We start from the raw sequence: 57,671 nt of genomic DNA, 5'->3' as shown, positions 1-57,671 counted from the left end.
TTTTTGGTGTCGGCCCTAAAACCAAAACGATTGAGAAAAGCCAGTTTCTGTGTCCAGTCTGCCGGACCCGTTCGGGCTATGAGCTGAAACAGCAGCGTAATTATTTTTCTTTGTTTTTTATTCCCTTGATTCCACTTTCCAAGCCTAAAACTGCTTTTGTGACCTGTTCCAATTGTGGAACCGCAATGCCGAGCACGGTACTGGACCATGCTCAGCCAGAGCCAGGACGAAACTCGAATCTAGAAGCTTGATTCTTCGCGGCTTGGATTGACCTGACGCGTGGTCGAATCAATTTTCAGAATCAGACTGATCATGACTGCACAGATAATCAGGGATGAACCACCATAACTGATAAATGGCAGCGTCAAACCCTTGGTCGGCAACATGCCCATATTCATGCCGGCATTTACCAGAATCTGTAACAGGAAAATGATACTGATGCCATAGGCCAGATATCCGGCACGCAGATATTGATGCTGCAAGGCGCGATGCCCGATACGGATACAACAGACCAGCATGGTAAAGGACAAGATCAGGATGGTCGAAATGCCTAAAAAGCCAAATTCCTCACCCAAAATTGCCAGCATGAAATCGGTATGCGCCTCAGGCAAATAAGACATTTTCTGGATACTATGCCCCAAGCCTACCCCTGCCCATTCGCCACGGCCAAAGGCCATCAGGGCATTGGAGAGCTGATAACCAGTGCCTAGTGGATCTTCCCAAGGATTCGAGAAAGACAGCAGACGTTGCAGACGATACGGTTCCAACAGAATCGCGGCAGCAAAAGCTCCGACCAGGGTCATGAAGGCCACACCGAACTGAATCCAAGGTGCGCCTGCCAGAAAGAACACGCCAAGCATGGTTAAGGTAATTACCACAGTTGCACCCAGGTCAGGTTCGAGAATAATCAAACCGACGGTAGCACCCATGATGGCACTTAAACGGACCAGACCCTTGATATTATTGCGTACTTCTTCCGCACGGCGTACCACGTAGTCTGCGGTAAAAATTGCCATCATCACTTTAGCGACTTCCGAAGCCTGCAAGGTAAAACCAGCGACCCGGATCCAGCGCTTGGAACCATTGACTTCCGTCCCGACAAATAGCACGGCCACCAAAAGTACGATGGTAATAATCCACAAAAAGAAAGTGTTATTAAACCAGACTTTTAAGGGGATTTTATAAGCCAGAAAAGCTGCTACGGCAGCGACAAAAATCGAAATACCGTGCCGGCTAATATAGTGAAACGGATTTTCATGCATACGTTCTGCATAGGGCATCGAGGCAGACGCCACCATGATCGAACCGATACAGAGCAAAGCCAATACACAGAAAATCAGCACATTTCGTGGATTCAGCTCAGCAGGTAATCGAGGCACCCACTGCGTATAAAATTGATTTAATTTATTGATCGTAGTCTGAGCAAACCCAGCCATATCACGAATCCTTGTTATTCTTAATTGAGTTCATTCACATACGCAACAAACTTGCGACCACGCTCAGGATAACCCGAGAACATATCAAAACTTGCGCATGCAGGAGACAATAGCACGACATCATGTGCCTGGGTGTGCTTTTGGCAGATTTCTACCGCCTGCTGCAGGCTGTCCGCATGGATCAGTTCAGTCGTGCCCGCAATTGCCGCTTCAATGACAGGACGATCTTCACCGATCAATACCGCTACTTTGGCATATTTGCTTAATGATTCACGCAAGGCCTTAAAGTCCTGCCCTTTGCCCTGCCCACCGAGAATAATCGCGACCTTACCGCCTTGAGCTTCAATCGCCATGCCCAGACCATCTAGCGCAGCTAAAGTTGCACCGATATTGGTACCTTTGGAGTCGTTATAATAGCGTACGCCCTGTACTTCCTTGACGAATTCACAGCGATGTTGCAGACCTTTAAAAGTCTTTAAAGTGTTCAGCATACTTTCTAGTGGTAGACCAATCGCTTCACCCAGCGCCAGACAAGCCAAGGCATTGGCAACATTATGTGTGCCCTGCATATACATCTCGCTACTTTTCAGCAGACGCTCACGACCACGTGCCAACCAGATGCTACCATCGGTATCCTTGAGAATACCGTACTGGTTCATATCTGGCGCATTCAAACCAAAGCTTTGCATCGGTGTTACGTCTGGTACCAACGGACGGGTCAAAGAGTCATCACGGTTATAGACGACTTTTTTCACACCCTGGAAAATCCGGTGTTTCGCCGTGTGATAACCCATCATATCGCCATGACGATCCAGATGATCTTCACTCATGTTCAAGACCACCGCGACTTCAGCCGCCAGATTTGAGGTGGTTTCCAGCTGAAAACTGGACAGCTCGAGTATATACAGCTCAGGGTCATCTTTGGTCAGATCTAGCGCAGGACGGCCCAGATTGCCACCGACAGCGACTTTTTTGCCTGCATCCGCTGCCATCAGGCCAATCAAGGTAGTCACGGTACTTTTGGCATTAGAACCGGTAATCGCCACAATAGGCTTATCCGTAGCACGGCGTAAAATCTGGATTTCACTGACTACCGGAATGTCCTTGTTAATCGCTGCCTGAATTTCAGGAAGTTTAGGATCAAGCCCGGGGCTGATCACGATTTCTTCTGCAGACAGCAATAACTCTGCATCAAACTGACCGAAACTGGTTTGAACCTCAGCCGGAATCTGGTCATGTCCTGGCGGGTTAGCTCTAGAATCTGTTACTGCAACGCGGTAGCCCTGACTATGCAAGAAATTGACTGCTGCAACACCTGATATTCCGAGTCCTGCAACGACTTTTAACCCACCACGTTGTATTAACATTTTCGCCTCATATTTTGGTCTATTTTGAAACTGACGAAATGGTAGCACTTTGCTGTTTTGAATGCCTTTTCTGATTGGCTTTTCTGCACATTTTTTTGTGTCCATGCGTAAAAAAAACCGTCATGATCATGACGGTTTTTAAAATTCAGCCAGAACAGGAAATTATTTCCATTTTACCGCTTGTTGAGCCGGCCTTACGTCTGAACCTTTTTCTGAAACCGGACAGGCACAGTTGCCACCGCAGCCTGCCGCCACACCCGGTTGCAGCCATTTGGCCAGACGCTGCCAGCCCTTGGCTGCACAGGCATCAGACAGCTTCTGGAAGACTGAGCTAGAAGTGTTCGGAAACACCTTTTTGAATACGACCAGCATGCTCCAAAGCACCAGTGCTGTCACAATTAGAATTTCAATCATCTCAATCTCCCATACATATACAATGCAGCAAATTCAATTGGCCAAGGCCAAACTGAGATTTAGCCCAAATAATATGAAGCAATTTGATAAGTCAGGAATGACATGAAATATGCCAGACCAAACAGGTAAACAGTCATGATACTGACAGTTTTCCAGGAACCGGTTTCACGTTTAACCGTTGCCAGGGTCGCCAGACAGTGTGGTGCATAAATAAACCACACCAGCAAAGATAAACCTGTCGCAACTGACCAGCCCAGATCACCTCCACCGCTGATCAATGCAGCCAGACCTTCAGACATTGCATCTTCATCAACTGCCGACATCGCATAGACTGTGCCCAGTGCTGCAACCACCACTTCACGCGCTGCCATCGCCGGAATCAGGGCAATACAGATCTGCCAGTTAAAACCGAGCGGTGCAAAGATCGGCTGCATCAGATGACCGAGCATCCCTGCCAATGAATAATCAATGGCCGGCAAGGTTGCCCCTTCTGGGGGCTGTGGGAAAGTACACAAGAACCACAGTACAATCGATAAGGCGAAGATGATGCCACCGACACGTTTCAAGAAGATTTTGCCGCGATCCAGCAAGCCGATCCAGACGTTTTTCAGATCCGGGAAACGGTAGCTTGGCAGCTCCATCAACAGCATGTGCTGGGATTTATCTTTATGGAAAAATTTCAGTACAAAAGACACCGCCAGAGCACTGACAATACCCGCCATATAAAGACCAAACAGCACCAGACCTTGCAGATTGAGGAAACCCCAAACAGTTTGTGCCGGTATGAATGCTGCAATCAGCAAGGCATAGACTGGCAAGCGCGCCGAACAGGTCATTAAGGGGGCAACGAAAATCGTGGTTAAACGATCTCGTGGATCACTAATGGTACGCGAAGCCATAATCCCGGGAATGGCACAGGCAAAGCTGGACAATAATGGAATAAAGGCACGTCCTGATAAACCGGCTTTAAACATCAGCTTATCTAATAGAAAAGCAGCACGCGGTAAATAACCTGATTCTTCCAGTACCAGAATAAAGAAGAACAGAATCAGAATCTGCGGCAGGAACACCACCACGCCACCGGCACCGGCAATAATCCCGTCCACCACCAGACTATTCAGTAAGGGATGGGAAATATATTCGCCGAGGAACTCACCAAGCCAGCCGAAGAAGGTTTCAATGCCATCCATAAACGGAGCAGCCCAGGCAAATACAGCCTGGAAAATCACAAACATCATGACGGCCAGACTAATTAAGCCCATTACCGGATGCAGAAAAATCCTGTCAAGGAAATCGGTACGTTTATCTTCCTGATCGACGAAATTGACCACGTCATTCAGAATGTTTTCCACGCGCTGGTGACTGTTACCTTTCAAGCCACTGAGTTCGGTCTGCGGTACAGAATACTTGCCCTGATCTAGCGCATTTTTCAGATTTTCTATGCCTGAATTACGTACAGCCACCGTTTCTACCACAGGCACGCCCAGTCGTTCGGACAGCTTCTGGGTGTTGATCTGCATGCCACGTCGGCGTGCTTCATCCATCATGTTCAGCACAACCAGCACCGGACGGCCCAGCTCAATCATTTCCAGTACCAGACCCAGATGCAATTTTAGATTAGTGGCATCCACCACACATAAAAATGCATTCTGTTCCTGCTCTTCAGCAATTTTACCTTGTACGACATTACGGGTAATCTCTTCATCCGGACTGGTCGCATCCAGACTATAAGTCCCGGGCAAATCCAGTACCCGTACCGCTTTGCCTGAAGCAAGCTGAAATGTACCGACTTTACGTTCAACCGTGACACCCGCATAGTTGCCGACTTTCTGGCGAGTTCCGGTTAAATGGTTGAATAATGAAGTTTTACCGCAGTTAGGGTTACCGACAAGGGCAATACGTAATGTATCACTCATGCCGACACCGCCTGTTCGATTTCAATTTTGGCTGCTTCTGATTTACGCAAAGCAAAACGTGTAAATCCAACTTGAATCAAAATGGGATCTCCACCAAAAATACCTTTAGTAATCACCTGTACCTTCGTACCGGGCACAAAGCCTAGAGTTTCCAGGCGACTCGCTACAACATCGTTGAGAGCACCTTCACCATCAGCCGTTCGACTTACTTTTCGGATGATGGCTGTTTGTTTTGCTTTTAAATCAGACAAACGCACCGTGAAAATTCCTGAACTATTTTGTACAGTATACAAACAAATGAGAATAATTAACAAATAAGATTGATTACATGCTGAATTAGTTTCATATCACATCGACAGTTTGGTGAAATTAAACTACAGTGGAGAATATCTATTAAATTCATCGCTTTTTCAGATCAGATCTTTTCACTCTATGCTGAATAAAAAACCTCGTATTCCCGCCCCTGTCCAAATTCCTGAAGTATTCAGCTATTTACAGGGTTTTCGTGACTATCTGATTGCGCAAACGGTCAGCCCGCATACCCGCAACGCCTATCTGTCCGATCTGATGCAATGTGCAGAATGCCTGAGCAAACCCTTGCCACAATGGAGTCATGATGATATTTCCGATGTGCTGATTGCACTGACCAAACAGCAAAAAAGTCCGCGTTCGATTGCCCGCTGCCTGTCTGCTTTGCGTTCATTTTATAAATTTCTGCGTGAGCAAAAACTGCGTAGTGACAATCCGGTTGCTGCACATAAAACCCCGAAACTGGGCCGGGCCTTACCCAAAGATCTCTCCGAAACAGATGTAGAAGCCCTGATTCATGCCCCGAATATCAACACGGCATTAGGACTGCGTGATCGCGCCATGTTTGAAGTACTGTATGCCTGCGGACTCCGAGTGACCGAACTGATTAACTTGCGTCTGGAACTGATCAACTTAAAACAGGGATATTTACGCATTGTCGGTAAGGGCAATAAAGAACGTCTGGTACCGATGGGCCAAATGGCCTGTGAATGGGTAGAAAAATATTTAACCGAAGCCCGTCCACAATTATATAAAACTTCGACCGATTATCTGTTTCTGACCCAGCATGGCGGCATCATGAGCCGACAGAATTTCTGGTATGCCATTAAGCGTTATGCACTGCAGGCCGGAATCCAGGCCGAACTATCCCCACATACCTTGCGCCATGCCTTTGCCACTCATTTACTCAATCATGGCGCAGACTTACGCGTGGTACAGATGTTGCTTGGACACAGTGACCTGTCTACCACCCAGATTTATACCCATGTGGCACAGGTCCGAATGCAGCAGCTGCATGCAACCCATCATCCACGTGCTTAAATCAGATCCAGACCGAATAAACTGAGAAGTTTGACGTGTTTGCATTTTTTTTTGTTATGCTAATGCTCTGTTTTCAGTCCAAGAAGAAAAGGGTTATTTATGACATTTGCCCGCTCAAAAATTTTTATGGCTTGCACACTTGCTGCTGGTTTGGGTCTTGCTGCATGTTCCAACTCCAATAACGAAGCTAAAAAGCAAGATACACTGACTGCAAGCGCACCCGCAACGGGCGAAGCGTCTACCCTCACCGAACGTAATGCACAACAGCGTTTGGTTTCTACTCTGGAAAAGCATTTCAAAACTGCCGGTATCAATGCCAAGATCACCGATATTAAAGCAACCGAAGTGCCGAACCTGTACTGGGTCAGCCTAGAAGGCATGTCTGCGGTCTATGTAACCAGTGATGGCAAATATCTGATTCAGGGTGATGTGATCCGCCTGGGAGACAAACAGCTACATAACGTCAGTGAAAGTCTGCAAGCCGGGATCAACAAAAAACTGTTTGATGGACTGAAAGCTGAAGATCTATTGATTTATCCAGCCAAAGGCAAAGCCAAGCATGTGGTCTATGTATTTACCGATGTCAGCTGTCCGTATTGCCATAAATTTCATGAGCAAATGGACGAGATGAATGCCAAAGGCATTGAAGTGCGTTATATCGCCTGGCCACGTGGTGAACAGCATATGCCGGCCATGGAAGCGATCTGGTGCAGTGCCGACCGCCGAAGTGCATTTGACCAGGCGATTGCGGGTGCACAGATCAGTGCAGCCAAATGTAAAAATCCTGTTCAGGATCAATATCAAATGGGTCTGAATATAGGTGTAAATGGTACCCCTGCAATTTATAGTTCAGAAGGAATTTATCTGGGGGGTTACCTGTCTGCCGCTGAGTTATTGAACCGGCTTAAATAACTCATTTTAATACGTTATTTAACTTTAATTTATAAATAAAGATATTCTGAAATGACCCTAGAGTCAGGCAGTTTTTTTAGCTATGATCTAGGTTCTTGTAAAAAACTGTGTAATTTGGAGTGTGACGTGAAACCAGTTCGTCTGGCAATCCTCGGTCTTGGTACTGTAGGTGGTGGTGCCTTGAAACTATTAAAAGAAAATGCTGCTGAGATTAAACGTCGCACCGGTCGTGAAATTGAAATTACCTATGTAGGCACCCGTCGTCCACGTCCTGATCTGAATCTACCGGCATCAGTCAAACAGAGTGCAGACTTGATGGACATCGTACGTCAACCTGATGTAGATGTGGTGGTGGAAGTCATGGGTGGAATTCATCCTGCTTTCGAAATTATTATGGAAGCCATGAAACATGGCAAACATATCGTGACAGCCAATAAAGCACTCTTGGCTGAACATGGTAATGAACTGTTTAAGGCGGCTGAAGACAATGCCGTGCAAATTGCCTATGAGGCGGCAGTTGCAGGTGGTATTCCCATTATTAAAGTGATTCGTGAAGGTCTGGCAGCCAACAAGATTGAATGGCTGGCAGGGATTATTAACGGTACTGGTAACTTCATTCTCAGTGAAATGCGTGAAAAAGGTCGTGCTTTTGACGATGTGCTGAAAGAAGCACAGGAACTCGGTTATGCTGAAGCCGATCCAACCTTTGATGTTGAAGGCATTGATGCTGCGCATAAACTGACGATTCTAGCTTCATGTGCATTTGGTATACCGCTCCAGTTCGATAAAGTATTTACTGAAGGCATCAGCAAAGTGACTGCGCAAGACGTGAAATATGCAGAAGACTTGGGCTTCCGTATCAAACACTTGGGTATTGCACGCCGCACAGATGCCGGAATCGAATTACGAGTTCATCCTACTTTAATTCCAGATGACCAGCTAATTGCCAATGTGAATGGCGTGAAAAATGCCGTGCTTGTTCAAGCCAACGCGGTCGGTCCAACACTGTATTACGGGGCTGGTGCAGGTGCTGGTCCAACAGCTTCTGCAGTAGTCGCAGACGTTGTGGATATTGTCCGTGATATTATTTACACCGAAGACGGTGCAGGAACCATTCCACAACTGGCCTTTGAAGCCCTGACCGATTTACCGATCTTAACTCGTGAACAAATGACGACCGGCTATTACATCCGTATTAATGCCGAAGATCAAATGGGCGTGCTTGCCGATGTCACCACGATTTTAAGCCGTGCCGGGATCAGTATCGATGCTATCATGCAGCAACCACGCTTAAAAGACCTTATTCCTATCGTGATTCTGACTGATCCAGTCAAGGAATCAAAAATGGATGAAGCCCTTCAACAAATTCAAGCATTACCCGTCATTCATGGCGAAATTGTACGAATTCGTTTAGAATCGCTTGATAATTAATCGGGTCGAGGGGACACTCTTCCCTCGCCAAGCTCTACACACAATTGGAACATCATCATGTCGAATGCCAATCGTTATACTGGTTTAGTTGACCGCTATCGCGACCGTTTACCAGTGTCTGCAACTACTCGTGCGATCTCTTTGGGTGAAGGTAATACTCCGCTGATCAAGCTTGAGAATATTCCACGCATCATTGGTAAAGACGTTGAAATCTATGTGAAGTACGAAGGCTTAAACCCGACTGGTTCATTTAAAGACCGTGGTATGACCATGGCAGTAACCAAGGCGGTTGAAGATGGTTCTAAAGCCATCATCTGTGCTTCTACCGGGAATACCTCAGCTGCTGCTGCTGCCTATGCGGCACGTGCAGGCATCAAAGCCTTCGTTTTAATCCCGGAAGGCAAAATTGCTATGGGTAAAATGGCACAGGCGATGATGTATGGTGCGATCACCATGCAAATTCGCGGTAACTTCGATGACGGTATGCGTCTGGTTAAAGAAGTTGCAGATCAGGCACCGGTAACGATTGTAAACTCAATTAACCCTTACCGTTTGCAAGGTCAAAAAACCATTGCTTACGAGATCGTTGAAGCTTTAGGTCGTGCTCCGGATTACCACTGCTTGCCAGTCGGTAACGCGGGTAACATCACTGCACACTGGATGGGCTATACCGAAGCGGTTGCCAACCAGTCGAAAGAAGAATTTGAGCAAGTCGTTTACGATGCTGAAAATGATGCTTTCACGGGTCCTAAACCGGCAGGTTTGCCAATCATGGCAGGTTACCAAGCCTCTGGTGCTGCCCCGTTCCTTCGTGGCGGTCCAGTAGAAAACCCGGAAACTGTTGCAACTGCGATTCGTATCGGTAATCCACAAAGCTTCAATCATGCTAAAGCGGTTGTTCGTGATTCGAACGGCTGGTTTGATGAACTGACTGATGCGGAGATTCTTGAAGCTCAACGTCTGCTTTCTATGTATGAAGGTGTATTCGTAGAGCCAGCATCTGCTGCATCTGTAGGCGGTGCCATCCGTGATATTAAAGCGGGTAAAATTGCAGAAGGCTCAGTGATCGTATGTACCGTAACGGGTAATGGTCTGAAAGATCCTGACACCGCAATTAAACAATGTGCTGATGCCGTAATGTTGTCGATTGATGCAACTATGGCTCAGGTAAAAGACTCAATTCTGTCAAATATGTAATTTCTGTCAGCATAAAAAAAACCCTGCGATTGCAGGGTTTTTTTATGAACCAATAAATTAGATTCGTTTTGGTTGCTGAGTTACCCAAGTCATTAAACGGGTGGCATCATTCGTGCGTGCCTGCGAACTGTTAGCCCCCAATAATACCACTGCCACCGGACGGTTATTCAGGGTCGTGTGCATTACAACACAGCGCCCTGCTTCATTAATAAAACCGGTTTTAGAAATATTGATATTCCAGCCGCCATTGCGTACCAGTGCATTGGTATTATTGGATTTCAGCACGCGGTAGCCCAAGTTAAAGTCATAGCTTGGTGTTGTTGAGAACTGGCGAATCAGGCCATATTGAGAAGCAGTATTCACCAAAATCCCCAAGTCACGGGCGGAGGCCACATTACCTGGATGCAAACCTGTTGATTCCATAAAGTGAGTAGAATTCATCCCGAGTTCTTTGGCTTTTGCATTCATTTTGGCAATAAACGCTGAGCGACCACCAGGATAAGTACGTGCTAAAGCTGCCGCAGCCGGATTTTCAGACTTCATCAGGGCAAATAACAATGCTTCAGCACGGTTCATACTATCCCCTGCTCTTAAGGTCGAGCTTGAGCTCTTGCACCCTGAGCAGGAAAAATCAGCCTGTTGCAAGGTGATTTTTTCTGACATATTCAACCGTGCATCTGAAATGACCACGGCTGTCATTAATTTGGTAATGGATGCAATCGGATAGGCAGTATTGGTATTTTTACTAAACAGCACTTCACCGGTTTGTGCATCCATGACCAGTGCAGCCCGTGCATTTACAGAAGGTTGATTACTAAAATGATTGGTATCAATAATCTGTGGTGCGGTATAGGCTGGCTTGACTGCTGCTGGCGCTACTGTTCCGGCCGGACGCAAAGTGGTCATCACTGTAGCTGAACCAGGTGGTGAAGGTTCGTTGGCAGATGCATTAAAATCATCGCTCATTAACTGGTTAACTTCTTCAGAAGACCAGCTGATACTGGATCCGCCCTCTGCTGTGCCAGAATTCATAATGATCTCGGCAAAACTTGTCGTGCTCATGCTGATTAACACGGACAGGCCGAGTAGATGCCTTAGAGACTTGTTTATTTTCTTCATTATTCCTTCACTCAACTAACAGAGGTAAGATTGATTTGCGTATTACCTCTAATATGCCTTACATTTAAACACAATCCTGAACATTTTTTGTTCTTGACACTGTGTGCTAGGTTTCAGATTTAATCTTGCGAATAGGATTGCTAATTTTGTACTTTCATTGCAAGCTTATTTTGCTTTATGTAACAAAAAAATGATTTTTTTAATAGAGGGAGAGTATAGGTGATCACAGTTTTAGTTGTGGACGACCATGAATTAGTACGTACTGGAATTTGCAGAATGCTGGAAGACCATGCGGAGGTTCAGGTAATTGGCCAGGCTGAATCTGGTGAAGAAGCAATCTCTCTGGTTCGTCAACATCATCCGAATGTAGTGCTATTAGATGTCAACATGCCGGGTATTGGCGGCGTAGAAACTACGCGCCGCCTGCTACAGACGGCGCCTGAAACCAAAGTACTAGCGGTCAGTGGCCTGGCAGAAGAACCTTATCCCTCTTTACTTCTTAAAGCAGGTGCCAAAGGCTATATCACCAAGGGTGCCCCCATTACGGAAATGGTACGGGCGATTAATAAAGTCATGCAAGGCGGCAAATATTTTAGTGCCGACATTGCCGAGCAGCTCGCCAGTTCTTACCTTTCCGATACACAACAGTCGCCTTTTGATGCACTTTCAGAACGGGAAATGCAAGTGGCCATGATGGTGGTGAATTGTATCAGCGCCCAGGAAATTGCCGACAAACTCTTTGTCAGTGTTAAAACCGTGAATACCTATCGTTACCGTATTTTTGAAAAACTGAATATTGACAGTGATGTAAAACTGACTCATCTGGCCATGCGCTATGGGCTGATTAAACCTTAGCCTTTGGTGAATCATGGTGCATATAGCACAACAAAAAAACTATGCAGAACTGAATCAATACCATCTAGGTATCTGGTATAGCGCTTATCGCCTGCTGATCAGCACTGGTCTGCTGCTGATTTTTCTGCTGACCTATCCCGAACTGAATACAGATTACCAATATCCGCAGCTGTATTATTATGCACTGGGAGTCGGGATAGCGATCAATACTGTACAGCTGTTTGCATTAAAATGGATCAGACATCTGATCCAGCCGCAGCTGATCATGATTTTCTTTAGCGATGTCTGCATTTTAAGTTTGCTGACCTTGGCCAGTGATGGCCCTAATCTGCAGATCGGACTGCTGTTTGTAATCACCATCTTTTCTGCATCCTTATTATTGGATGCAAAAAAGGCCTTGGTGGTCACGCTGGTTGCTGTTATCAGCGTAATTTACCAGCATTTTATCGGCAGCATTTTTGCATTTTCTTCGCTGAGTAATATCAGTAATAGTGCCTTACTGGCTTTTTTATTCTTTATGGTTTATGGCACCGGACAAATTGCCGTACGCCGTTTTCAGATTCTGGAAAATCTAAACTTTTCTCAATCTCTAGAACTGTATCGCTTACAGAATATCAACCGCTATATTCTGGAACAGATCGAAACCGGCTATCTGGTACTGGATGAAAACTATCATGTGGTACTCAGCAATCCTGCCGCCTGCAATCTTCTGGGAATTGAATCCAAATATGGTCATGAGAAGTTTACCCTATACCACTCACAACCTGATTTATTTGAACTGATCCAGTTTGAAACGCTGGAAAATGGTGAGCGTTTTCAGTTTGAATCCCAGCAAAGTCGCTATAACATTCATGTGCAGGTACAAAAGCTGATTGTACCGCACCAGACCCTCATGCTGCTTGTGTTGCAGGATGCCAAAAAGCTGAATCAGCAGGTGCAACAGCTCAAACTTGCTGCTTTAGGTCAGCTCTCTGCCAGTATTGCGCATGAAATTCGCAATCCCCTGGCAGCCATTGTGCAGGCCAATGATTTATATCTGGACTCGGAAACTGAACAGCAACAGCTACTCCAGCAGATGATTGGCCGACAGGCCACCCGGATTGACCGGATTATTCAGGACACACTGAATATGGTCAAAAATAAAGAAACCCATCCGGTGCCGATTCATCTTAATGAATTTATCCCGTTATTTATCCAGGAAGATCTGGCTGATATTCGCGATCAGATTCAATTTAATATTGATATCCCCCTCATGATTCAATTTGATGAAGCACAGTTCCGGCAAATCCTGATTAACCTGATTCGTAATGCCATTCGCCACAATGCAGCAGATGCAGCCTATATTCAGCTGAATGTGCATCCCTATGAACATCGGGTCTGGATTGACATACGAGATTTTGGCTCGGGCGTGGCTGTACATGACCAGGCCTTACTGTTTAAACCCTTTTTTAGCACTTCAATTAGCGGTACCGGATTAGGACTGTATTTATCACATAGTTTTTGTGAAGCAAATCAGGCACAATTAAACTATATACAACAAGAACAGGGCGCATGCTTTCGCATCAGCTGTCAACGTATCACGCTATAAAGGGGTCAAGGAAGATGAATGGGGAACAACAACCACTAGTACTCTTGGTGGATGATGAGGAAGATTTATGTACCCTCATGCAAATGTCACTACTGCGTATGGGAATTCGTACCCACATTACTCATCGACTAGAAGATGCTAAAAAATATCTTGCCAATCATCAATATGATGCCTGCCTGACTGACCTGAACCTGCCCGACGGCAATGGTCTGGAATTAGTGGACTGGATTGGTAAGCTCTATCCCGCAGTTCCGGTCGCGGTCCTGACTGCCTATGGCAACATGGAAATTGCCATTGCTGCACTCAAAGCAGGGGCTTTTGATTTTGTCAGTAAACCGGTTAACCAGAAACACCTGGAACAGCTACTCCAAAAGGCCCTGAATAAACCGGTAGATTATTCGCATAATAATCCGAATGAAGCGCTCGAACATAAAATGCTGATTGGACAATCCCTGCCGATTCAGCAATTACGTATTACCTTACAAAAAATTGCCCGATCCCAGGCACCGGTTTTTATTACGGGTGAATCCGGCACTGGCAAGGAAGTCGTGGCCAATCTGGTCCACCGCCTGAGCAACCGCAATGAAGGGCCTTTTATTGCAATCAACTGTGGTGCCATTCCGACTGAACTGATGGAAAGCGAACTGTTTGGACATAAAAAAGGCAGCTTTACCGGCGCTGCGCAGGACAAACAGGGCCTGATTCAATCTGCACATGGCGGCAGCCTGTTTCTGGATGAAATTGCAGAACTGCCACTTTCCATGCAGGTCAAACTGTTACGTGCCGTACAGGAAAAACGTATTCGTCCACTCGGTTCAGATACCGAAATTGATGTGGATTTCCGCGTGATCAGTGCTACCCATCAGGATCTGGAAGCCCTGGTGCAACAGGGAAAATTCCGTCAGGATTTATATTTCCGTATTCATGTCATGGATCTGACTTTACCGCCGCTGCGCGAACGCGGCCAGGACATTCTGTTACTGGCTGAACACTTTATTCAGAAAATTTGCCAAGAATGGGGAATTCCCAATAAAAAACTGACTGAACGCAGTAAAGAGTTTTTATTGGGGCAATATTACCCCGGTAATGTACGTGAATTGCGTAATATTATGGAACGTGCAATTACCTTGAGTGATGAAGAACGGATTGATCTTCAGCATCTGCAGAGTGCACCCCTACGTCAGGCACTAAACAGCTCTCAGGAGATAAATACACTTACGAGCGAGATCATTGCGACCGAAACCCTGATTGCCCCTAGAAAGCTGCCTGAAGAAGGATTGGAGCTATATCTGGAAAAGGTAGAAAAAGAAATTTTACTGAATGCGCTGAATATGACCCACTGGAACCGGACACTGGCCGCCAAGAAACTCGGCATGTCGTTCCGTTCCCTGCGCTATCGTTTAAAAAAGTTCGGACTCGATACTGAAGAAGACGAATAATTATTTTTGCTGGAGCAGCAAGTCTGTGACATGGTCCAGATAGCTCTCCTCACGCATCTCCTGCTTGAATGGATAATTGAAATGCGGCTGTATTCCCCGTCCTTCAATCATCTGCCCGCTCGGGCTAAAGTATTGCGATACGGTCATCTGTAGAGCCGAACCGTTGCTTAAAGGAAAGAGTTTTTGTACCACCCCTTTGCCATAGCTTTTTTCACCCACTACCCAGGCACGGTTATGCTCTTTTAAGGCGGCAGTAAAGACTTCTGCTGCAGAAGCCGAGCGGTTATTAATCAGCACCCCAACTTTTAGATTCTGAAACTCAAAACTCGGCAAGGCCTGAAATTGCTGGTTACCTTCAGCCCGGCTTTTGGTCGATACAATCACGCCCTGATTCAAAAATAAATCGGCAGATTCCACTGCTGCAGAGAGTAAGCCCCCCGGGTTATTGCGCAGATCAAATAATACGGCTTTTAAGCGTTTATCCGAATAACTTTCAATCAGTCGTTTGATTTCATTGGCAGTATCTTGCTGAAAAACTTTAACCTGTAAAACCAGGACCTGATTATTGTGCAAGCTCGATTTAATTTCGGTATCCAGCTTGGTATTGCGTACCAGACGAAAGGCCGGACTTTGGGGAGAAAGCTGAACCGTGAGCGTAGAGCCAACTGCTCCACTGAGTAATTGCCGGACCTGCACCTGATTCAGGCTGCTTAATACCTGATCGTCAATTTTATAAACGGTGACACCATTTCGCAGACCCTGTTTGGCTGAATCGGCGTCGTCACTCAGACCTCGAATCACCCATTGCTTCAGTCGTGGATCAAACTGCAGGTCGAAATCAATGCTGGCCAGCTCTCCTTCGGTATATTCACGCAGCTGTTTATAATCTTCAGGAGACAAATAACGGGAATAGCGGTCCAGGCCACTGACCAAGCCCTGAATGGCCTGCTGAAACAAGGCATCGTCATTTTTATCTTGAATATAATTGTCTTTTACAATGCCATAAATTTGTACGAATTCCTGAATGGAAGCCACAGGAATTTCAGAATACACCTGTCCATTCATTTCCATATCATCGAATGCCGGCTCGTCGGAGCCGGCACTCCAGGCTGAATGACTCAAACACATCAGTAAGCATAGTATTACGACAGACTTCCAGCGTGTTCTTGTCATTCTTTTACCTTTTCAGAATTTTATTAAAGATTATGCATCAAGCTGAATCAGGTTACGGCCCTGCATTTCAGCCGGTACCGGAACTTGCATCAGGCTTAATAAAGTCGGTGCGACATCTGCCAGCACCCCACCTTCCACGATTGTGGCCTGAGTTGGGCCGACATAAATAAATGGAACCAATTCAGTCGTATGCTGGGTATGTACCTGACCACTGTGGTAGTCCTGCATCTGCTCAACGTTACCATGATCGGCAGTCACAATCATATGACCTTTTTGCGCCATCACGGCTTCGTAAACCCTACCCAAACAGGTATCAACCGCTTCAACTGCTTTTACCGCAGCATCGAATACGCCAGTATGGCCGACCATATCCCCATTGGCATAGTTCACCACCAGCAGGTCAAATTCACCTGAATTGATCGCAGCAACCAGTTCATCAGTCACTTCATAAGCACTCATTTCCGGTTTAAGGTCATAAGTGGCTACGTTTGGCGATGGAATCAGGATACGTTTCTCACCCGGATATTCGTCTTCACGACCGCCACTGAAGAAGAAAGTCACATGGGCATACTTTTCTGTTTCCGCAATACGCAGCTGGGTTTTGCCCAGGTTTGACAGGTATTCGCCAATCGAGTTGACCAATGCTTCAGGCATATACGCCACAGGTGCATCAATCGTGGCTTGATAACGCGTCAGCATGACAAACTTCGCCAGATTTGGCACCACTTTACGTTCAAAACCGGCAAAGTCTTTTTCCACAAATGCGCGGGTCAATTCACGGGCACGGTCAGCACGGAAGTTCATGAACACCACGCTATCGCCATCCTGAATTTTTGCCAGCTCGCCAATACGGGTCGCTTTGACAAACTCATCCGACTCACCAGCTGCATAGGCCTGTTCCAGACCTTCGACTGCAGTTGCTGTGTTACGAACCGCTTCACCTTCAGTCAGCAAACGATAGGCCTGTTCAACACGATCCCAGCGATTGTCACGGTCCATGGCAAAATAACGGCCGATCATGGTCGCAATACGACCTTGACCTGGATATTGCGCAAATAGTGCATCGAGTTTTTCTAATGAAGGCTGTGCGCTTTTAGGCGGTGTATCACGACCATCTAAAAATGCATGTAAATAGACTTTGGCACCACGTTTCAGTGCGAGCTCTGCCATCGCCACGATATGATCTTCATGTGAGTGCACACCGCCTTCAGACAAAAGGCCAAGCAAATGTACTGCCCCACCTGCAGCTTTGGCTTTCTCTACTGCATCGACCAGCACTTCATGTTCAAAGAAGTCACCTGTACGAATGTCTTTGGTAATTCGGGTAAAGTCCTGATACAGCACACGGCCTGCACCGAGGTTCATATGTCCGACTTCCGAGTTACCCATCTGGCCATCCGGCAGGCCAACATCTTCACCTGAACCCGAGATCAAACCATGTGGATGCTTGTTCTGCATTGCAGTTAAATTTGGTCGTTTAGCTGCTAAAAACGCATTGTCTTCGACCGCTTCGCGATGACCCACACCATCCATAATCACCAAAACGTGAGGGATTTTGCCAGCAGTTGCATCCGTCATAATGAAATACTCTGTTCGTCTACGAATTAATCGCTCTATTTTAGCGAAGTTTATAAAAAGAGGCCATGACCCGGGTATGGTTTAGGCCTCTCATGATGATTGATTTGTTCTATTTCCCTGTGATTTAGCGTGCCCGATGCAGCAGATATCCCCCGATACCAAACATGATCAGAATGGGAATAAATACGAACCAGGCTGGTGAGGGTGCATAAATCAGACTGGCATAGCCGAGAAAATCCTGCAGATAGAAGAAGCCTAACCCTGCGAATAACGCAATCACCAAACGGAAGCCCATCGATTGCTGACGCAATGGCCCAAAGATAAATGAACAGGCAATCACTACCAGCGCAATCAGGGCAAATGGCGAACCGACTTTCTGCCAGAAGGCCAGCTGATAGGTTTTAGGTACCTGACTATATTCATGCATATAGCTCATAAAGCTCACTAACTGACTTGGTGATAAATCTTCCGGATCAATCGTGACCATATGCACATATTTCGGCTGCAAAGCCAAAGCCAGTGGTTGCTCATCATGCTGTACCAGTGTCGCATTGCCGTTTTGTAAAATATCAAACTGTTCTGTGCTATCTAGTTTCCAAGCCCCATCTTTGACGAATTCACCCTGCTTGGCATCCAGAGTACCCCGCAGTCGGTAATTGTCATCAAAGTCCAGCATCTGTACATTTTTCAGCTGGCCCTTGGCGTTGGCATAATCAATATAGATAAAGCGATTACCCTCACGCGTCCAGTAACCTTTCACTTCACCAATTTTGACTGGCTTGTTATAGCTTTTGACTGCTTTGGCCTGTTCATTGGTATATGGAATCACCCACTCGCTCAGGGCAAACGATAATACGACCAATAGCAATGCTGAACGGATGACCCAGCCGACTATACGCCATAAGCTTACACCCACCGAACGCATCACGATCAGCTCACTATTCGAAGCTAATGTGCCCAGTCCCAATACTGCACCAATCAGTGCAGAAATCGGCAGGATTTCATACAAATATTTCGGCGCTTCCCAGAGTACATATTTCAAGGCATCCCAGGCGCCATAGCCTTCTTTCAGGGAACCCAATTCACCTAAATACGTAAATAAGACCTGCAGACCTGAAAGAACAGCGGTTGCCCCAAGCATCGCCAGCGCGGTGGTTCCGGTCACATGTTTGGCAACTATACGACGTGCTAACATTGTTAAGACCTCACTCGCTGAATCCGTTTTTTAATTTTTGGCGCCAAATTCTGTTTACGTGAGAACAATGCACCGGCTATGGCATATATGATCAGGACCAATGGATAAGCCCAAATGCCCATTTCCGCCTTGCTGACCCGGGTTTTGATCGCCATCAGGGCGACGATCAGGCTGGCAAAGATCATGAGGGCAGGAAATAACTTAAGATAACGACCCTGTCGTGGACTTACCTCAGATAAGGCCACAGCCAAGATCAGGGCAATCAAAATGGCAAAAGGCACAAACACCCGCCAGCCCAGTTCACTGGCCACCACAGGATCCTGACGGTTCTTCCATAATTGCGAAGTCGGCAAGGCTTCAACGTCAGTACTGGCAAACTCTACTTCTTCATTACTTTCCAGGCGCAGACGATAACTTTCAAATTCAGCTTGAGTATACTGCGGTGTACCCGGATAAATCTCATAACGGCGCCCCTGGACCAGATCTACCACATTGGCAGCATCATTTGGTATTTCGATTCGGGTCGCTTCCTGTGCCAGAATCATCACATCCGGCTTGCCTTCTTTTTGCGCACGCTGATAGAAGAATATATCTTTTAAGTTTTTACGGTCTTCAGACAGGTCACCCGCATAAATGGTATAGGGTCCGGAAGAGATAAATTCTTTGGGTCGTACCAGATCAAAACCGGTACGTACCGCCTGACTGGTGGTCAGGGCTTCAAACTGGCGTATTCCCCAAGGTGCAGCCCAAAGCATGAGTCCCGCCTGAGCAATCAAAAATACCAGGGTCATCGGCACTAGCAAGCGCGCCAGTTGATGCCGGCTGACACCACTACCATTCAGGACGGCCATTTCATGATCGACATATAAACGGCCAAAAACCAGCATCAGTCCAATAAAGAAACCGAGTGGAAGAATCAGGGTCAAGAATTCAGGCAGCCGGTAGCCAATAATGCTAAATAGAATGCCTGCATCCAGACGGCCTTGTGCAGCGACCCCAAAATACTTGATCAGTCGACCACCCATCATGATCAAAGTCAATAAGGCAATCACCACCAAGGATGTCGAGATAACTTGCTTGACCAGATAACGCCGAATAATCAAATTAATTCTTCCAAAATAAGGTCTATAAAACGAGTGCTAGTTTACCCGAATAGCAAAAATATAAAACCTAAGCCGCTCAGCCCATTGAAAATCTATTCAGATAAATGTTTCAATGACTGAATGATTTACCAATCTAGACAGGCGTGAAAACAGAATATGAAACTTACAATTAATACGTCATTCCCAGAGAATGGATCAAGTCAATCTTTGTTGATTTTAGTTGACTCAGAACAGCTTCAGAATACAACAGCAACCTATCAAATCAATAATTTAGACACATTAATTGAAGCCTCTCAATTCAAGGCAGCATTGGCCGAAAGCCTGAGCCTAATTGGTCAGGTAAGTCAGTCTAGCCATGCCGCACTGATCGGCTTGGGCAAAGTTGCTGAACTGCAACCGGCCAAACTTGCAAAAATCGCACAGACTATTATTCAGGCCACTCAAAAAAAATTCAAACAGATTTCTGTAGACCTGAACCAGCTTCCACAAGAATTCCATTATCTGTTTGCCCTGTTTCTAACTCAGGCCAGCTATGGTTATGATGAATACAAATCCAAGAAAAATGAATTTGTACTTGAGCAGATCGACCTGATTGCCACCCATAGCGTATTAACTACCGAACAGTTGCAACTGGTACAAGCAGTGCAGAACGGACAAAACTTGGCACGTGACCTAGGTAACCGTCCAGGCAATATCTGTTTCCCTGAATATCTTGCAGAACAGGCGGTGGCTTTGGCCGCTGAATATCCAGACCTGCTTAAAGTCACGGTGCTGGACGAACAGCAGATGGCAGATTTAGGCATGGGTGCCTTCCTTGCAGTAAGTAAGGGTTCAGAGCGTCCGGGCCGTATTATCAGCATAGAGTATCAGTCAGAGCGTAGCGAAGCACCGGTCGTGCTGGTAGGTAAAGGCATTACGTTTGATACCGGCGGTATTTCTCTCAAACCAGGCGCAGGCATGGACGAAATGAAATACGACATGTGCGGTGCAGCCTCTGTGCTCGGCACGATGCGTGCATTGTGTGAGTCCCGCTTACCATTGCATGTCATAGGTACCATTGCTGCAGCAGAGAATATGCCTTCAGGCAAAGCCACCCGTCCTGGCGATATCGTGACCACAATGAGTGGTCAGACCGTCGAAATCCTGAATACCGATGCCGAAGGCCGTCTGGTGCTATGCGACACCCTGACTTATGTAAAACGTTTCAATCCTGCTTTAGTGATTGATATTGCAACTTTAACTGGTGCTTGTGTGGTCGCTTTAGGTTCAGTGCTAACCGGTATGTTCACACCAGATGATAAACTGGCAGCAGAGCTGGAAACTGCCGGTCAAGATTCGTTTGACCGGGTATGGCGTATGCCGGTACTGGAAGACTATCAGGAACAGCTTGACTCACTATTTGCAGATATTGGCAATATCGGTGGTCCAAAAGCCGGTTCTGTGACTGCTGCCTGCTTCTTACAACGTTTTACCCGTGAATATCGCTGGGCACATCTGGATGTTGCAGGTACGGCATGGAACTCAGGTACCAATAAAGGTGCAACCGGCCGTCCTGTCCCACTATTGATGCAATTCCTAGCCAACCGCGTTCAGTCGAATGGCTAAAGTCAGCTTTTATTTATTTGAAAAAAGCCCTGAACGGCAAGTGGACAGCGCTTGCCGTTTATGCCGCAAGATTCTGCGCCAGCCGGCGCGGATCTGGTTACTGTGTGCTAATGCCGAATTGCAGCAACAGCTGGATGAACGCCTGTGGAGCTTTGATCCAGGCAGTTTTATTCCCCATGGCATTGACCAGCCTCAGGCCACGGTCTGTATTTCGGCAAGGCTACCTGAAGAGTCTGACTGGATTATTTTCAATTTTAATCCGGAAGCACTTGAACCTTACGCGAAATTTAGTCACATTATTGAGATTATTGAAAACCAAGAAACGGCTAAACAGCAGGGCCGTGAAAAATTCAAACAGTATCGTCGTTTAGGCATTGAGCCAAACACCCATAAGCTTTAACCGATATTATTCATAAGGAGAGGCACGTGGCATTAAATGTAGGTCCCGATTTTAAACAGCGCTGGTTAAATGTGCCGGAAGCTGTACGTCAGACCTTTATCGATGACCTCTCTCGTATCTGCGATATTTTAAAACCTGAAACGTCTTTGGAGGAATGGCAGAGTCGTGAGCAGCGCTTGCAGCAGGAATCTGAACGCAAGATTGAAGCAGCCTATGCGCAGCGCAAGGCCGAATTGATTGAAGAAGCCCGTATTCGCAAACAGCTCGCGCTCGAAAAAGCTCTGGCCGAAAAGCGTGCCGAAGAACAAGCCTATCTAGAACAGCTACGTCTTGAAGAACAGCGAAAATTGAGCGAACAGAACCAAATGCTTGCTGAAATGAATATGCATCTAAAGACTGAAGTGCAGCACTATGTTGACCGCTTTCGGAAAAACCCTGAGCATACTTTTGACTTTGCCAAAGGCCGCATCCAGATTGAGGACCAGAACATTTTATCCGAATTAGAAAGTGTGCGTTTACGTCTGGAACTTGAGGCAGAAGCGGTGATTGAGCAAACTGTCAATGCACTCAGAGAGAAAATGCGTGCTGCAGCCAAAGAAGAAATTGAGTATATCATTCAAAACTCTGAATTTTCTGAGCAGCCACGCAATAGTTAGATCATCCTTTCACATAAAAAGCCCGAACATTCGGGCTTTTTTAGTTTTATCCTAGAAAAAGTCGGCCAGCATAAAGGCGGCATTTCCGAGCAGATAACCAATACTTAATAAAGTGCCAATCCAGAGTATACCCCCCACAATATTATAGAAGCTGAATGTGGCAAAACTCATATGGGCCGATCCTGCAGCAAAAGGGCCAAATGAGCGAACAAAGGGAATAAAGCGCGCAATCACGATAGTTTTACCACCATGTTTCATAAAATAGTGATTGGTTTTCACCATATATTCTGGCTTAAAAAAACGTGAATGCTGATTGAAATATTTTAAACCGAGAACTTTCCCAGTGTAATAATTCACGCTATAACCCAGCACTGTAGCAGTAAATAGCAACAACCCCATGGAATGCAAGGTCACGATATCACTGCTGGCGCATAACGCTCCCACAGCCAGTAACAAGCTGTCACCCGGCAGAAAAAAGAAAAATACAGAACCGGTTTCTGCAAAAATCACCAGAAACAGAATTGCATAAATCCATACCCCGTATTGATCGAGCAATAGCGGCAATGACTGTTCCAAGTTAAGTAAAAAATCGAGCATTCGACCCGTCCACCCAGGCAATATTTGCAAGTTGAACTGCTGATTATCCCGAAAAATAAAAAAACAGTCTAATTTTTCAATCAGACTGTTTAGTAAATCAGCATTTTTCTTATTTTAAGAAACCGTTTTCAGCCAGAAAATCCATGCTGATTTTCGATTGTTCAGTGGTTTCAGCTGCTTTATCACCCAGCAATAAACGTTCGATATAACGTGCCAGTACATCAACTTCCAGGTTGACCTTGGTTCCCACCTTCCAGGTACCGATATTGGTCCGCTCCGCTGTATGCGGAATCAGGTTGAGACTAATGACACTGCCACGCAAATGATTAATCGTCAGACTGATGCCATCGACTGTAACCGAGCCTTTTTCTGCCAGGTATTTGGCAATTTCGGCCGGTGCCGTCACTTCATAATAAATCGAGCGGGCGTCTTCACGAACCAGCGTGATTTCGCCGACTGCATCCACATGACCTGACACAATATGACCGCCAAAACGCGTAGTCGGCAACATGGCTTTTTCGACATTGACAGGCTGGCCTGCTTTCCAGTTACCCAGTGTAGTCCGGTTCAGGCTTTCACGGGAAACATCAGCCGCATACCAGTTCTCGCCCCAGTCAATGACTGTAAGGCAAATACCGTTGGTCGCAATAGAATCACCCAAATGTACATCGGACATGTCCAGATCGGTCTGGATCCGCAAACGTACATCACCGCCAACGCTTTGCAGACTTTCGACTTTGCCGAGGCTTTCGATAATACCTGTAAACATTTTTATTTCCTTTAAATTTCTTTTACCAGAGAGCCAGCTGGGTACTAACGCCGGTCGTATCCACACCGCCCAATTCTGCATAATGATGCAACTGGCTGAGTAACTGGCGGATTGGCGGACCGGACTTGGCATGCGTATCCGTAATCACAATAAATTCCAGTACCCGGGCACGTTCGGACTGACGCTGTTTACTAACACGATAACGCGGTACATCCTGGGTCAGTAAGCTGACCCGGCCACGTTTCAGGTTGGCCTGTAATAAATCGGTGGCGCTGATATTCCCGTCGGTTGAATAACTGGTCAGAATAAAGCGCGCGTTGATGGTGGCCAGCAGGCTCTCGTAGGCTTCTTTGGCATATTTAGAAGAGTTGTACTGGCTCGGTCGCTCTTTACGCCATGCCCGGTCAATTCCGCTCTTAAAGCCTTTGGTGTCCGGGGTTGGCAAATCGGCTTGATCCCATAAGGTCAGCGCATTCAGCACATGATAATTACTGCTATACGCATGCTGATTATACGGTGGATCCAGATAAGCCACGTCTACTTCAAAACCGCTCATCTGATTGGCCAGATGCTGGGCATCAACACACCACATTTCTGCGGCCATTCCCTTTTTCTGATCCGACTCGCAAAAACGGCTTGGCGTTAGCCACAGCAATGATTCAATCCGTTCCAGCGCAGTTTGGGTTTTCCCGCCCCAGCCATGGTGGAAGCTTTTGAAAACACCAGACGTATTGCTGACAAAACTGGCGGAATACAGCAAAGGGGCCAGCAAGGCAGACATTTCCACATCATCAATTGCACCTTGGGCCTGCCAGGCGGCAATCTGCTGACGAATCGCATCAATACGCATGCCGTTACGACGCTTGAAGAACAAACGGTCACGCGCTGGATCATAGATTTCATCATTACGCGGACACAGGTTATGCGTCACCCAGCCTTTAACTTCCGGCAGACGGTTCAGGTAGTCAATGGCTTTCTGATAGCCCCCAAGTTCTTTAAAAGCCGGTGCTTCCGTACAGGCCAGTACCGCATGATTTAACGCATGGCTATACGGTTCCCAGTCATTGGCAATGACGCGATAACCATTCTGGCGGGCCAAACGTGAAACCACACCTGAACCGGCAAAAAAATCAGCAAAGATCGGCGCACGGCCATCGCTACGTTTCAGGGTTCCTGTACTCTCTAGAGCTTCCAGAATCAAATGCAGTAAACGGCGCTTATTGCCCAGATAAGGAACCAGTTGATGGAAAAGATATTCATCGGTGGTACGCGCCGCATGGCGACGTTTATGATAAACCGTAGGCTCTGAACTCATAGTGTCTCTTGAAAAGGAATTAGCCTGAAGCGCACGTCATCACCCAAGCGAGTCACATCGCGCAGCTTAAATCGGAGTTGTTCGGCCATAAGGCTGAATTCTGCATTAAACATGGTACGCGCAGACTGGCCTAATAAGGTTGGTGCAACGTAACTGATCAGTTCATCAACCAATTTTTGTTGTAAAAATGCCGTAGATAAAGTGGCTCCTGCTTCCACCAACACATCATAAATCTGATGTTGCTGAACCAGTTGCTTTAATAATTCTGCTAAAGGCTGTACCGGCAAGTGTAGCACACCCAGTTCTGCAAGCTCCTGACGAAATGGCCCCATCACCATCACGGTGTCGGCTTGCGCTAAAATTTTTGCGTTGAGTGGTAAACGCCCCTGACGGTCCAGAATAATCCGTTTTGGTTGCACCACGGTCTTGATATCTTCAATCCCGTCCAGTTGACGCACATTCAGTTCACAGTCATCCGCAAGAACCGTATCAATCCCGGTGATCACCGCGCCTGAAATCGCACGCCAGTGCTGTACATCCTGACGTGCTTCCACACCGGTAATCCATTTTGATTCACCCGATGCCATCGCGGTACGGCCATCCAGGCTTGAGGCAATTTTTAAACGCACATAAGGTTGGCCGGTTGCCATAGCCTTCAGGAAACCTTGATTCAGCTGATGCGCTTCATCCTCACAAATGCCAACGTCTATCTCAATGCCCGCATCTTTCAGGATCTGTACGCCCTTGCCGGCCACCAGCGGATTGGGATCAGGACAGGCCACAACAACTTTAGCCACACCTGCTTCAACCAGACCCTTGGCACAAGGCGGGGTCCGGCCATAATGCGCACAAGGTTCTAAAGTCACATAAGCGGTTGCACCACGTGCCTGTTCACCGGCCTGACGCAGCGCAAAGACTTCAGCATGTGACTGGCCGGCTTGGGGATGAAAGCCTTCACCAATCACGATGCCATCTTTAACAATGACACAGCCGACATTCGGATTCGGTTTGGTGGAATATTGCCCTTGACGAGCCAATTCAATGGCACGCTGCATCCAGACTCGATCTTGATTCAATTCAGCCATGTTTATTCGTGTAATTCTCGTTGTTGCATCTGTTCAATCTGATGACGAAAAGCTTCGACATCCTGAAAATCCTGATAGACCGAGGCAAAACGTACATAGGCAACATGATCCAGAGCAAATAAAGACTGCATCACGATTTCACCGATGGTACGTGATTTCACGTCACGCTCACCCAGACGGCGAATCTGTAGCTGGATATCACTTAGCACGGTTTCAATCTGTTCCTGGGTCACCGGGCGTTTTTGCAAGGCATGCATCAGGGAGCGACGTAGTTTGGCTTCATCGAAAGGCTCATTCTTGCCATCTGACTTGATGACACGTGGCATCACCACTTCATAACTTTCAAAGGTAGTGAAGCGTTCATTACAACTGACACATTCACGACGACGACGAATCTGACAGCCTTCAGCTGCCAGGCGTGAATCAATCACTTTACTGTCTGCAGTATTGCAAAATGGGCAATGCATAGCGGTTTAATTGAGCAAATCCAGATGATTTCCGAGTGTAGCAAAAATTACAAACTTTGTAGAGCTTTACGCAACATATAGAAAAAAAACAGCCCATTCGGGCTGTTTTATACTATATATTGATTATGAGATAGTTATTATTATTCGACACGTTCGCCATGTTGGCTCAAATCCAGCCCCATACGCTCATCATCAGATGTCACACGGATTCCAATGATCAAGTCGATGACTTTCAGGATAATGAAGGTCATGATTGCAGAATAAGCGATTGTCGCCAGTACACCTTCCACTTGCACCCACAGCTGATGCATAACATTGGCAGGGGCATTGTCACCCATGATGAATTCGCTGGCAAAGAAGGCTGTTAAAATCGCACCTACAATACCACCTACGCCATGCAGGCCAAAAGCATCCAAAGAATCATCGGCTTTCAATGCGCGTTTCAGTGCCGTAATCCCCCAGAAACACACCACACCACCGATCAGACCCATCGCCAGCGCACCGCCTACGGTCACAAAACCTGCAGCAGGAGTAATTACGACCAGACCTGCAACTGCACCTGATACACCACCCAGTACAGAAGCTTTACCACGCACCAGTTTTTCAGTAATTAACCAAGAGATAGCTGCTGCTGCTGCTGCCACTTGAGTCACGATCAAGGCATAACCTGCAGAACCGTTTGCACCTAGTGCAGAACCACCATTGAAACCGAACCAGCCTACCCAGAGCAAAGATGCACCGATCACTGTAAGGGTCAAGTTATGTGGTGCCATAGATTCACGGCCCAAGCCCATACGTTTGCCCAGCATATATGCCGCTACCAGACCAGCAACACCTGAGTTGATATGTACGACTGTACCACCGGCAAAATCAAGCGCGCCATCGTTACCTAACCAGCCGCCACCCCACACCCAGTGGGTAATTGGGGCATAGACAATCACCACCCAAAGTGCGATGAAAGCAACGAAAGCACCAAATTTCATACGTTCTGCAATCGAACCGCTAATGATGGCAACCGTAATAATGGCAAAAGTCATTTGGAAAATCACGAATAGGATTTCAGGAATCGTGCCCGAAAGTGCTTCTGTGGTGATTCCCGCTAACATGAATTTATCCAGGCTACCTATAAAGGCATTGCCTTCCCCGAAAGCGAGGGTATAACCAATAATGACCCAGGCAATACTGACCACTGCAGCAGCAACAAAGCTATGTGCCATGGTCGCCAGGACATTTTTCTTGCGGACCATACCGCCATAAAATAGCGCCAAACCAGGAATGGTCATCAATAAAACCAGAGCGGTCGAGGTTAAAATCCAGGCGGTATCACCAGTATCTAGCGTTGGTTCTTCTTCTGCAGGTATTACGGCTTCGACTGGCGCTGCTTCAGCAATGACTGCTGTAGTCTCTGTTATATTTAGTGTTGTATCGCCTGCTTCTTCAACAAGCACAATTTCTTCTGTTGGTGTTGTTGCTGTTGCAGCTTCTTCAGCCCATGCAACAGAACCACCAAAAAGAGCGCCGGCCATGCCGAACGCGAGTAGCATTTTTTTCATCGTATCCCCCAACCAAGTTTTTGTGAGTTATTAGGTACTCAGCAAACTTCGTGCCAAGTTAGACAGCGTCTGCCCCTGTTTCACCTGTACGAATACGGATGACTTGTTCCAAGTTAGTTACGAAAATTTTTCCGTCACCGATTTTTCCAGTGCTAGCCACACGGGTGATAGATTCAATTACTGAGTCAACCATGTCATCGCTGATGGCAATTTCAATTTTGACTTTCGGTAGGAAATCTACAACGTATTCAGCACCACGATAGAGTTCAGTATGGCCTTTTTGACGACCAAAGCCTTTCACTTCAGTTACAGTGATGCCTTGAACACCAATTTCAGACAATGCTTCGCGCACATCATCTAATTTAAAAGGTTTTACAATTGCAGTTACGAGCTTCATGTTTGTTTTCCTTCGGCTTATTTCACCAGTAAGGTTTTACGTTCAAATTTCATGCCAAGATCCCTAAGGTCGGGGGAAATTAGAAAGCTCGGCATGTGGTCTATTTATACCTTATTTTATACTTATAAAGTCCTTGAATCTTCAAAAAATAGACATTTTTTATGTGGATTTTTACAATATCTCTGCCCGAATAAGTCTATATTTTATCTGAAATACTATAGTCTGCATTTTAGCAATGCTAAACTGTGCGCTCCTTTCTATGGCAATGGATCAGACGATGATGGAAACCTTATTACAAGCAATTATGCAGCAAGTCGAACAACCTAAGAAAGATTTGGAACATAATCTCCGTGCCCTGTTAAATGAAGCTGTGGCTAAAATGGATCTGGTGTCTAAAGAAGAAATTGAACGTCAACGCACTGCCCTAAATAAAGCCAATTATCGTCTGGATGAATTGCTCAAACAGGTTGAGGCACTAGAAGAAAAGATTTCGAACAAAAAATAAGCACAAGTACAGTGCACAAAAGACACCAGACTTATAAAAATAACGCACCAAATTGGAACAACAATAATGTCTTTTGCCAAAATTTATACGCGAGGCTTGCTTGGCCTGCATGCACCTTTAATAGAAGTCGAGGTTCATGTCAGTTCGGGCATGCCTTCACTCACTATTGTGGGGCTTCCAGAAGCAGCAGTACGGGAAAGTAAAGACCGGGTACGGTCGGCTATTTTAAATAGCGGCTTTCAATTCCCCACCAAACGTCTCACCATTAATCTGGCGCCAGCAGATCTGCCAAAAGATGGCTCACGTCTGGACTTACCGATTGCTTTAGGCATTTTAGTGGCTTCAGGCCAGCTCCCAGAAGATTGCACCGAGCATCTTGAATTTATTGGAGAATTGGCCCTTGATGGTCAATTACGTCCGGTCAGTGGAACCCTGAGTATTGCGATTGCCTGTCAGAGTGATCAGCATCAACTGATCCTGCCTGGCCCAAATGCCCAGGAAGCCTGTCAGCTCCCTGATTTTAAAGTCTTCGCAGCCAATCATCTGAAAGAGGTGTGTGAACATCTTTCCCAGACACAGTCCTTGCAGCAGATAGAATCCGGTTCACTTGCTACAGACCATTTTTATAAGTTTGATCTTGCGGATGTAAAAGGACAATTACGACCACGACGTGCTTTAGAAATTGCTGCAGCAGGTGGTCATTCCCTGCTGTTTCGTGGTCCGCCTGGAACAGGCAAGACTTTGCTGGCCTCCCGATTGGCCAGTATTTTACCGCCTTTAAAGACCCAGGAAAATCTGGAAGTCGCCAGTATCTATTCAGTGGCGAATGCCAATCATCCTTTTGGGCAACGCCCGTTTCGGGCACCGCATCATACTGCTTCTGCCGTGGCACTGGTCGGTGGTGGTTCACATCCCAAGCCAGGAGAAATCACCCTGGCGCATTTAGGGGTTTTATTTCTGGACGAACTCCCTGAATTCGACCGCAAGGTTCTGGAAGTCTTACGGCAGCCTTTGGAGGCAAAGGAAATTGTCATTTCCCGGGCATCACGCCAGATTACTTTTCCCGCCAATTTCCAGCTGGTGGCTGCCATGAATCCATGCCCATGTGGCTATGCCTTTAATCAGGATATCCGCTGTCAATGTTCGCCGGAAAGTATTAAGCGCTATCAGAACCGGATATCCGGTCCCCTGCTGGATCGGATTGATTTGCATATTGATGTACCGCCATTACAGGCGCATGAGTTACAGGACAATAGACCTACAGAAAACTCGGAAACGGTCAGACAACGCGTCATTGCCGCTTATGAAATTCAGATGCAACGGCAAAACATCTTGAATATGAGTCTGAGTCCGAAGCAGCTAGAGCAATATGCCGCATTAGATCAGTCTGCTCAGAATATGCTTGAACTGGCGCAGCAAAAATTAAATTTGTCAGCCCGAGGCTATCATCGGGTCTTGCGTGTCGCACGTACCATTGCCGATTTGCATCAAAGTCCCGATATCCAAAGCCAGCATCTGTCGGAGGCTTTATCTTATCGCGGGCAGCAGCAGATTTAGAACACTAAAAAAGGCGACCTGAGATCGCCTTTTTTAAACCCCAAAGATTAGAAGCTGTAGCCTAGTCCTAATACCACTTTATTTTTCTGTTTATCTTCAAAACGGTTATAACCACCAAAAATATAATTCATGCTGGCGGTGATGCCTGTATCAGCAAGTGGCTTGCTTAGACCGATATCGAAATGACGGAAACCGAAACTGTTTTCTGTTCCTTTTATGTCGCCATCTTTGGCATAAATATATAGGCCAAGTGCAGTATCCAGACTAAAATCTTTTGGCAGTGCATAGCTATAGGTGCCTTTAAGATAAGTATCCCCTGCATTACCCCAATCAAGATCTTCAAGCAATGTTTGAGCAGTCACACCAAAATCTTTGTACGTCAGACCCAGCATGGTTTCAAAACCATTTGAGCCTGTATTGCCAATATCATAATAGTAATAATAAGTTAAACCCGCTGTATAACCCCAGTCTTCATTGATTGAACCGTTATAGCCCGCGTAAAAATCATTTTCAAAGGCATTTGGCAAATCATCACCATAGTCTAATGTCGAACCCCACCAGCCTGCATAGAAACCAGAAGCATGGTTATAGTCCAGTCCCCCCTGTAAAGTAGCACCCTTATTTTCTGGCGTATTGGTAATACCACGCAGGTTATAGCTTGAAAGTACGCTGATATTTCCAGATACCGTATGTTCAGCAGCCGGTTCCTCAGCAAAAGTAAAAGAAGATGCAGCGCCCAATAAAGCAAGAGATAATACTTTTAATGTTGATTTCATTGTGTGACTCCCCCAGATCGTCTGAGACGTTTTTTATGGTCATTGATTAAACTCAAGCTCGAAACTGCAAGAGCTATGCCAATCTGGATAAAGGAAACTCGAAACAATAAAACCCACAAAATAATTAATATATAAGCTTCTGTTTTTAAATTAAAATTTAAATTATTCTAAAAAGTATGTGCTAGGTGATTTCTTGACTCAAAAGATTTGAGCACCATTCCTCCGTTTTTTAAGGCTTATACATAATTATTTACAACTTGCCCTATTTTGATTCTTCTTTTAGAAGAACTAAAATTTATGCCAAAAAACCGTGCATATTTTTTGATCATATTTTTTTACACATTATTCAGTATAAAAGCCATTTCTTCTTATTTTGCATTCTTAAAAAGATAAGTTTTACCTTCTAACAGGTTTTTGTTTATATTAATTTTTTACCAAATGGTTATAAATCCATTTTCGTTAAGTTTCGCTATTTTTTAATTTGAGTTAAAAAAATTAGACTTTAATAGAAGATCTGCAATAAAAAATGACATTTTTTCCATCAATTCTTATACAATTCTTAAAAATTCTCTACTAGTTTGTATAAGGTCATCTCCCAATGCAAAATATAAAAAAATTAACATTGATCGTTATGATTCAAGCTGCTTTGGTGTCATCTGTGTATGCCAATGAACAAGCTGAAGCTAAAGGTTTTGTTGAAGGTGCTGACGGTACGGTTTTATTCCGCACCGGTTTTCTAAGCCGTGACAAAAAGAATGGTATAGCGGATACACGCTCATCTGCTCAAACGGCGATAGTTAAACTGGACTCTGGCTTTACTAAAGGTGTAGTCGGTTTTGGTGCAGGTATTATCGGTGATGCATCTTTCAAGATAGGCAAAAATGCACACGCGGGGAATAACATGATTCCACTGCATAATAATGGTGCCAAAGATGCCCAAGGCCGGGTGGATCCTTATAGTACCTGGGCACGTGGCGGGGCATATGTGAAAGCTCGTGTTTCCAGTACGACAGCTACTTATGGTACTCAGGTTCTTGATATTCCTGTACTCGCAAGTAATACCGCACGTCTGGTTCCCGAGTATTTTACCGGGGTACTGGTCACAAGTAACGAAATAGACAAGCTGAAGCTTACAGCAGGTAAATTCACCAAAGACCAATATTCAGACCAACTTAGTACTGATGGCCGTCATCTGAAAAGTGCAGTAGTTTGGGGAGCAAAATACGACTTCAATGACCACCTTAACTCCTCTTATTATGGAGTTGATGTTAAAGATAAACTGGAACGTCATTATGCGAGTGTCAACTCTACCCATGACCTGAAAGATGATTCATCTTTAACTTTAGATTTGAGTGGATATCATACTAAGTTTGACAAGGATGCCAATACCTACTCTCAGACCACGACTGATCTGGCAGACCGTCATAATACAATCTGGGCGGTTTCAAGTGCCTATAACAAAGACGTGCACAATATCATGCTGGCTTACCAACAAAACTCAGGCAATGTTGGTTACGATTATGGTGAAAATGCTGATGGCGGTCAGAGCATGTATCTTCCCAACTCTTACCTTTCTGACTTTATTGGCAATAAGGAAAAATCTGCTCAGCTACAGTACAGCTATAACTTCAAAAATCATGGCATTCCAGGTTTAAACTGGACCACGGCTTTTGTTTATGGCTGGGATATCCATGTTGCGAATCCGGATAACCGCGCTGAATTAATCACCAGCAATGCTCAGGAACATGAATTTTTTAACCAGGTTAAATATACCGTTCAATCTGGTCACCTGAAAGATGCAAGCTTACGCTTACGTCACTCTTATTACCGGGCGAGTGATGACTACCAATCTAGCTATATTGGTGACACCAACGAATGGCGTATCTGGCTAGACATTCCTGTGAAATTATTCTAATTCACGCGAAATTCAAGCCATAAAAAAACCTGCATCATGTGCAGGTTTTTTTATACCAAGCTTTAAAAATTTAAAGCCCAATGAACAAAAAGCAATTATTTATTTGCTTCTGCATAAGCTTCAATTGAACTCATGACTTCCTGTTTTGCAACATCAGCCCCGTCCCAACCACTAAGCTTAACCCATTTACCTGGTTCAAGGTCTTTGTAGTGCTGGAAGAAATGTTCGATCTGGCTGATCAGTAATGGAGGAAGATCCGTATATTCCTGAACATCTTTGTAGATCGGCGTCAATTTATCATGTGGAACTGCAACCAGTTTCGCATCAATACCACCGTCATCTTCCATGTTCAACTTACCCACAGGACGGCAACGAATCACAGAACCTGGTTCGACCGGATGCGGAGTTACCACCAGTACGTCTAATGGGTCACCGTCAAGTGACAGGGTGTTTGGTACATAACCGTAGTTTGCTGGGTAGAACATTGCTGTACCCATAAAACGGTCTACAAATAACGCATCAGAATCTTTATCGATTTCGTATTTGATTGGTGCTGCATTTGCAGGAATTTCGATGATCACATAGATATCGTTTGGCGCATCTTTACCCGCTGGGATATTGCTGTAGCTCATAGCATCACTCTTTAACAAGTTATATCTTTTAAAAAACCGCGACAATTATAACGGGTTTTAAAGAAATTTTTAGACTTTAAATCTCGAACTGTAAATATGTCCGTTGACTTGCTGACTTAAACGATCTTGATGATCAGCAGCAATAAAGCCACCGGGCATAACATCGAGAGCAACCATACAATAGAACGTAGAGTTGCCCAGTTGGCCAGATAGCAAATTCCGTACAAGGTACGAAAAACCAGATAGGCAATACCGAACGTCATGACCAACTCTTGGGGCACCACCATATATTCTGCCATCAAGATCGCAGCAATAAAGAGTGGCAAACTTTCAAAACTGTTCTGCTGGACAGCATTGGCACGACTAGCCAGTCCTGAAGACTTTTCTAAAAATTCCCGTGGATGCTGATTGTCTTTGGCGCTAAAGCCTGCAGTTTTTTTTGCAATCAATGTGAATACATATGGCAAAAGACAAGCGGCTAAAATGAGATAAATAATCCCACTAATGCTGTGCATCTGTTTTTTCTCATAAAATTTTATCCCTATCATAGCATGGCATTTCGTGAATAAATTTTGTTAAATAGAGTGCTTTTTATTACTTGTTAAGGATTCACTATGGTCACACCTGATCAAAATGAAATGTTCGATGTCCTCGAGAAACAACGCCAGCATCAACGTCAAGTGGATCGCGTATTAAAAATTGTGCTGCCGATTGTGGCATTTCTGATCGCCGTCATTTGTGCCAATATGAACATCTGGTCACCGATCTTCACCTTTGCTCTTCTGTGGATTTCTTTTTATGCTGTAGGAATCAAGCGCCTGCCTCTCTGGCACTGGTTGATCGCAACCCTGGTTTACTGCTTGCTAGATAATATTCTGAGTTATGGCAGCTTTAATCAAACCGGATTTACCCGCCAGTTCGGTACCATGTTTATTTTCTTGGGAGTAGTCGGAGTAGGCCGCCCTTATTTTGACCGCTGGTTAATGAAAAAATAAAAAGTCCAAATTAAAAAAAGCGCCTGACGGCGCTTTTTTCTTACAGAATTTAGGCAGATTTACGTAAATCTTTGCGCAGGATTTTACCTACATTCGATTTTGGCAATTCATCCATAAACTCGACATAACGTGGACGTTTATAACCGGTGAGGTTTTCTTTAGCAAATGCCAAAACCTCTTCTGTGGTTAGAGATGGATCTTTTTTCACCACAAACAGTTTCGGCACTTCGCCTGATTTTTCATCTGGTACGCCAATCGCAGCCACTTCCAGCACTTTTGGATGGGTTGCCAAAACTTCTTCAATCTCAGATGGATAAACGTTAAAACCAGACACTAGAATCATGTCTTTTTTACGGTCTACGATTTTTACATAACCACGTGAATCCATCACACCGATATCACCGGTACGGAAGAAGCCATTAACCATCACTTTGTCAGTTTCATCTGGTCGGTTCCAGTAGCCCTTCATCACCTGAGGACCACGGATTGAAATTTCACCTTGCTCGCCCAATGGAACTTCATTGCCTTCATCATCCAGAATAGCAACTTCGGTTGATGGCAACGGGATACCAATGGTGCCACTAAATTCTTCAGATGCAGGTGGGTTTGCCGTAGCGACTGGAGAGGTTTCAGACAAGCCATAACCTTCAACAATGTTGGTTCCGGTGACTTTCTTCCATGCTGCTGCAGTAGAAGGAAGTACCGCCATACCACCGCCCATTGCCATTTTTAACTTGCTATGATCAAGCTGTTTGAACTCTTCATTGTTCACCAGCGCATTGAATAGTGTATTCACTGCCGGGAAGAAAGTCGGCTGGTATTTACGTAATTCTTTCATCACTGCCGGCAGATCACGCGGGTTCGGAATCAGGACATTCGCCTGGCCTTTGTACATGCCATACAGTGCGCACACCATAAACGCAAAGATATGATAAAGCGGCAAGGCACAGAAAATACGGTCATCTGGCTGACCATCTTGCGCACCAAATTTACTCTGGAAAATACCGTCACACTGTAATAGGTTCGCGACCAGGTTACGGTGCGTCAGTTCAGCACCTTTAGATACACCTGTGGTACCACCTGTGTATTGAAGAACTGCTGTATCGCTTAGCCCCAATTCAGGACGCTTGTAATTGTTTGGGCTAACTTTATTTAAAGCGGTATTGAACTTGACGTGGCCTGGAATATCCCATGCTGGAATCTGCTTGCGCACAGAACGCAGTACAAAATTTACCAGTGTTCCTTTCAAGGCACCCAGCATGTCACCGACAGAAGCTACTACAACATGCTTCACTGGTGTTTTACCGATAATCGCCTGGTAAACAGATGCAAAGTTCTCAATGATCACCAGAACTTCAGCACCTGAGTCATTCAATTGATGCTCAAGTTCACGTGATGTATAGAGTGGATTCACGTTGACCAGTACCAAACCTGCGCGGAACACCCCAAGTGCCACGACCGGATACTGAAGCACGTTTGGCATCATCACTGCAACACGTGAACCTTTTGCCAACCCCAAGCTTTGTAAATAAGTTGCAAACTTGCGACTCGCCTCTTCCAATTCATTGAAAGTCATGGCCTTATCCATAAAGATAAAGGCATCACGCGAGCCGAATTTTTGGAAATTACGTTCAAAAATATCTACTAGAGAAGTATTTTCTGGTGGTAATTCTACTGTTTCTGGAATCCCTGTTTTTTGGTATTCAGCAAACCAAATTTTTTCCATAATGGCCATCTCTCCAATCATAATCCTTAGTATTTCAACTGTTTTTTTCAATATCACACGCCGTTTTTAGACTTGTATATGTGCAATATTGCATCCATCTTGTCGAATCGTTGTTCATATATAACGTATTTTACAGGATGGATGCTAGTCTTATCTTTGAATCAACAGTTTATTTGCTTTTTGGTATCCGCGTGGTAAAAGCTGACCTTTTGCACCACGTTTGCCGAGATATTTTTGCAAATCATCCCCTTTTAATTTTAACTGCTGCTGTCCTGCAAGCACTTGAATTGTTTCATCAAGCTTCAATAGTGTCATGGACAAAATTTGATCACTAGCCTCAAGTTGTATCAATTTATTTCCTTTGCCTTTATTCAACACCGGCAACTCTGCTAAATCGACAATTAACAGGCGCCCTGCCGAACTAAGCAGTGCAACATGCGTGGCATCTTTGAGTAGCTGCAGGTTCATCACTTCAGCCCCTTCAGATAAATTCAGGAAAGCTTTCCCGGCTTTGGCACTGGTATCCAGCTGCTTGGCCTGGGTTTTAAAGCCATACCCTTTACTACTGATGGCCAGAATTTCAGCTTCGTCATCAGCCACCAGAACCTGTTTAAAACCAACTCCGCTGGCAGGAGAAAGTTTTGAACTGAGTGGTTCACCGAGACCACGTGCCGATGGCAGGCTATTGATTGGTAAGGCATAGCTGCGGCCGGTATCATCAATCACATAGACCCGCTGGTTGGACTTGCCTTGAGCATGACTCAAGTACTGGTCACCGGCACGGAAATTCAGATTTTCAGCCTCCACTTCATGACCTTTGGCACAACGAATCCAGCCAGCTTCAGATAACACCACCGTCACCGGATCGGCAGGCAACATTTCAGTTTCATTGATCGCAGCAGCTTCGGCACGCTGTACGATTGGCGAACGGCGATCATCGCCAAATTTCTTGGCATCTTCTTTCAGTTCAGAAATGATCAGGGTCTTCAAGGATTCCGGATTGGCCAGCTGTTCACGAATCACCGCAGCTTTCGCTTCCAGTTCTTCCTGTTCACGGCGCAGTTGCATTTCCTCAAGCTTGGCCAGATGACGTAACTTGAGTTCCAAAATGGCTTCAGCCTGAATCTCGTCAATGCCAAAACGCGCCATCAATACCGATTTTGGCTGATCTTCTTCACGAATAATCCGAATCACTTCATCAATATTCAAATATGCAATAATCAGACCACCCAAGATATGCAGGCGTTTTTCGATCTTGTTCAGATGGTATTGCAGACGACGCGTTACCGTGGTTTTACGGATTTCAATCCATTCCAGCAGAATACGACGAATCGATTTTACCTGTGGACGGCCATCGGCACCAATCATGTTCATATTGACACGATAGCTGGATTCCAGATCTGTGGTCGCAAACAGATGGCTCATGACTGCTTCTGCATCAATACGGTTGGAACGCAGGACAATCACTAAACGGGTTGGATTGACATGATCCGATTCATCCCGTACATCACTGACTAGTGGTAGCTTTTTAGCCTGCATCTGGTCGGCAATCTGGGTGATGATTTTGGAACCTGAGACCTGATATGGAAGTTCGGTAATAATAATTTCGTTTTTATCGATGGTATATACCGCACGCATGCGATAACTGCCACGACCTGTAGTCTGAATTTTTAACAGTTCAGCAGGAGGAGTAATAATTTCAGCTTTGGTCGGCAAATCCGGTGCAGGAATATAGTCTGCGATTTTTTCATCGGTCAGGTTCGGATTACGAATCAGGGCAATGGTACCTTTGACTACTTCACGCAAATTATGCGGCGGAATGTCAGTAGCCATACCCACTGCGATACCGGTCGTACCATTCAGCAGGATATTCGGTACACGTGCTGGCAAGTTCACCGGTTCTTTCATCGAACCGTCAAAGTTGTCCTGCCATTCACAGGTGCCCTGACCCAGTTCAGATAACAACAGTTCGCTGTATTGAGACAGTTTGGCTTCGGTATAACGCATGGCTGCGAAAGACTTCGGATCATCCGGAGAACCCCAGTTGCCCTGTCCTTCAATAAACGGATAACGGTAACTGAATGGCTGCGCCATCAGCACCATAGCTTCATAGCAGGCCGAGTCACCATGCGGATGATATTTACCGAGTACGTCACCGACCGTACGTGCCGATTTCTTTGGTTTGCTGGTCCATTTCAGCCCCAGCTCACTCATGGCATAGACAATCCGGCGCTGTACCGGTTTCAGGCCATCGCTGATATGAGGGAGTGCCCGATCCATAATCACGTACATGGCGTAATTCAGATAAGCTTGTTCGGTAAATTCTGCTACGGAGCGGTTTTCTGTCGCATGATGCGCAAGGCTTGTCATAACAACCTATAGTCCTAAATAATTCGTTTTTGTATCAATGTTTCTTATGCTATGTCGCGACTGTAGATGACACAAGGGCATCAAATAGCTCAGCGCGACAATTTGTGTCTTATGGCCTAAAAATATCCACTTTACAGGCCCTAAGCAACTAAAAAATCATTCACTTTATAAGCCCATCGATTCCAGGGTCTTGCCTTTGGTTTCTTCACCCAAAACCAGAATCACAAGGGCAACAGCGACCAGAACTCCAGTAAACATGGTGAAGACATAACTAAAGCCATTCGGCATGCCCATCAAATGGGTTACGGCAAAAGGCGCTGCAATACCGCCAATCCGGCCAACAGCCCCGGCCCAGCCTGAACCAAAGGCACGGATATTGGTCGGATATTGTTCCGGCGTATAAGTATAGAGCACGCCCCAAGCACCCAGGTTAAAGAAGGACATCAGACAGCCCCAAATCACGATTTCAGTAACACTACCCGACTGGCCAAAGAAATAGGCGGAGATCGCACACATGCCAATAAAACCGGCCAGAGTAGGCTTACGACCCAGCTTTTCGACCAGCCAGGCTGCCACCAGATAACCGGGCAACTGCGCCAGAATCATAATCAGTACATATTCAAATGACTGGACGATGCTATAGCCTTCTTTGACCAGTAAGCTTGGCAACCAGGTAAAGATGCCATAATAGGAAAAAATAATACCGAACCAGATCAGCCAGAGCATAAGCGTACGGCGCGCAAAGATACCCGACCATAACTGGGAAAATGAAATATTCTGCTTCTCTGCGACCGGTTTCACTTCAAAAATTTCATAGACTTGAACGCCACATTGACGCTCAATCTTTTTGACCAGTGCCGAGGCTTCGTCTATACGGCCACGGTTAATCAGGAAAGGAACAGATTCCGGTATCATTTTCCAGATCACAATTGCATACAGTGCAGGCAGGCCACCAATCAGAAAAGCGGTTTGCCAGCCAAAATCAGGAATGACAAAGCGCGATACTAAAGCTGCAACTAACCAGCCCAGCCCCCAGAAGCTTTCCAGCAGGACAATAAAGCGGCCTCGCACATGCGCAGGAATATATTCGCTGACCAGCGTCACAGCCACGGGTAACTGACCACCCAGGCCCAAACCGACAATAAAACGGAAGACCAGCAGCCAGGTCAGATTCGGTGCAAAAGCGCAGGCTGCCGTGGCCAGGCTATAAATGACCAGCGTTGCAGCAAAGACTGTTTTACGCCCAAACCGGTCGGCCAGTCCCCCGGAACAAATCGCCCCAATCGCCATGCCAACAAAACCGATCGACACCACCCAGCTTTTCTGATCTGCAGTCATCTGCCAGTCTTCAGCCATTTTTGCCAGAATAAAGGAAATTAATCCGGTATCCATCGCATCAAACATCCAGCCCAGTCCAATCACCACCAGCAAGGTGTAATGAAACTTACCAATTGGTAAGCGTTGTATGCGAGAAACTAGATCCATAACAAAAATCTCTGATCAGGTGGAACGGGAGATGCTGCTTTCTCAACAGGTGGGCTGCTTTATATTTTTTATACTACGAATTAAGCACAATGCGGTGATTTTATTACCGCATTCATGTCAATGAAAAAATCAGGATTCGTCTTTGGAGGATGCCGATTGCTCATCATCATCTTTATAAATAAATTTTGGCATTTCCAGACCAAAATAAATAGCGATCAGACGTAAGCTAAAACCAAAGATCAGGGTAGAAAGAATGGTGACGTCTTGTGACAAACCATAATAACTACATAACCAGTAAAAGATTACTGACACAAAAGCAATACTGGCATACAGTTCACGACGGAATACCAGCGGCACATCATTACATAAAATGTCACGCAAAATCCCGCCAGACACCCCAGTCAAAACCCCGGCAACTGAACTGACCACAAAGCCATGTCCCATTTCCAGAGAAATCTGACAGCCAATAATGGTAAAGCCGATAAGGCCTAAGGCATCCAGCACCAAGAAGATATTGCGCAAATGCCGCATCCATTTGGCAATCAGGATCGTCACGAAAGCTGCACAACAGGTTAGTATCAGATATTCGGGGTGCTTGACCCAGGTCAAGGGATAATGCCCAAGCAGGACATCGCGAACCGAACCCCCACCCAGTGCCGTGACACAGGCAATAATCATGACGCCAAACCAGTCCATACTGCGCCGGCCAGCAGACAGTGCCCCGGTCATGGCTTCAGCGGTAATTGCAACAATATAGATAACGGTCAGTAACATCGCCCTGCTTCCACCTGAGGCTTTGAGATGGCGGCTATTCTAAGCTAAATCTATGTGAAAGTTATAAGAATCCGGCACAACATTGCTTAAATTTTTTACCTGAACCACAAATACAGGGCTGTTTCATGCCGAGGGTCTGATCCGTGGTCGGATCCAGGAAATACCAGCGATCTTCAAGCTTCACAAAATGTGAAACTTCATGATGTATCTGTGCCTGCTTGCCATCATGATAATAAGCATTGAACTCAACCAATGCATGATTTTTATCCAATTTTTCATCGGCTTGAACAATCTCAAGCTTTAACCACTGATTGGCTTTGCTCCAATCGCTAATTGCCTGCAAGTCCAAGGCCTGTTGCTGACCCAGCGCGGTAGTGGTTTTGATGTAATCGATTTCATGCTTCGCGAAGGCACTGTAACGGGAACGCATGAGTTGCTGCGCAGTCTCTGCGACCCGTTGTCCTGCATGTAAGGGCTGACAACAGCTGTGATATTCACCTTGTCCACATGGACATGCTTCTGACATTTCAGTTCCATAAAAATAGCCCGACAATGCGGGCTATTTTAGCAAATTTTTGCGTCCGAACCTTTGCTATAGTCTATTCCTGCACAGGAAGCGGAATGATATGTACTTTATCGATCTTATGGCCGTCCATGGTGACCACTTCAAAGATATGTCCATCTGCTTCAAATTTTTCACCACTATGCGGTAAACGTGCCATATGGAATAATACATAACCGGACAGGGTGGAATATTCTTCAGTTTCATTGACCAGATCACGATCCAGCAATAAGGAAACATGACGGATATCGGTGGAACCATCCAGAATCAGGCTGCCATCTTCCAGACTTTCTGCAGCAGCTTGCAGCTCATCTTCATCCGGGAATTCACCGGCAATTGCTTCAAGGATATCAATTGGCGTGACAATCCCTTCAATCGAACCATATTCATTCAGGACAATCGCCATTTGCAATGGAGCCTGACGCAATTGCTCCATCACCATCAGGACCTGGGCATTTTCATGCACGATCACCGGTTCACGTAAGTGCTTTTCAAAATCCAGCACCCCGGTTTCAATGTATTCGTTCAGGACTTTATGAGTCAGTACCACCCCGGCAATATTATCCAGTTCACCACGCGCAACGATCAGACGTGAATGGCTCATTTGCAATAACTGTTCTTTGATACTGTCGGGCTCATTGTCCAGATCAATCCATTCCAGTTCAGGACGTGGCGTCATCACCGACTTGACCGGCCGTTCCGACAGACCCAGTACCCCCTGCACCATGACACTGTGATAAATGCCGTTTTCATCATTAAAGACTTCATCAGCAAAGGCACGCGTCGCCAGAACATCTTCCGGCTCAGAAGAATCATTGTCCTGAGCAGGTTTGCCGCCGAGCATCCGCATCACTGCTGAAGCAGTACGGTAGCGCATATCGGTGGTGGTCACCATTTTTTCCTGATTGCGTTTCATGGTCTGGTTAATAAATTCGACAATCACCGAGAAACCAATCGCAGCGTATAGATAACCTTTCGGAATATGAAAACCGAAGCCTTCGACCACCAGCGAGAACCCGATCATCATCAGGAAGCCCAGACACAGAATCACCACGGTCGGATGTCTGTTGACGAAATCCATCAGGGCCTTGGATGCCCAGAGCATAATCCCGATGGCAATAATCACGGCAATCATCATGACTGACAGGTCTTTGACCATGCCAACCGCAGTAATCACGCTGTCCAATGAGAAAACGGCATCCAGCACCACGATCTGCACAATCACCATCCAGAATACCGCATGGACCGGATTTTCTTCTTTGATGACCGGTTTGGCTTCCAGACGCTCATGCAGTTCCATGGTGCCTTTAAACAGCAGGAACACCCCACCAAACAATAGAATCAGATCACGACCCGAGAAAGCATGATCAAAAATGTGGAACAGTGGATCAGTCAGAGTGACCACCCAGGCAATCGAAGCCAGCAAGATCAAACGCATCACCAGGGCCAGCATTAAGCCCACAATCCGCGCGGCATTACGCTGTTCTGGCGGCAATTTCTCCGCCAAAATGGCAATAAAAACCAGATTATCGATCCCGAGTACAATCTCAAGAACAACTAATGTGAGTAAACCGACCCAGGCTGAAGGATCCGACATCCATTCAAAGATCATACGCTTGGCTCCTGACACTCAGGACTGCTGCATTGAATGAACCGAGACTGTAATGAAACAGCATAATATTTTTGATATTGAACAATACCAATTATTTGACGGCGATTTATAGAGTTACACGGCCAACTACCACTACCCATTTTCGTTCTATTGTTGTGAAACCAATTTTTAGTATAGCAAGATCAAATCGAAATTCACCTTTTTTCATGGCTGTTTATCGATGAATTTTGCCTGGCTGGAATGCAGTAAAAATACAGCTGCTCACAGAATTGTCATATTTATTAATTAAGCTAGAGTCACCAGAAAGAAAAATGATAAGGTGAAGAAAATAAATGCAAAGCGTAATTCAAATGACAGATTATTTTAAAGACAACTCCCCAAAAACAACTCGCCCTTTAGTGGCACTCTATTGTGGTTCACGTGCAGGCAACAAGCCGATTTATTTAGAAAAAGCCCTTCAAATCTCGCAAGGACTGGCAGAACATGGTTTCGGGCTGGTTTATGGTGGCGCCAGTATTGGCCTGATGGGACAAGTCGCGGATGCCATGATCCAGCATGGTGGTGAAGTAGTGGGAGTCATTCCCGAATTTATGCTGGACTATGAAATTGCCCATAACCAGCTGACCGAGTTACATGTGGTGACCAGTATGCATCAACGTAAAGCCATGATGGCTGAGCGAGCCTGTTCCTTTGTAGCCTTGCCAGGTGGACTAGGTACTTTTGAGGAAATTCTGGAAATTGCTACTTGGGGCCAGTTGAACCAGCACCAGAAACCGATGATGCTATATAACGTCAACGGGTTCTATGATGCCTTGATTGCACAGCTGGACCGTGCCGTTGAAGATGGTTTTTTACCGCCGCAACATCGCGCCAAACTGATCATTTGCGAACACGAAGAAGAAATTTATACAACTTTAACCAATTTAGGCCATCCACAAAGATTTGTGGTTTAAACCGTTCCAATTAAGAAAAAAGCGAGCACCTGGCTCGCTTTTTTATGGATTTTCAGTGCTCGGACTTATTGACCATAATTCGTCACAAACTCATAAAACATCGGCAAAGTTGTTGCCAGAATGACCGACATGGCCAAACCGAACATCAGTTTCATGGCATCTGCACTGACATTACGTGAAGTACGATGTTTGTTGACTTCATCCAGAATCATCGACATGGCAAATTCACGACCTGCGAGTAAGCCCAGGAATACCCAGGTGGTACTCATTGGAATGTTGCTCCACTCTTTGAAAACTAACAGGATAATGGCATACATGAAGTCGATAATCGTTGCAGCACGAATGTCGGTTACACCGGTTTTGGTGTCGACAATGTTCTGGATGGCTCCGCCACGTTGATACAAAATCACGCCCAGCAACACCACGAATACCGTAATCGCAAACATCAGGAATTCAAACGGCACCTGACGTGGTACATACACGAAGATGTTGGCCAGATCCTGAATCAGCCATTGGCTCCACAGGAAACCGGTAGAGACCCACTGCAAGCCCATCCAGACCTTGGAGTGCTCCTGATGACGTGTCTTGGCAAAATGGCGTGCCAGCTGCTTGGCCACAAAACGATAGATGACAATCGCCACGATAAAGGCGACGGCATAGCCCATCATCGATTTGACCATCATCGAGCCTAGGCTGGCAGGAGAGAAGATCGTAAGCACCAGGAAGGTAGTACTGACTGGAATCCCGTATCTGGTCAGTATTAACAGGAGAATAGGCGGCACAATATACAGCCAGGTAATGCCACCTTCAGGGAAAGGAATGGTTTCTAGACGACCGTATGAGGCATCACCTACCCCGGATGCATACCAACCATAGATCAATACGACAATTAAAATTGAGCTGATATAAATCCACAATACCCACCATGGGCGATGGGAATTTGATGAAATAAATGTCCCTAAGGTTTGAGGCACATCATTTCCGACAATAGAATAGGCGGCTAAACAGAAGCCGATCACCATCAAAATCTCGATTGTCATAAACACAAACCTATACGCGAGGAGATTTCAGCACTGCTGAAAAGTTGGCCCAAGATTATGACGGTTTTATTTCATTTTAATGACAACACTGTCATATATATGCCGGTCTTACAAAAAAGAGCAGCGAAGTGCTCTGAATCTAGCAGCTTTTAGCGGCTCTAGATCGACTTGATAAATCATAGGGCGACTCCCTGATGTCATTGCTCCCTTATGCCCAGAACATGACTTTACCATGACCGATTTCTTGCAGTTCCTTGACACACGACGCTATAAAAGTTGACACGCTTTATATACGACATACCCGGCTGTTTCCTTTAAACTATTAAAAATTTTAAGCTTTCCATAATTATGAATGCCACGCCTACGCATCAAGCCCTAGATCCTGAATTCAGACTGCTGGTCTTGTTGGTGTCGATCGGCTTTTTTATGCAGGGGCTGGACAGTACCATTATCAACACGGCCCTGCCCGCAATTGCTAAGAATTTACAGGAAGATCCGCTGCGGATGCACGGTGTGGTCGTGGCTTATGTCCTGTCAGTGGCAGCCTGCATCCCCTTGAGTGGCTGGCTGGCGGACCGTTTTGGGGTCAGAAACATCTATTTTTCTGCCATTATCATTTTTTCTCTGGCATCGTTGGGCTGCGCCTGGGCTGAAAGTCTGAATGAATTACTCATCTATCGGGTATTTCAGGGCATAGGGGGTGCCTTTTTACTCCCGGTTGGCCGGCTGGCGATGTTGAAGATTATCCCACGAACCCAGTTCTTGGCTGCCATGAGCCTAATGAGCCTGGCCGGACTGATCGGTCCGCTGATTGGACCGACCTTAGGCGGATGGATGGTCGAATATATGTCCGTGCGCTGGATTTTCCTGATTAATTTACCGATTGGCATCCTGGGTGCCCTGATTACCCTTAAAGCCATGCCCAATGTGCTTGAACCTACGGTAGCACGTTTCGATTTTGGCGGTTTTATCCTGCTCATCATCGCCATGGTATCGCTATGTCTTGGTATTGAAAATTTTGCCAGTCCACAACATCCGCTCTGGTGGAGTCTGGCCCTGATTCTGGCTGGATTGGTAGCTTCGCTTATCTATGCCTATCATTCGCACACCCATCAGAATGCATTATTCCGTAGCAAACTGTTTAAGAATAAAATTTATTCGATCGGAATTCTGGGTAATTTTTTTGCGCGTCTGGGCGGTAACTCGATTCCATTTTTATTGCCTTTAATGCTGCAGGTGGCATTTGGTTTTGAACCCTTTATGACCGGCTTGCTGATGATTCCCACTGTACTCGGTTCCCTGGCCTCCAAACCGATTATCCGCAGTATTGTGCAGCGCTTCGGCTATCGTCGTGTCTTGTTGGTCAACACCTTGTTGGTCGGCCTGTGTATTGCCAGTTTTTCCCTGACTACAGCAGACACCCCGCTCTGGTTAAGAACCATGCATTTCTTTATTTTCGGGGTTCTGAATTCACTCCAATTCGTTTCTATGAACACCCTGACTTTAAAGGATTTAAACCAGCAGGATGCCAGTAGCGGCAACAGCTTTCTGTCAATGATCATGATGCTGTCGATGAGTATCGGGGTGGCACTGGCCAGTACCCTGGTCAACATGCTGGGTGCCTATTACGGCGCTGACAATCTGGTGGCTGCTTTTCATATGGCACTGATCTGTTTGGGCTGCATCAATATTATTGCGGCCTATATTTTCTGGCATATTCCGAAAAACACCCCTGTCTAATGCGATAATAAAATTCAGACTGAGGCGGTCTTTAGACCAGCTCAGATACAGGTAAGGACTGAAGATGCAAAAACATCAGATTTGGAGCAGATATAGCAAGCCGCTTTTAGTAGGGTTTGGCTTTCTGGTCATATTGGTTACGATCGCCATGGTTTATCTCTATCTGATGAAAACCCCGTCTTCCCATGCGGCAGATTATCCAATTCAAGGATTTGATGTATCGCATCATCAAAAAGAGATCCAGTGGCAGCAGATTCCGCATGAAAAGTACCGTTTTGTTTATCTGAAAGCCACTGAAGGCGGCGACTTTAAAGACACCCGTTTTCAGGAAAACTGGCTCAAGGCCCGGGAACGCGGCTTTCTGGTTGGTGCCTATCATTTTTACCGGCTCTGCCGCGATGGCAGCATTCAAGCCCAGAATTTTATTGACTCCGTACCCAATAAACCGGATGCCTTACCGCCAGTAATTGATCTGGAATATGACAGCAAATGCATCAATACCTATTCTAAAGAGCAGCTTTTAAACGAAATTCAGGTGATGCACGATGCTCTGAAAAAGCATTACGGCAAGCAGCCGATTTTCTATATTTCTAAAGCTTTTTATAATATTGTACTGGCAGGAAATTTTCCCGACGTACCGCTCTGGGTACGTGAATACAAGGGCCTGCCTGATTTAAAAGATCAGCCAGCGTGGCTATTTTGGCAACATACCAGTCAGGGGAAAATTCCCGGTATTAGCACACCGGTAGACCTGAATGTTTTTTATGGCTCAGAACAGCAATGGCTGGAGTTTCTCAAAAAGAATGCGATTGCAGTACCTTCATATGAAGAGCAGGCGAAATAAAGTTAATCGCCTGAAAATAGGTTCTTTATAAAAACAACAAGGAAATACAAAGATTGAAATGGATAAAAGGCGTTTTACTCGGTCTGCTAATTCTTCTCCTGCTCATCGCGGGTACACTGGCTTATCTGTTGCAAGCTTCAGGAAAACTCAGGGACTTTCAAGCGTGGCAGCCGAAAACCGGTACCTCCGTTCACGGTCTCACCGTTAAATTTTTTGGTGTGTCCACCCTGTTACTCGATGATGGCCACGATCAGATCCTGATCGATGGTTTCTTTAGCCGGCCATCTTTGTGGCAGGTACTTAGCCGCCCTATTCAAAGTGACAGGCTACTCCTTGAACAACTGGTGCAACGCCATGAATTAAGTCGAACCCAAGCCATTCTGGTCACTCACTCGCATTATGATCATGTTCTGGATGTACCGGCCTTACTGGAAATACTTCCCAAAACTGCTGTCGTCGGTTCGCCGAGCACCCTGAATATCGCCAGGGCAAACCCCAAAATTACTCGACAGCAATTACAGCCGGTTAAGCCTGGGCAAGTACAGCAATGGGGAAATTTCCAGATCACTGCCATTCCCTCACAACATACCCCGCCCACAGCGGTAAATGATGATTTAGGCGAAGAGTTGCTGCAGCCTTTTACCCTTCCGGCCAAATTTTCCGAATTTAAGGAAGGTGGCAGTTTCGATTACCTGATTGAGCATGCAGGATATAAAATTCTGGTCAAGGCCAGTACCGGATTTATTCCGGAGCAATTGCAGCATCTGGAAGTCGACACCCTGTTTTTAGGCATTGCCCAGCTCTCGAGACAATCTGCTGCCTATCAGCAGCAATATCTGGCTGAAACCCTGAACCTGCTCAAGCCCAAAGTGGTGATCCCGGTACATTGGGATGATTTTTTTCAGCCTTTAAACCAGCCGCTGCAATTTTTACCCCGTCTTGCCGATGACTCCCCAAAAAGTTTACAACTTCTGATTCAGGCTGCCGAGAGACAAGGGACCAAAGTTGTCCTGCTCAGCGGACCACAGCCCTATTTACTCAACGCAGCCGTCGCTTCCCAATCCGATTAAAGCCCCTTAAGATAGCGAACATGCGCAAAATTATTCATATCGATATGGATGCGTTTTATGCCTCGGTAGAGCTGCGTGAACGTCCAGAACTGAAAAACTTACCTATGGTGATTGCTTCGCATCATCCTCGGGCGGTGGTCGCGGCTGCCTCCTACCCGGCACGGGTTTATGGCCTGCGTTCTGCCATGTCCATGGGGCAGGCGCGCAAACTGTGTCCTCAGGTCATCGTGATTGAGCCGGATTTTGCCAAATACCGGCAGGTATCGGCACAGATTCATCACATCTTCCAGCAATATACTTCCCTGATTGAGCCACTGTCTCTGGATGAAGCCTTTCTGGATGTCACAGAGAATCTAAAACAAATTCCAAGTGCTACCGAAGTCGCCATGCAGATTCGCGAGGATATTTTTCAAGCCACCGGATTAACCGCGTCTGCTGGTGTAGCGCCCAACAAGTTTCTCGCTAAAATTGCTTCGGACTGGCACAAACCGAATGGCATCTGTGTGATTAAGCCATCACAAGTTCAGGGATTTATCCAGAATCTGCCCCTAAAAAAAATTCCCGGTGTGGGAAAAGTTACCCAGGAAAAACTGAGCAGCCTGAACCTGAACACCTTGGGAGATTTACAGCAGATTGATGAAGCCTTACTGATTCAGCATTTTGGCAAATATGGACGACGGCTGTTTTTATATGCTCAAGGTATTGATGAACGACCGGTCGAAGTGGAACGAGAACGCCAGCAAATCTCTAAAGAAACTACTTTTGATGATGACCTGTATCTGAGTGAATGTCGTCCCTACTGGGAGCCCTTACTGGTACAGGTTTGGCAAAGTCTGCAAAAGAAACAGCTTTCGGCTCGCGGCGTTACGGTCAAATTAAAACTCAAGAACTTTCAGGTAATACAACACAGTAAAAGTTTTAAGCAGATACTGCGTAGCCCACAGGAACTGGCACAAGCCTTGGACTTACTGCTCGACGATCTGCATATTGCCCCGCAGATGCAATTCCGGCTGATCGGTGTAGGCGTATATCAGCTCAGCGTCCCCGAGATTGAAACCCAATTGTTACTGCTCTAAGCAGTTTCTGTTCATGTTTTAAGCATCGGTTTAAAAAGACGGCAACTTTGTTTTTACATTTTGATTTTTTAGAGTAATCTATCTGCGCAATGCATTATCCATGTATGTGCTGAGATGCTGAAAATCACCTTTACTTTCAGCATGCTGTCCTGTAATTGGCGTGACGATCAAATCCGAATATTACAGGGCAACTCTGATGTAACTCATGGAATTCCCTCCTGCATGTCTTCTGTAAATTCTTCTGTTATTCAAGAACAACGCGCACGTAAAGCTGCGCTATCTAGTTTTGTTGGTGCTGTTGTCGATTGGTATGATTTTCTCCTTTACGGCATTGTTGCAGCCTTAATTTTTAAAGATCAGTTTTTTCCCAGTATTGGCGAGAACATGGGTACCCTGGCAGCTCTGGCCACCTTTGGGGTCGGCTTCCTGTTTCGTCCTTTAGGTGGTGTAGTATTTGGTCACTTTGGTGACAAACTCGGCCGTAAAAAAATGCTGGTACTTACGGTAATCCTGATGGGAATTTCCACGGTAGGGATTGGCCTGCTGCCAAATTTCGAGGCAATTGGCTGGTGGGCACCGGTACTACTGGTGTTTTGTCGTGCCTTGCAAGGCTTTGCCGTCGGTGGTGAATGGGGCGGTGCAGCCCTCATGGCCGTAGAAAATGCACCAAAAGGAAAAAAGGCCTTTTATAGCAGTGGTGTTCAGGTCGGTTACGGCGTCGGTCTGGTTCTGGCCACCGGTGCAGTATCGCTTATACTCGCGACACTGGGTGAAGACGCCTTTGCTGAGTGGGCATGGCGTATTCCCTTTTTAGCCAGTATCGTGTTGATCGGCATTGCCATGTGGATTCGCCGTGATCAGGATGAATCTCAGGAATTTGTAGAAAAGGTGGTGAAAGCAGACCATCAGCCAGAAAAGCTGCCAATCTTGCAGGCCATCAGTAAACATCCTAAAGCTTTTTTCTATATCATTGCTTTACGTTTGACCGAATTGCTGACCATGTATCTGGTCACCAATTTCGCCCTGAACTATTCCACCAGTAATCTGGGCATGGACAAACAGTTCTTCCTGAATATTACCTTGATGGTCGGGGCCATTAGCTGCTTCAGTATTCCCTTCTTTGCCTGGCTGGCAGATAGATTCAATCATCAGAAAATGTGTGTCTGGGGTGGTTTGATTGGTGCACTCTCAGCCTTTCCATTTTTTATGGCGCTCGATGCACAAAATACCTGGATGATTATCATCGGGGCAATTTTACTGGCAAACGTTGCCCATGATATGGTGGTCAGTGTCCATCAACCGATTTTCACCTCACTGTTTGGCACCGAATACCGCTACAGCGGTGCCGGAGTTGGCTATCAGGTGGCGAGTATCATTGGTGGTGGATTTACCCCATTTATTGCAGCTGCACTGGTGATTTGGGCAGACGGTTCATGGCATTATGTAGCGATCTATCTGGCGGTGGGTTGTCTGCTGACTGCACTGGTCGCAGCCCTGATGCCCAAAACTCAGGATGAACAACATGACAGTTGAACGTTTACACGTATCGAAACGCTTTTCGGAAATTGCCATTGCCGGTAATCTGGTACATCTTGCAGGCCAGCTGGCTACAGATGTCGAACTGGATATTAAAGGGCAAACCCAACAGACTTTAGATATTATTGACCAGTTTCTGGCAGATGCCGGTACTGATAAAAGTCACATCATGTCAGTCACAATTTATCTCAAGGATATTGAGCATGACTATGCGGCTTTTAATGAAGTCTGGGATGCCTGGGTGGCGGATATCGAAGCGCTGCCTCGTACCTGTGTCGAAGCAAAACTGTATGATCCACGGGTATTGGTCGAACTGACCGTCGTGGCGGTTAAACCGGAATAATTTTCCTAGATCGATTCATAAAAAAGCATGCTTCTGGCATGCTTTTTTGTTTTAACCGACTGCTTTAATTTTACTGCGCTCTAAATCTGAATATAGATAGTATTTTTTCAGATCATTGCTAACTGTATATTTGGGCATTTTCTGCATTTGCGCTTGCTCCTGCAAAAAGTCTTGGCGCAACTGATAATATTCCGGCACATCGTCGTAACGGATCACCCGATAACCAGCCATGGTCAGTAATGCATCCTGGAACCCTGTCTGTTGTGGACGCTTAAGGATTAAAGGGTCATCTACCGCTACAACTGCCAGAATCTGATATTGCTGATCCAGAATTACAAAATCGGCAGTCAGGTTACGGTACTTGTGTCGAGTCCGGTTAAATTTGGTGGTCATTAAGGCATCATAGGAAACATGAGCCAGGATGATGCATTCTGGTAAAACTTCTCTCAGGCGAGTGAAGGTCAATTGCTCATTCAGATTGAAAATTGCACGCTGCTTCAACGCGCTGTCTTGTGGTTTGGAATTATTTCCTAGCTTTTTCCATGCCATGAGCACGACACAGAAGAGCAGGAAACTCCCAATCATAATATAGGTGGTCATGCCTAAATCCTTGCATTCTTATAGTCATTTTTGTTTTATTGTTGTGCAGTATAAACCCACGCTTTATTTTAAATAGAGCTAACAACCAATCTGCTTAAATACCCATACAACCGGTATCAAAACTCGATTTTGTGTTACCTAAAATGACATCTTTTTGAATGCCAATGAAAGTGGATTTAAAGTACTGATAACGCACTCTAAAACATCCATAGAATTGATCGCAATACAAATCTGCTTAACTGTAGGACAATTCCGACAAACTGTTATTTTTATACCACTTTTTAGCAATACATAATGCAAATAATACTTCCCTTTACATTTTTTAATCATAGTCCTTAGCTACGTTACTTTACCTCAGCGCTAAAAAAAGACACCGAAGTGTCTTTTTATTAACTTAATTATGCACGTGATTTGGACTTCGCTTTAGGCTTTTGCCCACCAAAGGGTTTTTTGGTATCGCCCGTTTCACGTGGTGGTAAACCCGTGTGCTGGGTCAGAATTTGACCACGCTCAGGACGCTTCTTGGTATTTGAAGGACGGGACTGAGCTTGTGCAGCCTTGCTACGGTTCCCCTGCTCGCCGGTACGTTTTTGCGAATCACCAGCAACCGTCGAATTTTTCTTACGTGCCGATTGATACTGACCGTCTGTGCTGCCTGCAGGCTGATAAGTCGGAATCAAATGCTGTTTCGAGTTACCAATTAAATCCTGACGACCCATTTCTTTCAGGGCTTCACGCAGTAAAGGCCAGTTGTTTGAATCATGATAACGCAAGAAAGCTTTATGCAGACGACGACGCTTCTCACCTTTCACAATGTCGACATTTTCCGTATAACGCGCCACTTTCGCCAGCGGGTTTTTACCAGTGTAATACATGGTGGTTGCAGTTGCCATTGGTGATGGATAGAAGGTCTGTACTTGGTCGGCACGGAAACCATTCTTCTTCAACCAAATGGCGAGGTTCATCATGTCGTAATCGGTGGTACCCGGATGCGCCGCGATGAAATAAGGAATCAAGTATTGTTCCTTGCCTGCTTCCTTACTATAACGATCAAACATTTGCTTGAATCGGTCATAAGTTCCAATGCCCGGCTTCATCATTTTATTGAGCGGACCTTTTTCGGTATGCTCAGGCGCAATCTTAAGGTAACCACCGACGTGATGCGTCACCAACTCTTTCACATATTCAGGGTTCAAAACCGCAAGGTCATAACGTAAACCTGAACCAATCAGAATCTTTTTAATACCCGGTAAGTTACGCGCTTTACGGTAAAGCTGTGTCAACGGTGCATGATCAGTATGCAGATTCTGACATACACCGGGGAATACACACGATGGTTTACGACAGTTCTTTTCAATTTCAGGATCTTTACATGCCAAACGATACATGTTGGCTGTTGGACCACCTAAGTCTGAAATAATGCCTGTGAAGCCCGGCGCTGTATCACGAATCTTTTCTACTTCACGCAAAATTGATTCTTCAGAACGGTTCTGAATAATACGGCCTTCATGCTCTGTGATCGAGCAGAAAGTACAACCACCGAAACAACCACGCATGATGTTCACCGAGAACTTAATCATGTCAAAAGCTGGGAAACGTGCATTACCGTAAGAAGGATGTGGCAGACGTGCATAAGGCAGATCAAACACATAATCCATTTCTTCAGTGGTCAATGGAATTGGCGGTGGATTTAACCATACGTCACGCTCACCATGCTTTTGTACTAATGCACGGGCGTTACCTGGGTTGGTTTCAAGATGCAGAATACGGTTAGCATGTGCATATAAAACTGGATCATTTGACACTTCTTCAAAAGCAGGCAAACGAATCACCGCCAATTCACGCGGTGGTAGTTTATGTTTAATTGCTTTAGATGCCGGTTGTAGCTGAACGATTTGCGTATTTTCGTCCAAATTGTCGCCTTCACGGACAATTGGATTAGCGACATGTTCTTTTTGGAAACCCTGATACTGACTCGAGTCCTTCCCCTGCTCAATTTCACAACCTTCAATATCTTCAGTCATGACGTAAGGGTTAATAATTGGTTCGACACGACCAATGGTATCGACATCATTCGATGCGATTTCAACAAATTTGGCTTTCGATGGGCGGTTGTGTTTATTGACAATAAACGCTGTACCACGAACATCGGTAATATCTTGGATTTTTTCACCACGCGCCAAGCGATGCATGATTTCAGTAATAGAACGCTCACCATTACCGTACATCAACAGATCAGCTTTAGAATCCATCAATACTGAACGACGCACTTTGTCTGACCAATAGTCATAATGTGCAATACGACGCAGTGAAGCTTCAATACCACCTAACAGGACAGGCACATCTGGATAGGCTTCACGGACACGTTGGCAGTATACAGTTGCTGCACGATCAGGACGTTTATTTGGCTGGTTGTCTGGTGAATAGGCATCGTCGGAACGGATTTTGCGATCTGCCGTATAACGGTTGATCATCGAGTCCATGTTGCCCGCAGTTACACCCCATGCAATATTGGGTTTTCCCAATACACGGAAGGCTTCAACATTGGTCCAGTCTGGCTGTGCAATAATCCCCACACGGAAGCCTTGTGCTTCTAGGGTACGGCCAATAATGCCTGAACAGAATGAAGGATGATCGATATAGGCATCGCCACAGACTAAAATAAAATCACAACTGTCCCAGCCGAGTTGATCCATCTCCTCGCGTGACATCGGCAAAAATGGCGCAGGTTCAAAACACGACGCCCAATATTTGTCGTAATCAAACAACGCTGTAGGCGCTGTCTGCATGGTATAAGCAGTAGACATGGCTAGCAATTCTCGGCTGGCAGATGGAAGATCAAAAAATAGATCAAAGATGAAAGCCGAGCATTTTAGCATGAATTCGGCCGAGGTTGCTTGATTATAATTTATACAATATAGACTTTAGGACCTTAATCAGGAATATATACTCATTTTATTTCTAGCTTGCTTATTTTAGGTTTTAACTGTTGAGCTACAAATAAACCAATTACCAAAATAATGCCGATGAACACACTGAGGCCGAACCATCCCGCCTTTTCCCAGATCAGACCACTCGAACTGCCGAGTACACTGGACCCAAGATAGTAGCAGAATAAATAGAGTGACGATCCTACAGCACGATACTGTAAAGATTGCACAGATACCCAACTGCTGGCCGTGGAATGTGCAGCAAAAAATGCAAAGGTAAAAATGAGCAGACCAATAAAAACAAGCACCAAGCTGTTGACTAGCATCAACACTAATCCTAGCAGCATGCTGGCAAGCATGGCCACCAATACCTGGAAACGTCCAAATTTCTGGCTCCATGCCGCCGCACGAGGCGAACTATAAATTCCTGCCAGATAGGTAATAGAAATCACGCCAATCCAGACATGCGACAGCTCAAAAGGTGACTGAATCAGGCGATAGCTGAGATAATTAAAGACTGAAACAAAACAGCCCATCAGGATGAAACCTTGCAAGAACAAGATTCGCAGTTTGGGATCACTCAGATTATGCTGAAATGCGGTAAGGAAACGGCTCAATTTAATAGGATAAGCTTGAAAATTCCTAGATTTAGGCAACAAAAAATAGAAGGTTATCGCAATACAGAGGTTAATTAGTCCTATAATTAAAGTCGCTGACTGCCAGGAAATAAAGTCTACCAATACCCCAGCAATCAAACGGCCACTCATACCACCAATCGCAGTTCCAGAAATATAGAGTCCCATGGCCAAACCGATATCTTTCGCGGCCACCTCTTCCCCAATATAGGTCATCGCCACTGCGGCCACGCCACTCACGGTTAAACCAATTAATATTCGGGTAGCCAGAAATACTGACCAAACTGGCAATACAGCACTCAGTAACAACAATACTGAAACTGAAAATAAAGACCAGACCATAATCGGCTTGCGGCCAAAACGGTCCGAGATTAGTCCAGTAAAAATAAGACCAACAGCTAATGCAATGGTAGAAAATGAAAGTGGAAAACTGCTTTGCGTAGGAGAGATATGAAAATAGTCTGCCAGAATCGGCATCATCGGCTGAACACAATACAATGAAGAAAAAATTGCAAATCCAGCCAGAAACAAGGAAAACAAAACCGCTTTAAAGGCAGAGGACCCATATTCAATATGGCTTGAAGATAAATTTGAGGACATATCCGCTCCAGAAACCTGTTCCAGTATACGCCTACCCTGCGGATTTTCTGCTGTGGTTTTATGTGAAAAATAATATTTATAAGCTTTCGACTAAATTCCCACATAAAAAAACACCCCCGGCCTTTAGACCGGGGGTGTTTCGAATAATGAGCTGGCGATGACTTACTCTCACATGGGTAATCCCACACTACCATCAGCGCTAAGAGGTTTCACTTCTGAGTTCGGGAAGGGATCAGGTGGTTCACTCTTGCTATGGTCGCCAGCACAACTGTTTATGACTTTGCGTTTGGTCTTATTTAGATGCCAAGGCTTGGTCAAATGAGTTATTAACAGAGATACTTGAGTTAAATTAGGTTGTCCATTTTATCTAGCTTTTCAACTAAATCAAGTTTGATCGTTTGATTTCGAATCAATTGAGCGTTATACAACAACTGTTTGGGTGTTGTATAGTCAAGCCTCACGAGCAATTAGTATTGGT

At 45.6% G+C, this 57,671-nt stretch carries 52 protein-coding genes and 1 rRNA gene (1 of these 53 running past the window's edge); 22 read left to right on the top strand and 31 right to left on the bottom strand.

Translation table 11 applies throughout. From position 1 onward, the window contains the following. Positions 1 to 251: the 3' portion of a zinc ribbon domain-containing protein gene (locus VXP95_RS04495; protein WP_071851147.1), read on the top strand. The gene continues 10 nt to the left of window position 1, outside the view; 251 of the gene's 261 nt are visible here — the last part of the coding sequence; its start codon lies beyond the left edge, outside the window; it ends in the stop codon at positions 249 to 251. On the opposite strand, the gene ftsW is transcribed toward VXP95_RS04495, so the two are convergent. The 5 genes from ftsW to VXP95_RS04470 all read right to left on the bottom strand — a co-directional run bounded on the left by ftsW (position 240) and on the right by VXP95_RS04470 (position 5,390). Then, on the bottom strand, positions 240 to 1,436 hold the full coding sequence (gene ftsW, locus VXP95_RS04490) for a putative lipid II flippase FtsW (protein ID WP_064102355.1): 1,197 nt from the start codon (positions 1,434 to 1,436) through the stop codon (positions 240 to 242). The two genes, VXP95_RS04495 and ftsW, sit on opposite strands and share 12 nt — an antisense overlap. A 20-nt stretch (positions 1,437 to 1,456) precedes the next feature. Beyond that, complete coding sequence (gene murD, locus VXP95_RS04485; protein ID WP_416711545.1) at positions 1,457 to 2,803, bottom strand: UDP-N-acetylmuramoyl-L-alanine--D-glutamate ligase; 1,347 nt, start codon at positions 2,801 to 2,803, stop codon at positions 1,457 to 1,459. Between the two features lie 162 nt (positions 2,804 to 2,965). Then, positions 2,966 to 3,217, bottom strand: coding sequence for a DUF6587 family protein (locus VXP95_RS04480; RefSeq protein WP_416711543.1), 252 nt, complete (start codon positions 3,215 to 3,217; stop codon positions 2,966 to 2,968). A 59-nt stretch (positions 3,218 to 3,276) separates the two neighbouring features. Next, positions 3,277 to 5,133, bottom strand: coding sequence for a ferrous iron transporter B (gene feoB, locus VXP95_RS04475; RefSeq protein WP_416711541.1), 1,857 nt, complete (start codon positions 5,131 to 5,133; stop codon positions 3,277 to 3,279). Further along, on the bottom strand, positions 5,130 to 5,390 hold the full coding sequence (locus tag VXP95_RS04470; protein WP_064094654.1) for a FeoA family protein: 261 nt from the start codon (positions 5,388 to 5,390) through the stop codon (positions 5,130 to 5,132). The genes feoB and VXP95_RS04470 overlap by 4 nt, the downstream gene beginning before the upstream one ends. A gap of 175 nt (positions 5,391 to 5,565) precedes the next feature. Here VXP95_RS04470 and xerD point away from each other — a divergent pair, with 175 nt between their 5' ends. The 4 genes from xerD (at position 5,566) to thrC (ending at position 10,023) form a co-directional block, all read left to right on the top strand. Next, complete coding sequence (gene xerD, locus VXP95_RS04465) at positions 5,566 to 6,483, top strand: site-specific tyrosine recombinase XerD (protein ID WP_416681662.1); 918 nt, start codon at positions 5,566 to 5,568, stop codon at positions 6,481 to 6,483. Positions 6,484 to 6,582: 99 nt separating this feature from the next. Further along, a complete protein-coding gene (locus VXP95_RS04460; protein WP_144723558.1) occupies positions 6,583 to 7,395 on the top strand; it encodes a DsbC family protein in 813 nt (270 codons plus the stop codon). Positions 7,396 to 7,521: 126 nt separating this feature from the next. Further along, positions 7,522 to 8,826, top strand: a complete 1,305-nt coding sequence (locus VXP95_RS04455; protein ID WP_064094657.1) for a homoserine dehydrogenase — start codon at positions 7,522 to 7,524, stop codon at positions 8,824 to 8,826. 57 nt (positions 8,827 to 8,883) lie between these two features. Next, the gene (thrC, locus tag VXP95_RS04450; RefSeq protein ID WP_416681665.1) at positions 8,884 to 10,023 is read left to right on the top strand and encodes a threonine synthase; all 1,140 of its coding nucleotides are present in this window, start codon (positions 8,884 to 8,886) and stop codon (positions 10,021 to 10,023) included. Positions 10,024 to 10,080: 57 nt separating this feature from the next. Here thrC and VXP95_RS04445 read toward each other — a convergent pair whose 3' ends face one another. Beyond that, positions 10,081 to 11,142, bottom strand: a complete 1,062-nt coding sequence (locus tag VXP95_RS04445) for a serine hydrolase (RefSeq protein WP_064094659.1) — start codon at positions 11,140 to 11,142, stop codon at positions 10,081 to 10,083. 219 nt (positions 11,143 to 11,361) lie between these two features. Between VXP95_RS04445 and VXP95_RS04440 the strand changes: the two genes are divergently transcribed. Genes VXP95_RS04440 through VXP95_RS04430 form a run of 3 tightly spaced genes read left to right on the top strand, consistent with a single transcriptional unit; the run spans position 11,362 to position 15,024 of the window. After that, positions 11,362 to 11,997: a response regulator gene (locus tag VXP95_RS04440; RefSeq protein WP_064094660.1), complete on the top strand. Its 636-nt coding sequence runs from the start codon at positions 11,362 to 11,364 to the stop codon at positions 11,995 to 11,997. Positions 11,998 to 12,019: 22 nt separating this feature from the next. Beyond that, positions 12,020 to 13,585, top strand: a complete 1,566-nt coding sequence (locus tag VXP95_RS04435; protein WP_416681669.1) for a sensor histidine kinase — start codon at positions 12,020 to 12,022, stop codon at positions 13,583 to 13,585. A gap of 14 nt (positions 13,586 to 13,599) precedes the next feature. Continuing rightward, positions 13,600 to 15,024 carry a sigma-54-dependent transcriptional regulator gene (locus tag VXP95_RS04430; RefSeq protein ID WP_064094661.1) on the top strand — a complete coding sequence of 475 codons (1,425 nt, stop codon included), beginning with the start codon at positions 13,600 to 13,602 and terminating at the stop codon, positions 15,022 to 15,024. Here VXP95_RS04430 and VXP95_RS04425 read toward each other — a convergent pair whose 3' ends face one another. The 4 genes from VXP95_RS04425 to lptF form a co-directional block, all read right to left on the bottom strand. After that, entirely contained in the window at positions 15,025 to 16,197 is a 1,173-nt protein-coding gene (locus tag VXP95_RS04425; protein WP_416681673.1) for a S41 family peptidase, read from the bottom strand. Between the two features lie 30 nt (positions 16,198 to 16,227). After that, entirely contained in the window at positions 16,228 to 17,775 is a 1,548-nt protein-coding gene (gene gpmI, locus VXP95_RS04420; protein WP_416681676.1) for a 2,3-bisphosphoglycerate-independent phosphoglycerate mutase, read from the bottom strand. 124 nt (positions 17,776 to 17,899) lie between these two features. Further along, a complete protein-coding gene (lptG, locus tag VXP95_RS04415) occupies positions 17,900 to 18,970 on the bottom strand; it encodes an LPS export ABC transporter permease LptG (RefSeq protein ID WP_416711539.1) in 1,071 nt (356 codons plus the stop codon). A gap of 2 nt (positions 18,971 to 18,972) precedes the next feature. Next, on the bottom strand, positions 18,973 to 20,073 hold the full coding sequence (gene lptF / locus VXP95_RS04410; protein ID WP_416711537.1) for an LPS export ABC transporter permease LptF: 1,101 nt from the start codon (positions 20,071 to 20,073) through the stop codon (positions 18,973 to 18,975). A gap of 156 nt (positions 20,074 to 20,229) precedes the next feature. On the opposite strand from lptF, the gene VXP95_RS04405 reads away from it, so the two are divergent. The 3 genes from VXP95_RS04405 to VXP95_RS04395 are packed head-to-tail and all read left to right on the top strand — an operon-like array spanning position 20,230 to position 22,734. Beyond that, entirely contained in the window at positions 20,230 to 21,678 is a 1,449-nt protein-coding gene (locus VXP95_RS04405) for a leucyl aminopeptidase (protein ID WP_416711535.1), read from the top strand. After that, positions 21,671 to 22,078, top strand: a complete 408-nt coding sequence (locus tag VXP95_RS04400; RefSeq protein ID WP_064094667.1) for a DNA polymerase III subunit chi — start codon at positions 21,671 to 21,673, stop codon at positions 22,076 to 22,078. Before VXP95_RS04405 ends, VXP95_RS04400 begins: the two co-directional genes overlap by 8 nt. Positions 22,079 to 22,104: 26 nt before the next feature. Beyond that, positions 22,105 to 22,734, top strand: a complete 630-nt coding sequence (locus tag VXP95_RS04395; protein WP_416711533.1) for a hypothetical protein — start codon at positions 22,105 to 22,107, stop codon at positions 22,732 to 22,734. A 51-nt stretch (positions 22,735 to 22,785) separates the two neighbouring features. On the opposite strand, the gene VXP95_RS04390 is transcribed toward VXP95_RS04395, so the two are convergent. From VXP95_RS04390 to glnK, 7 genes are all read right to left on the bottom strand, one after another. Beyond that, entirely contained in the window at positions 22,786 to 23,331 is a 546-nt protein-coding gene (locus tag VXP95_RS04390) for a VTT domain-containing protein (RefSeq protein ID WP_064094669.1), read from the bottom strand. 109 nt (positions 23,332 to 23,440) lie between these two features. After that, the gene (locus VXP95_RS04385; protein ID WP_416681684.1) at positions 23,441 to 24,100 is read right to left on the bottom strand and encodes a riboflavin synthase; all 660 of its coding nucleotides are present in this window, start codon (positions 24,098 to 24,100) and stop codon (positions 23,441 to 23,443) included. A gap of 22 nt (positions 24,101 to 24,122) precedes the next feature. Then, a complete protein-coding gene (locus VXP95_RS04380; protein WP_144723546.1) occupies positions 24,123 to 25,415 on the bottom strand; it encodes a DNA adenine methylase in 1,293 nt (430 codons plus the stop codon). Continuing rightward, a complete protein-coding gene (ribD, locus tag VXP95_RS04375; protein WP_416711532.1) occupies positions 25,412 to 26,500 on the bottom strand; it encodes a bifunctional diaminohydroxyphosphoribosylaminopyrimidine deaminase/5-amino-6-(5-phosphoribosylamino)uracil reductase RibD in 1,089 nt (362 codons plus the stop codon). The genes VXP95_RS04380 and ribD overlap by 4 nt, the downstream gene beginning before the upstream one ends. 2 nt (positions 26,501 to 26,502) lie before the next feature. Then, complete coding sequence (gene nrdR, locus VXP95_RS04370; protein ID WP_064094673.1) at positions 26,503 to 26,967, bottom strand: transcriptional regulator NrdR; 465 nt, start codon at positions 26,965 to 26,967, stop codon at positions 26,503 to 26,505. A gap of 140 nt (positions 26,968 to 27,107) precedes the next feature. Beyond that, the gene (locus VXP95_RS04365; RefSeq protein ID WP_416711530.1) at positions 27,108 to 28,520 is read right to left on the bottom strand and encodes an ammonium transporter; all 1,413 of its coding nucleotides are present in this window, start codon (positions 28,518 to 28,520) and stop codon (positions 27,108 to 27,110) included. A gap of 58 nt (positions 28,521 to 28,578) precedes the next feature. Continuing rightward, the gene (gene glnK / locus VXP95_RS04360; protein WP_005094485.1) at positions 28,579 to 28,917 is read right to left on the bottom strand and encodes a P-II family nitrogen regulator; all 339 of its coding nucleotides are present in this window, start codon (positions 28,915 to 28,917) and stop codon (positions 28,579 to 28,581) included. Between the two features lie 277 nt (positions 28,918 to 29,194). On the opposite strand from glnK, the gene VXP95_RS04355 reads away from it, so the two are divergent. Together VXP95_RS04355 and VXP95_RS04350 are read left to right on the top strand one after the other, a co-directional pair. After that, entirely contained in the window at positions 29,195 to 29,422 is a 228-nt protein-coding gene (locus VXP95_RS04355) for an accessory factor UbiK family protein (protein ID WP_416706281.1), read from the top strand. 66 nt (positions 29,423 to 29,488) lie between these two features. After that, complete coding sequence (locus VXP95_RS04350; protein WP_416711528.1) at positions 29,489 to 30,979, top strand: YifB family Mg chelatase-like AAA ATPase; 1,491 nt, start codon at positions 29,489 to 29,491, stop codon at positions 30,977 to 30,979. A gap of 47 nt (positions 30,980 to 31,026) precedes the next feature. Here the strand turns inward: VXP95_RS04350 and VXP95_RS04345 are convergent, their stop codons facing one another. Further along, on the bottom strand, positions 31,027 to 31,755 hold the full coding sequence (locus VXP95_RS04345; RefSeq protein ID WP_144723540.1) for a TorF family putative porin: 729 nt from the start codon (positions 31,753 to 31,755) through the stop codon (positions 31,027 to 31,029). 598 nt (positions 31,756 to 32,353) lie between these two features. Here VXP95_RS04345 and VXP95_RS04340 point away from each other — a divergent pair. Beyond that, the gene (locus VXP95_RS04340; protein ID WP_416711527.1) at positions 32,354 to 33,670 is read left to right on the top strand and encodes an OprD family outer membrane porin; all 1,317 of its coding nucleotides are present in this window, start codon (positions 32,354 to 32,356) and stop codon (positions 33,668 to 33,670) included. Positions 33,671 to 33,765: 95 nt separating this feature from the next. On the opposite strand, the gene ppa is transcribed toward VXP95_RS04340, so the two are convergent. Together ppa and VXP95_RS04330 are read right to left on the bottom strand one after the other, a co-directional pair. After that, the gene (ppa, locus tag VXP95_RS04335) at positions 33,766 to 34,302 is read right to left on the bottom strand and encodes an inorganic diphosphatase (protein WP_064094678.1); all 537 of its coding nucleotides are present in this window, start codon (positions 34,300 to 34,302) and stop codon (positions 33,766 to 33,768) included. Positions 34,303 to 34,418: 116 nt separating this feature from the next. Then, positions 34,419 to 34,817 (bottom strand): MAPEG family protein, encoded by a 399-nt coding sequence (locus VXP95_RS04330; RefSeq protein ID WP_191730902.1) that lies wholly within the window; start codon positions 34,815 to 34,817, stop codon positions 34,419 to 34,421. A gap of 99 nt (positions 34,818 to 34,916) precedes the next feature. On the opposite strand from VXP95_RS04330, the gene VXP95_RS04325 reads away from it, so the two are divergent. Continuing rightward, complete coding sequence (locus VXP95_RS04325; protein WP_064094680.1) at positions 34,917 to 35,297, top strand: hypothetical protein; 381 nt, start codon at positions 34,917 to 34,919, stop codon at positions 35,295 to 35,297. 49 nt (positions 35,298 to 35,346) lie between these two features. On the opposite strand, the gene VXP95_RS04320 is transcribed toward VXP95_RS04325, so the two are convergent. From VXP95_RS04320 to VXP95_RS04295, 6 genes are all read right to left on the bottom strand, one after another. Beyond that, on the bottom strand, positions 35,347 to 37,023 hold the full coding sequence (locus VXP95_RS04320) for an AMP-binding protein (RefSeq protein ID WP_064095170.1): 1,677 nt from the start codon (positions 37,021 to 37,023) through the stop codon (positions 35,347 to 35,349). Between the two features lie 150 nt (positions 37,024 to 37,173). Then, complete coding sequence (parC, locus tag VXP95_RS04315; protein WP_064094681.1) at positions 37,174 to 39,393, bottom strand: DNA topoisomerase IV subunit A; 2,220 nt, start codon at positions 39,391 to 39,393, stop codon at positions 37,174 to 37,176. A gap of 165 nt (positions 39,394 to 39,558) precedes the next feature. Beyond that, complete coding sequence (locus tag VXP95_RS04310; RefSeq protein WP_416711526.1) at positions 39,559 to 40,878, bottom strand: MFS transporter; 1,320 nt, start codon at positions 40,876 to 40,878, stop codon at positions 39,559 to 39,561. A gap of 129 nt (positions 40,879 to 41,007) precedes the next feature. Then, positions 41,008 to 41,652: a trimeric intracellular cation channel family protein gene (locus tag VXP95_RS04305; protein ID WP_064094683.1), complete on the bottom strand. Its 645-nt coding sequence runs from the start codon at positions 41,650 to 41,652 to the stop codon at positions 41,008 to 41,010. A gap of 61 nt (positions 41,653 to 41,713) precedes the next feature. Then, complete coding sequence (locus tag VXP95_RS04300; protein ID WP_416711524.1) at positions 41,714 to 42,178, bottom strand: YchJ family protein; 465 nt, start codon at positions 42,176 to 42,178, stop codon at positions 41,714 to 41,716. Positions 42,179 to 42,251: 73 nt separating this feature from the next. Continuing rightward, positions 42,252 to 43,826 carry a TerC family protein gene (locus VXP95_RS04295; protein ID WP_416711522.1) on the bottom strand — a complete coding sequence of 525 codons (1,575 nt, stop codon included), beginning with the start codon at positions 43,824 to 43,826 and terminating at the stop codon, positions 42,252 to 42,254. A gap of 332 nt (positions 43,827 to 44,158) precedes the next feature. Between VXP95_RS04295 and VXP95_RS04290 the strand changes: the two genes are divergently transcribed. Beyond that, the gene (locus tag VXP95_RS04290) at positions 44,159 to 44,779 is read left to right on the top strand and encodes a TIGR00730 family Rossman fold protein (RefSeq protein ID WP_416711521.1); all 621 of its coding nucleotides are present in this window, start codon (positions 44,159 to 44,161) and stop codon (positions 44,777 to 44,779) included. 65 nt (positions 44,780 to 44,844) lie between these two features. Here the strand turns inward: VXP95_RS04290 and VXP95_RS04285 are convergent, their stop codons facing one another. Further along, positions 44,845 to 45,819, bottom strand: a complete 975-nt coding sequence (locus VXP95_RS04285; protein ID WP_064094687.1) for a hypothetical protein — start codon at positions 45,817 to 45,819, stop codon at positions 44,845 to 44,847. 348 nt (positions 45,820 to 46,167) lie between these two features. Here VXP95_RS04285 and mdtD point away from each other — a divergent pair, with 348 nt between their 5' ends. The 6 genes from mdtD to VXP95_RS04255 all read left to right on the top strand — a co-directional run bounded on the left by mdtD (position 46,168) and on the right by VXP95_RS04255 (position 52,428). Further along, positions 46,168 to 47,559, top strand: coding sequence for a multidrug transporter subunit MdtD (mdtD, locus tag VXP95_RS04280; RefSeq protein WP_064094688.1), 1,392 nt, complete (start codon positions 46,168 to 46,170; stop codon positions 47,557 to 47,559). Positions 47,560 to 47,623: 64 nt separating this feature from the next. Continuing rightward, complete coding sequence (locus tag VXP95_RS04275; RefSeq protein ID WP_416711519.1) at positions 47,624 to 48,403, top strand: GH25 family lysozyme; 780 nt, start codon at positions 47,624 to 47,626, stop codon at positions 48,401 to 48,403. A gap of 53 nt (positions 48,404 to 48,456) precedes the next feature. Further along, positions 48,457 to 49,473, top strand: a complete 1,017-nt coding sequence (locus tag VXP95_RS04270) for an MBL fold metallo-hydrolase (protein WP_416711517.1) — start codon at positions 48,457 to 48,459, stop codon at positions 49,471 to 49,473. 20 nt (positions 49,474 to 49,493) lie between these two features. Then, positions 49,494 to 50,549: a DNA polymerase IV gene (dinB, locus tag VXP95_RS04265; RefSeq protein ID WP_416711516.1), complete on the top strand. Its 1,056-nt coding sequence runs from the start codon at positions 49,494 to 49,496 to the stop codon at positions 50,547 to 50,549. Between the two features lie 222 nt (positions 50,550 to 50,771). Continuing rightward, positions 50,772 to 52,082 (top strand): shikimate transporter, encoded by a 1,311-nt coding sequence (gene shiA, locus VXP95_RS04260; RefSeq protein WP_416681713.1) that lies wholly within the window; start codon positions 50,772 to 50,774, stop codon positions 52,080 to 52,082. Continuing rightward, positions 52,072 to 52,428 carry a RidA family protein gene (locus VXP95_RS04255; protein ID WP_064094693.1) on the top strand — a complete coding sequence of 119 codons (357 nt, stop codon included), beginning with the start codon at positions 52,072 to 52,074 and terminating at the stop codon, positions 52,426 to 52,428. The genes shiA and VXP95_RS04255 overlap by 11 nt, the downstream gene beginning before the upstream one ends. A gap of 51 nt (positions 52,429 to 52,479) precedes the next feature. On the opposite strand, the gene VXP95_RS04250 is transcribed toward VXP95_RS04255, so the two are convergent. The 4 genes from VXP95_RS04250 to rrf all read right to left on the bottom strand — a co-directional run bounded on the left by VXP95_RS04250 (position 52,480) and on the right by rrf (position 57,457). Then, positions 52,480 to 53,028: a hypothetical protein gene (locus VXP95_RS04250; RefSeq protein WP_064102331.1), complete on the bottom strand. Its 549-nt coding sequence runs from the start codon at positions 53,026 to 53,028 to the stop codon at positions 52,480 to 52,482. Between the two features lie 398 nt (positions 53,029 to 53,426). Further along, on the bottom strand, positions 53,427 to 55,835 hold the full coding sequence (locus tag VXP95_RS04245) for a YgiQ family radical SAM protein (RefSeq protein ID WP_144723520.1): 2,409 nt from the start codon (positions 55,833 to 55,835) through the stop codon (positions 53,427 to 53,429). A gap of 143 nt (positions 55,836 to 55,978) precedes the next feature. Beyond that, positions 55,979 to 57,193, bottom strand: coding sequence for an MFS transporter (locus VXP95_RS04240; RefSeq protein ID WP_416711513.1), 1,215 nt, complete (start codon positions 57,191 to 57,193; stop codon positions 55,979 to 55,981). 149 nt (positions 57,194 to 57,342) lie between these two features. After that, a 5S ribosomal RNA gene (rrf, locus tag VXP95_RS04235) occupies positions 57,343 to 57,457 on the bottom strand. Between the last annotated feature and the right edge of the window lie 214 nt (positions 57,458 to 57,671).

The sequence above is a fragment of the Acinetobacter sp. 226 genome, from assembly GCF_048147925.1.
In the GTDB taxonomy this organism is placed as follows: Bacteria; Pseudomonadota; Gammaproteobacteria; order Pseudomonadales; family Moraxellaceae; genus Acinetobacter; species Acinetobacter pecorum.
Note: the sequence above shows the minus strand (reverse complement) of the source record. Positions and strands in the feature narration are given on the sequence as shown.

Coding starts and splice junctions, on each gene's coding strand:
- ftsW (WP_064102355.1), bottom strand. CDS start 1,436: ATGGCTGGGTTTGCTCAGACTACGATCAATAAATTAAATCAATTTTAT.
- murD (WP_416711545.1), bottom strand. CDS start 2,803: ATGTTAATACAACGTGGTGGGTTAAAAGTCGTTGCAGGACTCGGAATA.
- VXP95_RS04480 (WP_416711543.1), bottom strand. CDS start 3,217: ATGATTGAAATTCTAATTGTGACAGCACTGGTGCTTTGGAGCATGCTG.
- feoB (WP_416711541.1), bottom strand. CDS start 5,133: ATGAGTGATACATTACGTATTGCCCTTGTCGGTAACCCTAACTGCGGT.
- xerD (WP_416681662.1), top strand. CDS start 5,566: ATGCTGAATAAAAAACCTCGTATTCCCGCCCCTGTCCAAATTCCTGAA.
- VXP95_RS04460 (WP_144723558.1), top strand. CDS start 6,583: ATGACATTTGCCCGCTCAAAAATTTTTATGGCTTGCACACTTGCTGCT.
- thrC (WP_416681665.1), top strand. CDS start 8,884: ATGTCGAATGCCAATCGTTATACTGGTTTAGTTGACCGCTATCGCGAC.
- VXP95_RS04445 (WP_064094659.1), bottom strand. CDS start 11,142: ATGAAGAAAATAAACAAGTCTCTAAGGCATCTACTCGGCCTGTCCGTG.
- VXP95_RS04430 (WP_064094661.1), top strand. CDS start 13,600: ATGAATGGGGAACAACAACCACTAGTACTCTTGGTGGATGATGAGGAA.
- VXP95_RS04425 (WP_416681673.1), bottom strand. CDS start 16,197: ATGACAAGAACACGCTGGAAGTCTGTCGTAATACTATGCTTACTGATG.
- gpmI (WP_416681676.1), bottom strand. CDS start 17,775: ATGACGGATGCAACTGCTGGCAAAATCCCTCACGTTTTGGTGATTATG.
- lptG (WP_416711539.1), bottom strand. CDS start 18,970: ATGTTAGCACGTCGTATAGTTGCCAAACATGTGACCGGAACCACCGCG.
- VXP95_RS04405 (WP_416711535.1), top strand. CDS start 20,230: ATGAAACTTACAATTAATACGTCATTCCCAGAGAATGGATCAAGTCAA.
- VXP95_RS04400 (WP_064094667.1), top strand. CDS start 21,671: ATGGCTAAAGTCAGCTTTTATTTATTTGAAAAAAGCCCTGAACGGCAA.
- VXP95_RS04390 (WP_064094669.1), bottom strand. CDS start 23,331: ATGCTCGATTTTTTACTTAACTTGGAACAGTCATTGCCGCTATTGCTC.
- VXP95_RS04385 (WP_416681684.1), bottom strand. CDS start 24,100: ATGTTTACAGGTATTATCGAAAGCCTCGGCAAAGTCGAAAGTCTGCAA.
- VXP95_RS04380 (WP_144723546.1), bottom strand. CDS start 25,415: ATGAGTTCAGAGCCTACGGTTTATCATAAACGTCGCCATGCGGCGCGT.
- ribD (WP_416711532.1), bottom strand. CDS start 26,500: ATGGCTGAATTGAATCAAGATCGAGTCTGGATGCAGCGTGCCATTGAA.
- nrdR (WP_064094673.1), bottom strand. CDS start 26,967: ATGCATTGCCCATTTTGCAATACTGCAGACAGTAAAGTGATTGATTCA.
- VXP95_RS04365 (WP_416711530.1), bottom strand. CDS start 28,520: ATGAAAAAAATGCTACTCGCGTTCGGCATGGCCGGCGCTCTTTTTGGT.
- glnK (WP_005094485.1), bottom strand. CDS start 28,917: ATGAAGCTCGTAACTGCAATTGTAAAACCTTTTAAATTAGATGATGTG.
- VXP95_RS04355 (WP_416706281.1), top strand. CDS start 29,195: ATGATGGAAACCTTATTACAAGCAATTATGCAGCAAGTCGAACAACCT.
- VXP95_RS04350 (WP_416711528.1), top strand. CDS start 29,489: ATGTCTTTTGCCAAAATTTATACGCGAGGCTTGCTTGGCCTGCATGCA.
- VXP95_RS04345 (WP_144723540.1), bottom strand. CDS start 31,755: ATGAAATCAACATTAAAAGTATTATCTCTTGCTTTATTGGGCGCTGCA.
- VXP95_RS04340 (WP_416711527.1), top strand. CDS start 32,354: ATGCAAAATATAAAAAAATTAACATTGATCGTTATGATTCAAGCTGCT.
- ppa (WP_064094678.1), bottom strand. CDS start 34,302: ATGAGCTACAGCAATATCCCAGCGGGTAAAGATGCGCCAAACGATATC.
- VXP95_RS04330 (WP_191730902.1), bottom strand. CDS start 34,817: ATGCACAGCATTAGTGGGATTATTTATCTCATTTTAGCCGCTTGTCTT.
- VXP95_RS04325 (WP_064094680.1), top strand. CDS start 34,917: ATGGTCACACCTGATCAAAATGAAATGTTCGATGTCCTCGAGAAACAA.
- VXP95_RS04320 (WP_064095170.1), bottom strand. CDS start 37,023: ATGGAAAAAATTTGGTTTGCTGAATACCAAAAAACAGGGATTCCAGAA.
- parC (WP_064094681.1), bottom strand. CDS start 39,393: ATGACAAGCCTTGCGCATCATGCGACAGAAAACCGCTCCGTAGCAGAA.
- VXP95_RS04310 (WP_416711526.1), bottom strand. CDS start 40,878: ATGGATCTAGTTTCTCGCATACAACGCTTACCAATTGGTAAGTTTCAT.
- VXP95_RS04305 (WP_064094683.1), bottom strand. CDS start 41,652: ATGTTACTGACCGTTATCTATATTGTTGCAATTACCGCTGAAGCCATG.
- VXP95_RS04300 (WP_416711524.1), bottom strand. CDS start 42,178: ATGTCAGAAGCATGTCCATGTGGACAAGGTGAATATCACAGCTGTTGT.
- VXP95_RS04295 (WP_416711522.1), bottom strand. CDS start 43,826: ATGATCTTTGAATGGATGTCGGATCCTTCAGCCTGGGTCGGTTTACTC.
- VXP95_RS04290 (WP_416711521.1), top strand. CDS start 44,159: ATGCAAAGCGTAATTCAAATGACAGATTATTTTAAAGACAACTCCCCA.
- VXP95_RS04285 (WP_064094687.1), bottom strand. CDS start 45,819: ATGACAATCGAGATTTTGATGGTGATCGGCTTCTGTTTAGCCGCCTAT.
- mdtD (WP_064094688.1), top strand. CDS start 46,168: ATGAATGCCACGCCTACGCATCAAGCCCTAGATCCTGAATTCAGACTG.
- VXP95_RS04275 (WP_416711519.1), top strand. CDS start 47,624: ATGCAAAAACATCAGATTTGGAGCAGATATAGCAAGCCGCTTTTAGTA.
- dinB (WP_416711516.1), top strand. CDS start 49,494: ATGCGCAAAATTATTCATATCGATATGGATGCGTTTTATGCCTCGGTA.
- shiA (WP_416681713.1), top strand. CDS start 50,772: ATGTCTTCTGTAAATTCTTCTGTTATTCAAGAACAACGCGCACGTAAA.
- VXP95_RS04255 (WP_064094693.1), top strand. CDS start 52,072: ATGACAGTTGAACGTTTACACGTATCGAAACGCTTTTCGGAAATTGCC.
- VXP95_RS04250 (WP_064102331.1), bottom strand. CDS start 53,028: ATGACCACCTATATTATGATTGGGAGTTTCCTGCTCTTCTGTGTCGTG.
- VXP95_RS04245 (WP_144723520.1), bottom strand. CDS start 55,835: ATGTCTACTGCTTATACCATGCAGACAGCGCCTACAGCGTTGTTTGAT.
- VXP95_RS04240 (WP_416711513.1), bottom strand. CDS start 57,193: ATGTCCTCAAATTTATCTTCAAGCCATATTGAATATGGGTCCTCTGCC.